Origin of the sequence: Streptomyces sp. NPDC002328 (assembly GCF_042890065.1) — a bacterium.
Lineage (GTDB): Bacteria > Actinomycetota > Actinomycetes > Streptomycetales > Streptomycetaceae > Streptomyces.
In genome coordinates this window covers 1-57,671 of the sequence record NZ_JBIARQ010000003.1, presented here as the reverse complement: position 1 = coordinate 57,671, position 57,671 = coordinate 1, and the positions used below count along the sequence as shown (strand labels likewise).

At 72.3% G+C, this 57,671-nt stretch carries 49 protein-coding genes and 1 pseudogene (1 of these 50 running past the window's edge); 31 read left to right on the top strand and 19 right to left on the bottom strand.

The window, feature by feature from the left end; translation table 11 throughout:
- The 3 genes in view from ACFYX4_RS09945 to hutI are tightly spaced (each overlapping or abutting the next) and all read left to right on the top strand, a layout consistent with a single transcriptional unit that may run on beyond the window.
- On the top strand, positions 1-122 hold the 3' end of the coding sequence (locus ACFYX4_RS09945; RefSeq protein WP_389330189.1) for an allantoate amidohydrolase. Its footprint begins 1,084 nt before the window's first position; the window shows 122 of its 1,206 coding nt (coding positions 1,085-1,206); its start codon lies beyond the left edge, outside the window; it ends in the stop codon at positions 120-122.
- Entirely contained in the window at positions 119-1,468 is a 1,350-nt protein-coding gene (locus tag ACFYX4_RS09940; RefSeq protein ID WP_389328847.1) for a formimidoylglutamate deiminase, read from the top strand. The genes ACFYX4_RS09945 and ACFYX4_RS09940 overlap by 4 nt, the downstream gene beginning before the upstream one ends.
- Positions 1,465-2,739: an imidazolonepropionase gene (gene hutI / locus ACFYX4_RS09935; protein WP_389328844.1), complete on the top strand. Its 1,275-nt coding sequence runs from the start codon at positions 1,465-1,467 to the stop codon at positions 2,737-2,739. The genes ACFYX4_RS09940 and hutI overlap by 4 nt, the downstream gene beginning before the upstream one ends.
- Positions 2,740-2,859: 120 nt before the next feature.
- Here the strand turns inward: hutI and ACFYX4_RS09930 are convergent, their stop codons facing one another.
- Positions 2,860-3,777 (bottom strand): RNA polymerase sigma factor SigF, encoded by a 918-nt coding sequence (locus tag ACFYX4_RS09930; protein WP_389328841.1) that lies wholly within the window; start codon positions 3,775-3,777, stop codon positions 2,860-2,862.
- A gap of 236 nt (positions 3,778-4,013) precedes the next feature.
- Here ACFYX4_RS09930 and ACFYX4_RS09925 point away from each other — a divergent pair, with 236 nt between their 5' ends.
- The 5 genes from ACFYX4_RS09925 to ACFYX4_RS09905 all read left to right on the top strand — a co-directional run bounded on the left by ACFYX4_RS09925 (position 4,014) and on the right by ACFYX4_RS09905 (position 9,478).
- Positions 4,014-4,397 (top strand): STAS domain-containing protein, encoded by a 384-nt coding sequence (locus ACFYX4_RS09925; RefSeq protein WP_389328838.1) that lies wholly within the window; start codon positions 4,014-4,016, stop codon positions 4,395-4,397.
- Positions 4,398-4,828: 431 nt separating this feature from the next.
- Positions 4,829-5,311 (top strand): ATP-binding protein, encoded by a 483-nt coding sequence (locus ACFYX4_RS09920; RefSeq protein ID WP_389328835.1) that lies wholly within the window; start codon positions 4,829-4,831, stop codon positions 5,309-5,311.
- Positions 5,312-6,124: 813 nt separating this feature from the next.
- Positions 6,125-6,853 (top strand): LPXTG cell wall anchor domain-containing protein, encoded by a 729-nt coding sequence (locus ACFYX4_RS09915; protein ID WP_389328832.1) that lies wholly within the window; start codon positions 6,125-6,127, stop codon positions 6,851-6,853.
- Positions 6,854-6,887: 34 nt separating this feature from the next.
- Positions 6,888-8,117, top strand: coding sequence for a hypothetical protein (locus tag ACFYX4_RS09910; RefSeq protein WP_389328829.1), 1,230 nt, complete (start codon positions 6,888-6,890; stop codon positions 8,115-8,117).
- Between the two features lie 47 nt (positions 8,118-8,164).
- On the top strand, positions 8,165-9,478 hold the full coding sequence (locus ACFYX4_RS09905) for a hypothetical protein (protein WP_389328826.1): 1,314 nt from the start codon (positions 8,165-8,167) through the stop codon (positions 9,476-9,478).
- 81 nt (positions 9,479-9,559) lie between these two features.
- On the opposite strand, the gene ACFYX4_RS09900 is transcribed toward ACFYX4_RS09905, so the two are convergent.
- On the bottom strand, positions 9,560-11,056 hold the full coding sequence (locus ACFYX4_RS09900; protein ID WP_389328823.1) for an oligopeptide:H+ symporter: 1,497 nt from the start codon (positions 11,054-11,056) through the stop codon (positions 9,560-9,562).
- A 427-nt stretch (positions 11,057-11,483) separates the two neighbouring features.
- Between ACFYX4_RS09900 and ACFYX4_RS09895 the strand changes: the two genes are divergently transcribed.
- Entirely contained in the window at positions 11,484-12,161 is a 678-nt protein-coding gene (locus ACFYX4_RS09895) for a response regulator transcription factor (RefSeq protein WP_389328820.1), read from the top strand.
- A 74-nt stretch (positions 12,162-12,235) separates the two neighbouring features.
- Positions 12,236-13,510, top strand: a complete 1,275-nt coding sequence (locus tag ACFYX4_RS09890) for an ATP-binding protein (protein ID WP_389328817.1) — start codon at positions 12,236-12,238, stop codon at positions 13,508-13,510.
- Positions 13,511-13,610: 100 nt separating this feature from the next.
- Here ACFYX4_RS09890 and ACFYX4_RS09885 read toward each other — a convergent pair whose 3' ends face one another.
- Positions 13,611-14,195 (bottom strand): GtrA family protein, encoded by a 585-nt coding sequence (locus tag ACFYX4_RS09885; RefSeq protein WP_389328814.1) that lies wholly within the window; start codon positions 14,193-14,195, stop codon positions 13,611-13,613.
- A 233-nt stretch (positions 14,196-14,428) separates the two neighbouring features.
- On the opposite strand from ACFYX4_RS09885, the gene ACFYX4_RS09880 reads away from it, so the two are divergent.
- Genes ACFYX4_RS09880 through ACFYX4_RS09870 form a run of 3 tightly spaced genes read left to right on the top strand, consistent with a single transcriptional unit; the run spans position 14,429 to position 17,297 of the window.
- Entirely contained in the window at positions 14,429-15,568 is a 1,140-nt protein-coding gene (locus ACFYX4_RS09880) for a 5-(carboxyamino)imidazole ribonucleotide synthase (protein ID WP_389328811.1), read from the top strand.
- Positions 15,565-16,089, top strand: coding sequence for a 5-(carboxyamino)imidazole ribonucleotide mutase (purE, locus tag ACFYX4_RS09875; protein WP_389328808.1), 525 nt, complete (start codon positions 15,565-15,567; stop codon positions 16,087-16,089). Before ACFYX4_RS09880 ends, purE begins: the two co-directional genes overlap by 4 nt.
- Positions 16,086-17,297: a dipeptidase gene (locus tag ACFYX4_RS09870; protein ID WP_389328805.1), complete on the top strand. Its 1,212-nt coding sequence runs from the start codon at positions 16,086-16,088 to the stop codon at positions 17,295-17,297. Before purE ends, ACFYX4_RS09870 begins: the two co-directional genes overlap by 4 nt.
- Positions 17,298-17,340: 43 nt before the next feature.
- Here ACFYX4_RS09870 and ACFYX4_RS09865 read toward each other — a convergent pair whose 3' ends face one another.
- Complete coding sequence (locus ACFYX4_RS09865) at positions 17,341-17,733, bottom strand: VOC family protein (protein ID WP_389328802.1); 393 nt, start codon at positions 17,731-17,733, stop codon at positions 17,341-17,343.
- Between the two features lie 247 nt (positions 17,734-17,980).
- Entirely contained in the window at positions 17,981-19,324 is a 1,344-nt protein-coding gene (locus tag ACFYX4_RS09860) for a UDP-glucose dehydrogenase family protein (RefSeq protein ID WP_389328799.1), read from the bottom strand.
- A 203-nt stretch (positions 19,325-19,527) separates the two neighbouring features.
- Here ACFYX4_RS09860 and ACFYX4_RS09855 point away from each other — a divergent pair, with 203 nt between their 5' ends.
- The gene (locus ACFYX4_RS09855; protein WP_389328796.1) at positions 19,528-20,685 is read left to right on the top strand and encodes an acyl-CoA dehydrogenase; all 1,158 of its coding nucleotides are present in this window, start codon (positions 19,528-19,530) and stop codon (positions 20,683-20,685) included.
- Positions 20,686-20,957: 272 nt separating this feature from the next.
- Here the strand turns inward: ACFYX4_RS09855 and ACFYX4_RS09850 are convergent, their stop codons facing one another.
- On the bottom strand, positions 20,958-21,515 hold the full coding sequence (locus tag ACFYX4_RS09850) for an acyl-CoA thioesterase (protein ID WP_389328793.1): 558 nt from the start codon (positions 21,513-21,515) through the stop codon (positions 20,958-20,960).
- Between the two features lie 120 nt (positions 21,516-21,635).
- Between ACFYX4_RS09850 and ACFYX4_RS09845 the strand changes: the two genes are divergently transcribed.
- Both ACFYX4_RS09845 and ACFYX4_RS09840 read left to right on the top strand, forming a co-directional pair.
- Positions 21,636-22,913: an LCP family protein gene (locus tag ACFYX4_RS09845; protein ID WP_389328791.1), complete on the top strand. Its 1,278-nt coding sequence runs from the start codon at positions 21,636-21,638 to the stop codon at positions 22,911-22,913.
- 39 nt (positions 22,914-22,952) lie between these two features.
- A pseudogene (locus ACFYX4_RS09840) lies at positions 22,953-23,054 on the top strand (hypothetical protein); the annotation flags it as partial.
- Here the strand turns inward: ACFYX4_RS09840 and ACFYX4_RS09835 are convergent.
- The gene (locus tag ACFYX4_RS09835) at positions 23,023-23,385 is read right to left on the bottom strand and encodes a four-helix bundle copper-binding protein (protein WP_389328788.1); all 363 of its coding nucleotides are present in this window, start codon (positions 23,383-23,385) and stop codon (positions 23,023-23,025) included. The pseudogene ACFYX4_RS09840 and the gene ACFYX4_RS09835 sit on opposite strands and share 32 nt — an antisense overlap.
- A gap of 140 nt (positions 23,386-23,525) precedes the next feature.
- Positions 23,526-25,007: an LCP family protein gene (locus tag ACFYX4_RS09830; protein ID WP_389328785.1), complete on the bottom strand. Its 1,482-nt coding sequence runs from the start codon at positions 25,005-25,007 to the stop codon at positions 23,526-23,528.
- Positions 25,008-25,139: 132 nt separating this feature from the next.
- Between ACFYX4_RS09830 and ACFYX4_RS09825 the strand changes: the two genes are divergently transcribed.
- Positions 25,140-26,183 (top strand): glycosyltransferase family 2 protein, encoded by a 1,044-nt coding sequence (locus ACFYX4_RS09825; protein ID WP_389328782.1) that lies wholly within the window; start codon positions 25,140-25,142, stop codon positions 26,181-26,183.
- 58 nt (positions 26,184-26,241) lie between these two features.
- On the opposite strand, the gene ACFYX4_RS09820 is transcribed toward ACFYX4_RS09825, so the two are convergent.
- The 4 genes from ACFYX4_RS09820 to ACFYX4_RS09805 all read right to left on the bottom strand — a co-directional run bounded on the left by ACFYX4_RS09820 (position 26,242) and on the right by ACFYX4_RS09805 (position 32,405).
- Complete coding sequence (locus tag ACFYX4_RS09820) at positions 26,242-28,038, bottom strand: LCP family protein (protein WP_389328779.1); 1,797 nt, start codon at positions 28,036-28,038, stop codon at positions 26,242-26,244.
- 79 nt (positions 28,039-28,117) lie between these two features.
- Positions 28,118-29,875: an LCP family protein gene (locus tag ACFYX4_RS09815; RefSeq protein WP_389328777.1), complete on the bottom strand. Its 1,758-nt coding sequence runs from the start codon at positions 29,873-29,875 to the stop codon at positions 28,118-28,120.
- A gap of 269 nt (positions 29,876-30,144) precedes the next feature.
- A complete protein-coding gene (locus tag ACFYX4_RS09810; protein WP_389328774.1) occupies positions 30,145-31,374 on the bottom strand; it encodes an LCP family protein in 1,230 nt (409 codons plus the stop codon).
- A gap of 272 nt (positions 31,375-31,646) precedes the next feature.
- The gene (locus ACFYX4_RS09805) at positions 31,647-32,405 is read right to left on the bottom strand and encodes a TIGR03089 family protein (protein WP_389328771.1); all 759 of its coding nucleotides are present in this window, start codon (positions 32,403-32,405) and stop codon (positions 31,647-31,649) included.
- A 127-nt stretch (positions 32,406-32,532) separates the two neighbouring features.
- Between ACFYX4_RS09805 and ACFYX4_RS09800 the strand changes: the two genes are divergently transcribed.
- Positions 32,533-33,882 carry a peptidoglycan recognition protein gene (locus ACFYX4_RS09800; protein WP_389328768.1) on the top strand — a complete coding sequence of 450 codons (1,350 nt, stop codon included), beginning with the start codon at positions 32,533-32,535 and terminating at the stop codon, positions 33,880-33,882.
- Positions 33,883-34,038: 156 nt separating this feature from the next.
- Complete coding sequence (locus ACFYX4_RS09795) at positions 34,039-35,121, top strand: sugar phosphate nucleotidyltransferase (protein ID WP_389328765.1); 1,083 nt, start codon at positions 34,039-34,041, stop codon at positions 35,119-35,121.
- 144 nt (positions 35,122-35,265) lie between these two features.
- On the opposite strand, the gene ACFYX4_RS09790 is transcribed toward ACFYX4_RS09795, so the two are convergent.
- From ACFYX4_RS09790 to ACFYX4_RS09775, 4 genes are all read right to left on the bottom strand, one after another.
- Positions 35,266-36,279, bottom strand: a complete 1,014-nt coding sequence (locus tag ACFYX4_RS09790) for a DNA-3-methyladenine glycosylase family protein (protein ID WP_389328762.1) — start codon at positions 36,277-36,279, stop codon at positions 35,266-35,268.
- Positions 36,280-36,434: 155 nt separating this feature from the next.
- Complete coding sequence (locus tag ACFYX4_RS09785; RefSeq protein WP_389328759.1) at positions 36,435-37,745, bottom strand: coenzyme F420-0:L-glutamate ligase; 1,311 nt, start codon at positions 37,743-37,745, stop codon at positions 36,435-36,437.
- Positions 37,742-38,701 (bottom strand): 2-phospho-L-lactate transferase, encoded by a 960-nt coding sequence (cofD, locus tag ACFYX4_RS09780; protein ID WP_389328756.1) that lies wholly within the window; start codon positions 38,699-38,701, stop codon positions 37,742-37,744. The genes ACFYX4_RS09785 and cofD overlap by 4 nt, the downstream gene beginning before the upstream one ends.
- A 78-nt stretch (positions 38,702-38,779) precedes the next feature.
- The gene (locus ACFYX4_RS09775) at positions 38,780-39,301 is read right to left on the bottom strand and encodes a cysteine dioxygenase (RefSeq protein WP_389328753.1); all 522 of its coding nucleotides are present in this window, start codon (positions 39,299-39,301) and stop codon (positions 38,780-38,782) included.
- A 714-nt stretch (positions 39,302-40,015) separates the two neighbouring features.
- Between ACFYX4_RS09775 and ACFYX4_RS09770 the strand changes: the two genes are divergently transcribed.
- The 3 genes from ACFYX4_RS09770 to ACFYX4_RS09760 all read left to right on the top strand — a co-directional run bounded on the left by ACFYX4_RS09770 (position 40,016) and on the right by ACFYX4_RS09760 (position 45,686).
- Positions 40,016-40,279 (top strand): WhiB family transcriptional regulator, encoded by a 264-nt coding sequence (locus ACFYX4_RS09770; RefSeq protein WP_030792866.1) that lies wholly within the window; start codon positions 40,016-40,018, stop codon positions 40,277-40,279.
- Positions 40,280-40,458: 179 nt separating this feature from the next.
- Positions 40,459-44,187 carry a glycosyltransferase gene (locus ACFYX4_RS09765; RefSeq protein WP_389328750.1) on the top strand — a complete coding sequence of 1,243 codons (3,729 nt, stop codon included), beginning with the start codon at positions 40,459-40,461 and terminating at the stop codon, positions 44,185-44,187.
- The gene (locus tag ACFYX4_RS09760; protein ID WP_389328746.1) at positions 44,184-45,686 is read left to right on the top strand and encodes a DUF5719 family protein; all 1,503 of its coding nucleotides are present in this window, start codon (positions 44,184-44,186) and stop codon (positions 45,684-45,686) included. The genes ACFYX4_RS09765 and ACFYX4_RS09760 overlap by 4 nt, the downstream gene beginning before the upstream one ends.
- Positions 45,687-45,719: 33 nt before the next feature.
- On the opposite strand, the gene ACFYX4_RS09755 is transcribed toward ACFYX4_RS09760, so the two are convergent.
- On the bottom strand, positions 45,720-46,175 hold the full coding sequence (locus ACFYX4_RS09755) for a metallopeptidase family protein (protein WP_389328743.1): 456 nt from the start codon (positions 46,173-46,175) through the stop codon (positions 45,720-45,722).
- Between the two features lie 295 nt (positions 46,176-46,470).
- Here ACFYX4_RS09755 and ACFYX4_RS09750 point away from each other — a divergent pair, with 295 nt between their 5' ends.
- The 8 genes from ACFYX4_RS09750 (at position 46,471) to ACFYX4_RS09715 (ending at position 55,097) form a co-directional block, all read left to right on the top strand.
- Positions 46,471-46,893, top strand: a complete 423-nt coding sequence (locus ACFYX4_RS09750; RefSeq protein WP_187826098.1) for a DUF3499 domain-containing protein — start codon at positions 46,471-46,473, stop codon at positions 46,891-46,893.
- A gap of 143 nt (positions 46,894-47,036) precedes the next feature.
- The gene (locus ACFYX4_RS09745) at positions 47,037-48,401 is read left to right on the top strand and encodes a phosphomannomutase/phosphoglucomutase (RefSeq protein ID WP_389328740.1); all 1,365 of its coding nucleotides are present in this window, start codon (positions 47,037-47,039) and stop codon (positions 48,399-48,401) included.
- Positions 48,402-48,636: 235 nt separating this feature from the next.
- Positions 48,637-48,807: a Trm112 family protein gene (locus ACFYX4_RS09740; protein WP_133046004.1), complete on the top strand. Its 171-nt coding sequence runs from the start codon at positions 48,637-48,639 to the stop codon at positions 48,805-48,807.
- A 148-nt stretch (positions 48,808-48,955) separates the two neighbouring features.
- Positions 48,956-50,089 (top strand): SIS domain-containing protein, encoded by a 1,134-nt coding sequence (locus tag ACFYX4_RS09735; RefSeq protein ID WP_389328737.1) that lies wholly within the window; start codon positions 48,956-48,958, stop codon positions 50,087-50,089.
- A 168-nt stretch (positions 50,090-50,257) separates the two neighbouring features.
- The gene (gene manA, locus ACFYX4_RS09730; protein ID WP_389328734.1) at positions 50,258-51,409 is read left to right on the top strand and encodes a mannose-6-phosphate isomerase, class I; all 1,152 of its coding nucleotides are present in this window, start codon (positions 50,258-50,260) and stop codon (positions 51,407-51,409) included.
- Positions 51,410-51,546: 137 nt separating this feature from the next.
- Positions 51,547-52,527, top strand: a complete 981-nt coding sequence (locus ACFYX4_RS09725) for a cation diffusion facilitator family transporter (protein WP_389328731.1) — start codon at positions 51,547-51,549, stop codon at positions 52,525-52,527.
- A 292-nt stretch (positions 52,528-52,819) separates the two neighbouring features.
- On the top strand, positions 52,820-54,277 hold the full coding sequence (gene ahcY / locus ACFYX4_RS09720; protein WP_389328728.1) for an adenosylhomocysteinase: 1,458 nt from the start codon (positions 52,820-52,822) through the stop codon (positions 54,275-54,277).
- 202 nt (positions 54,278-54,479) lie between these two features.
- Positions 54,480-55,097 (top strand): hypothetical protein, encoded by a 618-nt coding sequence (locus ACFYX4_RS09715; RefSeq protein WP_389328725.1) that lies wholly within the window; start codon positions 54,480-54,482, stop codon positions 55,095-55,097.
- Between the two features lie 22 nt (positions 55,098-55,119).
- Here ACFYX4_RS09715 and ACFYX4_RS09710 read toward each other — a convergent pair whose 3' ends face one another.
- Positions 55,120-56,085 (bottom strand): RDD family protein, encoded by a 966-nt coding sequence (locus ACFYX4_RS09710; RefSeq protein ID WP_389328722.1) that lies wholly within the window; start codon positions 56,083-56,085, stop codon positions 55,120-55,122.
- Positions 56,086-56,214: 129 nt separating this feature from the next.
- Here ACFYX4_RS09710 and ACFYX4_RS09705 point away from each other — a divergent pair, with 129 nt between their 5' ends.
- Positions 56,215-57,219 (top strand): stage II sporulation protein M, encoded by a 1,005-nt coding sequence (locus ACFYX4_RS09705; protein ID WP_389328719.1) that lies wholly within the window; start codon positions 56,215-56,217, stop codon positions 57,217-57,219.
- A gap of 141 nt (positions 57,220-57,360) precedes the next feature.
- Here the strand turns inward: ACFYX4_RS09705 and ACFYX4_RS09700 are convergent.
- Positions 57,361-57,671 (bottom strand): hypothetical protein (locus ACFYX4_RS09700; protein ID WP_389328716.1); only part of this gene is annotated, 311 nt, incomplete at its 5' end.

The window sequence follows — 57,671 nt, the reverse complement described above, 5'->3', positions numbered from 1 at the left end:
TGCTGTTCGTGCGCAACCCCACGGGCGTCTCGCACTCCCCGGCCGAGCACGCCGCCGAGGACGACTGCGTGGCCGGGGTCCGCGCGCTCGCCGACGTACTGGAAGGGCTGGCCCGCACGTGACCCCCACACAGCCGACACGCACGTACTGGCTGGAGCACGCCTGGCTCGACACCCACGTCGAGCCGGGCGTCGCCCTGGAGACGCGGGACGGCCGCATCACCGCCGTCCGCACGGACACCCCCGCCCCGCCGCCCGGCGCGGAGGTGCTGCGCGGCCTCACCCTGCCCGGCCTGGCCAACGCCCACAGCCACGCCTTCCACCGCGCCCTGCGCGGCACCGTCCAGGTCGGCTCCGGGACCTTCTGGACCTGGCGCGAGGTCATGTACTCCGTGGCCGACCGGCTGAACCCGGAGACCTACCACCGGCTCGCCCGCGCGGTGTACGCCGAGATGGCCCTCGCCGGCATCACCGCCGTGGGCGAGTTCCACTACGTGCACCACGCCCCCGGCGGCGTCCCCTACGCCGACCCCAACGCGATGGGCGAGGCCCTCATCGAGGCCGCCGCCGACGCCGGCATCCGCATCACCCTCCTCGACACCGCGTACTTCTCCTCCGGCTTCGGACAGCCGCCCGACGCCCACCAGCTCCGCTTCTCCGACGGCGGCGCGGACGCCTGGGCCGAACGCTGTTCACTTCTCAAGGAACGGGATCACGCGCGGATCGGCGCCGCCGTCCACTCCGTACGAGCCGTGCCCGCCGACCAGTTGGCGACCGTCGCCCGGTGGGCGGAGGAGCGCGGGGCGCCGCTGCACGTGCACCTGTCCGAGCAGACCGCCGAGAACGACGCCTGCCGCGAGGCCCATGGGTGCACCCCGACACAGCTCCTCGCCGAGCACGGCGTCCTCGGCCGGCGCACGACCGGCGTCCACAACACCCACCTCACCGACGAGGACATAGCCCTCCTCGGCCGCTCCGGCACCGGCACCTGCATGTGCCCGACGACCGAACGGGACCTCGCCGACGGCATCGGCCCCGCCGTCGCGCTCCAGAAGGCCGGCTCGCCGCTCTCCCTCGGCTCCGACAGCCACGCCGTGATCGACCTGCTGGAAGAAGCCCGCGCGATGGAGCTGAACGAGCGCCTGCGCACCCGCACCCGCGGCCACTGGACCGCCGCCGCCCTGCTGCGCGCCGCCTCGGTCGACGGTCACGCGGCCCTAGGCCGGGACGACGCGGGCACGCTGGAGGCGGGCGCCGCCGCCGACTTCACGACGATCGCGCTGGACTCGGTCAGGACGGCAGGGCCGCTTCCGCGGCTCGGGGCCGAGACGGCCGTATTCGCCGCGTCGGCAGCGGATGTGTCGCACACGGTCGTGGCAGGTCGTCACGTCGTTCGGGACGGGGTGCACTCCCTGGTGCCGGATGTGCCGCGGGCCCTCGCGGACGCCGTGGCAGCCCTGCGCGGATGACCTTCGTCCCTTCCCCCGAACCCCATCCCACCGCCGACCAGGCCAGCAAGGACGCCATGAGCAACGCGACGACCGTCAGCCCCGCCCACTCCGCGAGCACCGCGAGCACGCTCATCACCGACATCGCCGCCTTGGTCACCAACGACCCCTCCCTGAGTGACAGTTCTCCCCTCGGACTGATCCAGGACGCGGCCGTCGTCATCGAAGGCGACCGCGTCGTGTGGACCGGTGAATCAAGCAAAGCACCCGCCACTGACAATCGGGTCGACGCGGGCGGCCGAGCGGTGATCCCCGGCTTCGTGGACTCCCACTCCCACCTCGTTTTCGCGGGCGACCGCACCGAGGAGTTCAACGCCCGCATGTCGGGCCGTCCCTACTCGGCCGGCGGCATCCGCACCACCGTCGCCGCCACCCGCGCCGCCACCGACGCGGAACTGGAGGCGAACCTCGCCCGTCACCTCACCGAGGCGCTCCGCCAGGGCACCACCACCTTCGAGACGAAGTCCGGCTACGGCCTGACGGTCGAGGACGAGGCCCGCGCCCTGCGCCTGGCCGCCCGCCACACCGACGAGGTCACCTACCTCGGCGCCCACATCGTCGCCCCCGAGCACGCCGACGACCCGGCCGCCTACGTCGCCCTCGTCACCGGCGAGATGCTCGACGCGTGCGCCCCGCACGCCCGCTGGATCGACGTCTTCTGCGAGAAGGGCGCCTTCGACGGCGACCAGGCCCGCGCGATCCTCACCGCGGGCAAGGCCAAGGGACTCCACCCGCGCATCCACGCCAACCAGCTGTCCTACGGCCCCGGCGTCCAGCTCGCCGTGGAACTCGACGCGGCCAGCGCCGACCACTGCACCCACCTCACGGACGCCGACGTGGACGCCCTCGCGAGCGGCGGCACGGTCGCCACGCTGCTGCCCGGGGCCGAGTTCTCCACCCGCGCCGAGTGGCCGGACGCCCGCCGCCTCCTCGACGCCGGCGTCACCGTGGCCCTCTCCACGGACTGCAACCCGGGCTCGTCCTTCACGTCCTCCGTCCCCTTCTGCATCGCGCTGGCCGTGCGGGACATGCGGATGACCCCGGACGAGGCCCTCTGGTCCGCCACGGCGGGCGGAGCGGCGGCCCTGCGCCGCACGGACGTGGGCCGGATCGCCCCCGGGGCCCGCGCCGACCTCGTCCTCCTGGACGCCCCCAGCCACGTCCACCTGGCCTACCGGCCGGGCGTCCCGCTGGTCTCCCAGGTCTGGCGCCGAGGCGTCCGCGTGTCCTGAACCGGCTCCCCGGCCCGTCTCCGGGGGCGTCGGCGCGGACGCGACCGTGCCCGGAACGCCCACTGACGGGCGTCCCGGGCACGAGTGCATGCGGGGAGGTTTTTCAGCGCTGGAGGGAGGTCACTCCTCCAGGGTCAGGCCCTTGCGGAGCCGGACCAGCGTCCGGGAGAGGAGGCGGGAGACGTGCATCTGGGAGATGCCGAGCTCCTCGCCGATCTCCGACTGGGTCAGACCGGCCACGAAGCGCAGGGAGAGGATCTGCCGGTCGCGGGGCGCGAGCTCGGCGATCAGCGGCTTCAGGGACTCGACGTACTCGATGCCCTCGATGCCGTGGTCCTCGTAGCCGATGCGGTCCGCGAGGGCGCCCTCGGTGTCGTCCTCCTCGGGCTGGGCGTCCAGCGAGGCGGCGGTGTAGGCGTTCGAGGCGGCCATGCCCTCGACGACCTGGTCGTTGGAGATGCCGAGGCGCTCCGCCAGCTCGGCCACGGTGGGGGCGCGGTCGAGCTTCTGGGCCAGTTCGTCGCCGGCCTTGGCCAGGTCGAGGCGCAGCTCCTGGAGCCGGCGCGGCACGCGCACCGACCACGAGGTGTCGCGGAAGAAGCGCTTGATCTCGCCGACGATGGTTGGCATCGCGAAGGTGGGGAACTCCACACCCCGGCTGAGCTCGAAGCGGTCGATCGCCTTGATCAGGCCGATGGTGCCGACCTGGATGATGTCCTCCATGGGCTCGCTGCGGGAGCGGAAGCGGGAGGCGGCGAACTTGACCAGCGCGAGGTTCAGCTCGACGAGGGTGTTGCGGACGTACGAGTACTCGTGCGTCCCTTCCTCCAGCGACTCGAGCCGCTCGAAGAGGGTCTTGGACAGGGCGCGTGCGTCGACGGCGCCCACCTCGTCGTACGGGGGGATCTCCGGAAGTCCGGCGAGTGCGTCGGCGGGGTCGGTGCCCGCCTCGAGGGGATTCAGACAGTCCGGAGGGGGTGTCGACGTCGCTTTGTGGGTATGCGGGGCGTCGAGCCGGGGTGACATGATGTCCTCCATCGTTCTCGGCATACGGCTGCCGAAGCCTGTGCGTGCACTGCGGTGTGCGGCGCCTCCAAAGCCGGCCGTGTCGGATACGTGTTCCTCTAGCCCTACCGGCTTTACTCGACCGATCGCAAGTGCGTTCTGGTAGGTTATGTCCGTTTGTGGGTGATTGTTCGGCTGTTGGAGTGCGTATCGAAGGCGTAGTGTTCGAGGGCGTCAGGAAGCAGTCACGACCTCGGGAGAGACACGGCATGGACCGCGGGACGGTCGGCAGCGCACAGTCTGGCCGGCTTCTGGTGGAGGTGCGGGAAGAGGCCTCGAGCGCCGTCGTGACCCCGGCCGGTGAGTTGGATCACCACACGGCCGAATTGTTGCGTGAGCCACTCGACGACTGCCTCGCCAAAGGGTTCAGCCGCCTGGTGGTGGACTGCTCCCGGCTGGAGTTCTGCGACTCCACGGGGCTCAACGTGCTGCTCGGCGCCCGCCTGAAGGCGGAGGCCGCCGGCGGCGGGGTGCACCTCGCGGGCATGCTGCCCGTGGTGGCCCGGGTCTTCGAGATCACCGGTGCGGACGCCGTCTTCACCGTGCACGACACGGTCGAGGCGGCGCTCGTCGACGGCGACGGCGACGGCTGACGCACGGGCGGGCCCGGCGGCCCGGGGGCCCGCCTGTCGCGAGCCCCGACTGTCCGCCTGCCCGGCTGTGGCGGCCCGGCGCGTCGGTCGTCCGGCGGACCGCAGGACCCGTGCGACGGCCGGATCCCGGGCGTCCAGGGGTCCGCGTGGCGGACGGGTCGGGGCACATCCGGGCGAACGGGGGGTGTTCCGCCGGTTCCGTCGGGCAGGAGACATCCTGAACATGCATGTCGGCGGCAACGGTACGAGAAGGGGACGGGGGCGGGATGCGCAGACCGACCGTGCGGCGGCCGCTGAGCGTGTGTACTGGTTCTTGCACGCTCGGAGCCGGGAACCGCGTGAGTCATATGGGCCGTGTGGAACGTGTGAACCATGTGAGTGAAGTGAATCGTGTGAATCGTGTACTGGTGAATCGGTGAGGTGAAGTGCTGATGAGCACCACCCGGCCCTACTCGCCGGGCGACCGCGGCCCGGAGCCCAGCGGCGCTTCGGGGGCGTCCACGGGTCGTCAGGTCCGCAGGCTGAGCTTCGACGGCGCGAGCGGGGTCGTTCCGATGGCGCGGGACTTCGCCCGCCAGGCGCTGTACGCCTGGGGCTGGCTGCCCGCGGAGACCGCCGATCAGCGGGCGGCCGCCGAGGACGTGCTGCTCGTCGTCTCCGAGCTGGTCACCAACGCCTGCCTGCATGCGGAGGGGCCCGAGCAGTTGCTGCTCGGCTGCGACAACAAGGTGATCCGTGTCGAGGTCTCCGACCGCGGCACGGGCCAGCCGGCGCCCCGCACCCCGCACCGCGCGGGCCGTCCCGGGGGCCACGGCATGTTCATCGTGCAGCGGCTCTGCCTGGACTGGGGAGTCGTACGGGCGCCGGGGGTGGCGGGCAAGACGGTGTGGGCGGAGCTGGGCGCCCCGGCGTGAGGCTCCGCCGGTCGCGCGTTCGTTGCCCACCTGGTGTTCCACGGCCCCGCCGGTCACGCGCTCTTTGCCCACCCCCCCGCCCGACTCGGTAGGCCGAGCGGCTCGCGCGCGGGCAGGCGAGGCTTGGCTCTCGGCAGGCCGTGTCCCGCGACCCCGCCGGTCAAGCGCTCTTCGCCCACCCCCCGCCCGACTCGGTAGGCCGAGCGGCTCGCGGGCGGGTACACGGGGCTTCCGGGCCGCGCGGCCCCGAGCCCTCCGCGAGCTGCGCTTCCAGCCTGCGCCCATCTGGCCCACCGGGCTCTCGGCAGGCCGTGTCCCGCGGCCCCGCCGGTCACGCGCTCTTTGCTCACCCACCCGCCCGACTCGGTAGGCCGAGCGGCTCGCGGGCGGGTACACGGGGCTTCCGGCCCCCGCGGCCCCGAGCCCTCCGCGAGCTGCGCTTCCAGCCCGCGCCCACCTCGCCCGCCCGCCTCTCGGCAGGTTGTGTCCCAAGGGCCTCGCCGGCGGGCCGTCAGTCCGGCAGGCCTTGCGGCCTCGCGGCCTCTAGGGTTGAGGCCCAGCCGGGGCGGAGCCCCGCCCCGTGCCCCGCCGCGGGCGGGTCCCTGCCCTGCGCCCCGCAGCGGGCGGAGCCCTCCGCCCCCTGACCCGCAGCCCTCCCTCCCGTCCGTCCCCGGAGTCGTCCGACTCCGGTGTGCTCCTTCCCTTCCTTCCTTGCGGTGCCGGGCGTACCTTGTCGGCCTTATCTGATGTGGCGTCAGAAATGGCGCGAAGGCAACGACGAGCGACGAACGACCTGTCAGGAGTGAGGGGACCGTGTCGTACCGGAAGCGAACCGCCGTGCTCGCGACTGCCGCGGCGCTGGCCGGACCGGCGGTGTGGATGGCCGCCCCGGTGGCCAGTGCCCAGGTCGTCGACGTCAACTACGCCTGCAAGACGCCCATCGGCGACAAGAGCGCCCTCTCGCCCATCGACATCAAGGGCGTCGGCAGCGGCGGCAGCTACAAGATCACCATGTCCTGGCAGAAGGGCGTCTCCTCCAGCCCGGTCGAACTCGGCAAGGGCGCGATGAACCCGAGCGCCACCATCAAGCTGGGCGGCGCCGACAGCGGCACCATGACGGTCACCGGGCCCGCCAACCAGGCGGCGATCCCCGCCGACACCCCCATCAAGATCAACGATCTGAGCGGCACGTACACCCCTAAGAAGACCGGCAAGGTCACCTTCACGCCCGGCGTGCTCACCATCAAGGCCCTCGGCACGACCACCACCTGCACCCCCACCAACAGCCCCCCGCCCGCCCTCACCCTCGACGTGACGGCCGGGAGCGGCGGCACAGCGAGCGGCGGATCGACGAACGGTGGATCGACGAGCGGCGGCACGACCACTTCGGGCGGCGGCAGCGGCTCCGGCTCCGGCGGCAGCGGGCTTCCGCAGACCGGGCCCCAGGACTCCGCGATCGCCCTCGCCACCTTCGGCGGCACCGTCGTCCTCGCGGGCGCGGCAGGCACCCTCTGGCTGACCCGGCGGAACCGTACGCACTGATCTCCCGACCCCCGTACGACCGTTGGAGCCCCCGATGCCGTACGCCGCCACGTGCGCCCCGCCGTCGCCCCCGCTCCCGCCGCGCCGGCCGCCCCGCGCGGCGGCACCGGCTCCGGCCCGGGTCCTCGCCGCGGCCCTGCTGGCCTTTCTCCTGTCGGCCCTGCTCCCGCTCGCCTGGGCCGGGCCCGCCGTCGCGGCCGGGCAGCCCACCGTGCAACTGTCCGCGTCCCAGGCGGCGGCCGGCGGCTCCCTCACCGTGACGGGCGGCGGCTGGCGGCCCCGCGCGCTGCTGACGCTGCTGATCTGCGGGCAGGCCACCCCGGCGAGGGGCGTCGTCGGCGGCACCAACTCCTGCGCCAACGCGGACGGCCGGGCCGTCACCACCGACGCCGACGGCCGGTTCAGCCGAGCCCTGCCGGTGTCCGAGCCGCCGGCACCGTGCCCCTGCGTGGTCCACGTGGCCACCACCACGGGGACGAAGGCACAGGCCGACGCCGTCCTCCAGGTGACCGGGCACCCCGTGCGACCGCTGCCCGCCGAGACGACCGCCGGACGCCTGACCGTCCTCACGGACCCCTCGCTGAAGGGCTCCGACGGGCTGCTCACCTGGTTCGGCGCCCCGCCCGCCCGCACGCTGACCTTCACCGTCGGCAATGTCGGCGTCGCGCCCGTGAAGGACCCCGTCTTCCAGGTCGGCACCGCCCACGGCGTGTTCGCCCCGCAGTGGGACGAACGGCAGTGGCGCGGCACCATCGCCCCGGGTGGGAAGGCCCGCGTCGAGGTCCCCGTCGAGCTCGTCGCCGGCGCGCACGGCGACTACACCGTCTCCCTGAAGTACGGCGGGAAGGTCCTCGCCGAGCAGCCGTGGGGCGTCGGCCGCCCCTGGGGCGTGACCCTGTTCTGGATCCTGGTCTGCCTCGTCGTGCCGACCGCCGTGTTCCGCGTCGGCATGGCGGTGGTGAACCGGGTGCGGCCACCGGCCGCGGGCGGACGCCGGGGGACGGCCGCCGGCGGGCCACGGCACGGCGGACCGCGCCCGCCCGCCCGCGCCCCACGGCTCGGCGCCCGCCTCCCGCTCCCGCTTCCGTCGCGGCGCGGTCCCGCCCCCGCCCCGGCCCCCGCCCCCGAGCGCCCGCCCGCACCGGCCCCGACCCTGCCGTGGTTCACCCCGGACGCCGATCCGGGCGCGGCGGGCCGGCTCTCCGCACCGCACGACGACCACCCGACGAGTCCCACGACTCCCGGCAGGAAGGGAACCCAGTGAGAGAGCGCGCGAGAGCCGTACCGGGAGCCGCCCCAGGGCCCGGGCACATGCCGTCCGGGCGGCGCAGGGCGGCCATGACGGCGGTCGCCGTCCTGACCGGCGGGGCCGCCGTGCTGCTGGGCGTGGCCGTCCCGCAGGCGCAGGCCGCCGAGGTCTCCTACGCGACCCGCTGCATCCCGCCCTCGGGCGTCGGGCTGCCCCCGGTCGACGGCACCACGAAGGTCGAGATCACCGCGCCCGCGACGGCGAAGGTGGGCGACACCGTCGACGTCGTCTGGAAGTTCACGCAGGCGGCCTCCAAGAACCCCGACATCATCGATCTGCCGGCCGACTCGGTCCAGCCGTCCGGCACCCTCAAGGCGGCCGGCGCGCAGACCGCGGACGTCGCGATGCAAGGGCCGCGCGAGAACCCGCCGATCCCCAAGGGCGGCGCGATGGTCCTGTCCGCGATGAAGGGCAGCCTCAAGCTGACGACGGCGGGGCAGGTGACGCTCACGCCGGACGCCTACGTCGTCAACGCGCTGTCGACGGACACCAAGTGCGCGCCCACGCAGCAGGTGCAGGCCGCGGCGACCATCACGGTGACGCCGGCCGGCGGGAACTCGTCGAGCGCCTCGCCCGACCCGTCGGACTCCGCGTCACCGAGCCCCTCCTCGTCACCGTCGCCGTCGCCGTCACCGTCGGCCAGCCCGTCCGGCTCGCCTTCGCCCTCTCCCTCCCCCTCGGCGAGCGGACAGACCGACTTCACCGGCAAGGTCGTGAACGTCCCCTACACCTGCCAGTCGCCCATCGGCGAGAAGAAGGCGACCTCGCCGGTGCAGATCAACGCCCGCAAGAACGGCGGGAGTTACGACCTCACCGTGCAGTTCAAGAAGTCGGTGATGGACAGCCCGATCGATATCCCGGCCGACTCGGTGAAGCCGGCCATGCAGGTCGTGCTGGGCGGCGCGGACAAGGGCTCGGTGACGGTGGAGGGCCCGAAGAACGCCGCGCCGATCAAGCAGGGCGCGCCGATCGAGATCCCGGACCTGACGGGCGTCTACAAACCCGGCGCGACCGGTGAGACCACGCTCGCGCCGGGCGTCCTGACGATCGACGCGCTCGGCACGAAGACGACGTGCACCCCGGACAGCTCGCAGGTCTCGCTCACCCTGGACACCACCGAGCAGGCGAGCGGCGCGTCCGGCGGCAGCGGCTCCTCGACGTCCTCGGCGGGCGGCACGTCCACGACGGGCGGCCTCGCCGAAACAGGATCGAACGACCACGCCACCCTGAAGGCCCTCACCCTCGTCGCGGGCACGGCCGTCCTGCTGGGCGGGGCGGTGTTCACCTACATGCCGGGGCGCAGGCGCACGCGCTGAAACGGCGCAGGCGCACGCGCTGAAACGCGCGGAGGGCCGCCCCCGTCGGTGCGGGGACGGCCCTCCGTGAGGAGACGGACGTCAGTTGACGTTGCCCATGAGCTCCTTGACGCGCTTGCGGTACATCCACACCGCCGCGCCGGCGACGACGGCGAGTGCGGCCTCCAGGGCCACGATGCCGGTCTTGTTGAGGTCGACGCCGGCGATGGAGAGCAGACCGGTCGTGGCGTCACCGGCGGTGACGGCCAGGAACCAGACGCCCATCATCTGCGAGGCGTACTTCGCGGGCGCCATCTTCGTCGTGACGGACAGACCGACCGGGGACAGCGTCAGCTCGCCCACGGTCTGCACGAAGTAGATGCCCACCAGCCACAGCGCGGCCGCCTTGTGACCGCCCTCGGCGATCGACAGGGGAGCGAGGAAGAGGAAGAAGGACGCGCCGACGAGGATCAGGCCCATCGCGAACTTCACCGCGGTGCTCGGCTCCTTGCCGCGCCGCGCCAGCGCCAGCCACGCCCAGGCGAAGACCGGCGCCAGCGCCATGATCATGACCGGGTTGACCGACTGGTACCAGGAGACGGGGAACTCCCAGCCGAACACGGTGTTGTCCGCCGAGGAGTCGGCGAACAGCGACACCGTCGAGCCGCCCTGGTCGTAGATCATCCAGAACACGGCCGCGGCGACGAAGAACCAGATGTACGCGGACATCTTCGACTGCTCGGCGCGGTCCAGCTCCTTGTCCCGCTTGATGCGGGCGATGACCATGACCGGGATGATCAGGCCGGCCAGGGTGATCGGGACCAGCAGCCAGTTCAGCGTGTAGTGGCCCGAGAAGCCGACGATCGCGTAGAAGACGGCCGCGACGCCCGCCCACAGCGCGGACTTGCGCAGCGTGGCCGTCTTCTCGGCGGCGGACATCGGCGTGGGGACGAGGTCCGAGCGGGAGCTGAGGTGACGGCTGCCGAGGAGGAACTGGGCGAGGCCCAGCGCCATGCCGAGCGCGGCGAGCGCGAAGCCCAGGTGCCAGTTGACGTTCTCGCCGACGGTACCGATGACCAGCGGGGCGGCGAACGCGCCGAGGTTGATGCCGATGTAGAAGACCGTGAAGCCACCGTCGCGGCGCGGGTCGTCCGGGCCGTCGTAGAGGTGGCCGACCATCGTGGAGATGTTGGCCTTCAGCAGGCCGGAACCGATCGCGACCAGGCCGAGGCCCGCGTAGAAGGTGCCGGAGTTCGGCAGGGCCAGGGTGAGGTGGCCCAGCATGATGATCGCGCCCGCGACGGCGACCGTCTTGCGGGGGCCGAGGACGCGGTCGGCGAACCAGCCGCCCGGCAGGGCGAGCAGGTACACGAGGGACAGGTACACCGAGTAGATCGCGGTGGCGGTGGCCGCGCTCAGGTGCAGGCCGCCCGGGGCCACCAGGTACAGCGGGAGCAGGGCCTTCATGCCGTAGTAGGAGAAACGCTCCCACATCTCGGTCATGAAGAGAGTGGCCAGTCCGCGGGGGTGGCCGAAGAAGGTCTTCTCGGAGCCGGGGGTGCCCGGGCGGGCCGAGTCCTTCGTCAGGCTGGACGCCATGGTCGTTCCTTGCTGGTCGGGACGCATCGTGGTGCGTTACGCGCCCGGTTGGGGCGGCCGGCGCCGGCGTCGGTCCGCCACAGGTCATTCCTTCGAGAGCCGGGCACAAGCCGGCCCGCACACAAAAGAGACCTTCAGCGTCGGATGTGCGCCAAAGGTCCCCGCGGTGCTACAGGCGTTGTTTCACCATACGACAGCACACTGCCGGATATGGAAGGACTTGAGACACGGATCACAGGTGATCAAGGAACCGTGCGCGGGTTTCCAAGGCCCATCCCAGGATGACATCCCTCGACCGCAGGTTCGCACCAAGAACGGCCGTGTGGGGGATGGGCCGGACGCGGCGCTTGTCCGGGTTGTCCCTGAGTAAGAAACCGGGGTCACCATCACACCTCTGGGCCTGCCCGCCGCGGACTACCATCTGCTCATGACCCGAGTACTGCTCGCCGAGGACGACGCGTCCATCTCGGAGCCGCTGGCCCGCGCCCTGCGCCGGGAAGGGTACGAGGTCGAGGTGCGTGAGGACGGACCGTCCGCGCTGGACGCCGGAATGCAGGGCGGCGTCGACCTGGTCGTGCTGGACCTCGGTCTGCCCGGCATGGACGGTCTGGAGGTGGCCCGCCGGCTGCGCGCCGAGGGCCACGCCATCCCCATCCTCATCCTCACCGCCCGCGCCGACGAGGTGGACACCGTCGTCGGCCTGGACGCGGGCGCCGACGACTACGTCACCAAGCCCTTCCGTCTCGCCGAGCTGCTCGCCCGGGTCCGGGCCCTGCTCCGGCGCGGCTCCGCCGAGCCCCAGCAGCCGCCCGCCACCCACGGCGTGCGCATCGACGTCGAGTCGCACCGCGCCTGGATGGGCGACGAGGAGCTCCAGCTCACCGCCAAGGAGTTCGACCTGTTGCGGGTGCTGGTGCGCGACGCGGGCAGGGTCGTCACCCGCGACCAGCTGATGCGGGAGGTCTGGGACACCACCTGGTGGTCGTCGACCAAGACGCTGGACATGCACATCTCCTGGCTGCGCAAGAAACTGGGCGACGACGCGGCGAACCCCCGCTACATCGCCACCGTGCGGGGTGTCGGGTTCCGCTTCGAGAAGAGCTGATCCCTGTTCCAGGGGGCGCGCCCCCGGCGGGGGTGCGCCACCGCTCGTCCTGAAGTCACCGTCCGGAGAAGCCCGTGCGTCGCCGTCTGATCCAGTCCACTCTCGCCGTCGTGCTCGTCGTGATCGCCGTGTTCGGGGTGTCCCTCGTCATCGTCGAGACCCGCACGATCAGCAACAGCGCGCAGGAACGCGTGGACCTGGAGGCGGCGCGGCTGGCCAGCATCGTGGACAGCCGGCTCCTGGGCGCCGGGAACGTCGACGCGGAGGTCCTGCGCGACCAGCTCACCCAGGAGCGGTACGCCGTGATCCGCATCCCCGGCAAGCCGGTCATCGAGGTCGGCTCCCGGCCCGAGGGCGACGTCATCCGGGGCGAGGCGCGGGGCGAGGAGGGCGAGACCGTCGTCGTGGAGGAGCCGCGCTCCTCCGTGACCCGGGAGGTCGGCCGCACGCTGCTGATCATCGCGCTGGTCGCGCTGCTCGCCGTGATCGCCGCCGTGCTCCTCGCCATCCGCCAGGCCAACCGGCTCGCCTCCCCCCTCACCGACCTCGCCGAGACCGCCGAACGCCTCGGCTCCGGCGACCCACGCCCCCGCCACAAGCGCTACGGCGTCCCCGAGCTGGACCGCGTCGCCGACGTCCTGGACTCCTCCGCCGAGCGCATCGCCCGCATGCTCACCGCGGAACGCCGGCTCGCCGCCGACGCCTCCCACCAGCTGCGCACCCCGCTCACCGCGCTGTCCATGCGGCTGGAGGAGATCACCCTCACCGACGACCCGGACACCGTGAAGGAGGAGGCGACGATCGCGCTCACCCAGGTGGAACGCCTCACGGACGTCGTCGAGCGCCTCCTGACCAACTCGCGCGACCCCCGCACCGGCTCCGCCGTCACCTTCGACCTCGACGAGGTCATCCAGCAGCAGCTCGCCGAGTGGCGCCCCGCCTACCGCAGCGCGGGCCGGGCCATCGTCAGCTCCGGCAAACGCCACCTGCGGGCGGTCGGCACGCCGGGCGCGGTCGCGCAGGTGCTGGCGGCCCTGATCGAGAACTCCCTCATGCACGGCGGCGGCACGGTCGCGCTGCGCACCCGCGTCACCGGCAACCAGGCCGTCATCGAGATCACCGACGAGGGCCCCGGTGTCCCCGCCGACCTGGGCGCCCGCATCTTCGAGCGCACCATCAGCGGCCGCAACTCCACGGGCATCGGCCTCGCCGTGGCCCGGGACCTGGCGGAGGCGGACGGCGGCCGCCTGGAGATGCTCCAGGCCCAGCCCCCCGTCTTCGGCCTGTTCCTCTCCAGAACGGCCCCGTCGAAGAAGACACCGACAGACCCGGAACCCACGGTCCGCTGAATCAGCCCGTCTGGGGGTGCCCCCTCTGGGGGAGTTTGAGGACGAGGCCCTTTCGGGGCCGAAGCAGGGGGGCTGGGGGCGGCAGCCCCCCCAGGTCCGCTCAGCCGACCCGCTGCCGAAGCTCAGCCCGACGAGACTCCTCCGCGAGCAGCGACTCCGCCCCCTGCACAGCCTCCCGCGAGGGCACCGCCTCCCGCGAGGGCACCGCCTCCCGCGAGGGCACCGCCTCCCGCGAGGGCACAGCCTCCCGCGAGGGCATGGCCTGGAACACCCACGTCCGGTACGACCAGAACCGGAACAGCGTGGCGATCCCGATCCCGACGAACTTGAACACGTTGTTCTGCAACGGGGTGTCCCACCCGAACCCGTACGTCGCCAGGTACAGCAACCCGTTTTCGATGATCAGCCCCACCGCGCTGAACAGCATGAACAGCGTCATCTCGCGGGTGCGCCCGCTCTTGTCGCTGTCGCGGTACGCGAAGTAGCGCAAACCGACGTAGTTGAAGGCGATGGCGACGGCCGTCGCGATGACGCTGGCCCGCACCACCTGGAGATCGGTGACGTGCCGGACGAGGTTGAACACACCGAGGTTGACCAGGAGCCCGGCCCCGCCCACGGCGCCGAACTTGGCGAGCTCGCGGACGAGCGCGTGCAGCCGCCCTCCCCCCGAGGAACCATGTCCCATGGTCGTGCAGGCCCCCGTCCGGGTGTCGGTTTCGTCAACCCCGCCATGCTAACCACCCCTCCTTCAGGTTTCCTGTGGTGCGCCTCACGGGACGGGCACAGGACCGGAAGAAGCCGGAAAGAAGCCGGGAAGCAGTGGGTAAGAGGCCGGAAAAGGCCGATCGGTTCCCACCCGTCGCGCCCGGCCGGGAGGTGCGGAATCCGGCCGTCGGACGTGGCCGATACCCTAGGGGCGTGACGTTCCCGGTAGTCGGCATGGTCGGCGGGGGTCAGCTCGCTCGTATGACACACGAGGCGGGCATCCCGTTGGGCATCAGGTTCAAGCTCCTCAGTGACACCCCCCAGGATTCCGCGGCCCAGGTGGTGAGCGATGTCGTCATCGGCGACTACCGCGACCTGGACACGCTGCGCGAGTTCGCGCGGGGCTGCGATGTGATCACCTTCGATCACGAACACGTACCCACCGAACACCTCAGGGCACTGGAGGCGGACGGCATCCCCGTCCGCCCGGGCCCCGACGCGCTCGTGCACGCCCAGGACAAGGGCGTGATGCGCGCGAAGCTCACCGCGATCGGCGTGCCGTGCCCACGCCACCGCATCGTGACCGACCCGCGCGACGTGGCGGCGTTCGCCGCCGAAGGCGAGGGCTTCCCCGTCGTCCTGAAGACCGTCCGCGGCGGCTACGACGGCAAGGGCGTGTGGGTCGTCGACAGCGAGGCCGAGGCCGAGGACCCCTTCCGCGCGGGCGTGCCCGTCCTCGCGGAGGAGAAGGTCGACTACGTCCGCGAGCTCGCCGCCGACGTCGTGCGCTCCCCGCACGGCCAGGCCGTCGCCTACCCGGTCGTCGAGTCGCAGCAGGTCGACGGCGTCTGCGACACGGTCATCGCGCCGGCCCCCGGCCTCGACGAGGGCCTCGCCCTGAAGGCCGAGGAGATGGCCCTGACCATCGCCAAGGAACTCGGCGTCGTCGGCCACCTCGCCGTGGAGCTGTTCCAGACCCGCGACGGCCGCATCCTCGTCAACGAACTCGCCATGCGCCCCCACAACTCGGGCCACTGGTCCATGGACGGCGCGATCACCAGCCAGTTCGCCAACCACGTCCGCGCGGTCCTCGACCTGCCGCTGGGCGACCCGCGCCCGCGCGCCAAGTGGACCGTCATGGTCAACGTCCTCGGCGGCGACTTCCCCGACATGTACTCCGCGTACCTGCACTGCATGGCCCGCGACCCCCAGCTCAAGATCCACATGTACGGCAAGGACGTGAAGCCCGGACGCAAGGTCGGCCACGTCAACACCTACGGCGACGACCTCGACGACGTGCTGGAACGCGCCCGTCACGCTGCCGGCTACCTGAGAGGCACGATCACCGAATGAGCCCCGTCGTAGGCATCGTCATGGGATCGGACAGCGACTGGCCCGTCATGGAGGCCGCCGCCAAGGCCCTCGACGAGTTCGAGATCGACTACGAGGTCGACGTCGTCTCGGCGCACCGCATGCCGCGCGAGATGGTCGCGTACGGCGAGCAGGCCGCCGACCGCGGGCTGAAGGTGATCATCGCGGGCGCCGGCGGCGCCGCCCACCTCCCCGGAATGCTCGCCTCCGTCACCCCGCTGCCGGTCATCGGCGTGCCCGTGCCGCTGAAGTACCTCGACGGCATGGACTCCCTGCTGTCGATCGTGCAGATGCCGGCCGGCGTCCCCGTCGCCACCGTCTCGGTCGCCGGCGCCCGCAACGCCGGGCTGCTCGCCGCCCGCATCCTCGCCACCCACGACGAGGACCTCCTCGCCCGGATGCGCGACTTCCAGCAGGAGCTCAACGACCAGGCCACCGAGAAGGGCAAGCGCCTGCGCGCCAAGGTCGAGGGCTCCGGCAACGGCTTCGGCTTCGGGAAGTGACGCCCGTGACCCGGCTGGAAGACACGACGGCGGACCGGCTGGCGCAGGCCCGCGACCTCCTGGACGAGTTCCCGGTCGTCGACGGGCACAACGACCTGCCCTGGGCGCTGCGCGAACAGGTCCGCTACGACCTCGACGCCCGCGACATCGCCGCCGACCAGCACGCCCACCTGCACACCGACCTGCCCCGGCTGCGCGAGGGCGGCGTCGGCGCGCAGTACTGGTCGGTGTACGTGCGCGCGGACCTGCCCGACGCGGTCCCGGCGACGCTGGAGCAGATCGACTGCGTACGGCGACTCATCGACCGCCACCCCGACCACCTCAGGGCGGCGCTGACCGCCGCCGACATGGAGGCGGCGCGCGCCGAGGGCCGGATCGCCTCGCTCATGGGCGCCGAGGGCGGCCACTCCATCGCCAACTCCCTGGGCACCCTGCGCGGCCTGTACGCGCTCGGCGTGCGCTACATGACGCTCACCCACAACGACAACGTGGACTGGGCCGACTCCGCGACCGACGTGCCCAAGGCCGGCGGTCTGACGGCGTTCGGCCGCGAGGTCGTGCGGGAGATGAACCGGCTCGGCATGCTCGTCGACCTCTCCCATGTGGCGGCGACGACGATGCGGGACGCGCTGGACGCCTCCTCCGCGCCGGTGATCTTCTCCCACTCCTCCGCGCGGGCGGTCTGCGACCACCCCCGCAACATCCCCGACGACGTCCTCGAACGCCTGCCCGCCAACGGCGGCCTGGCGATGGTGACGTTCGTGCCGAAGTTCGTCCTCCAGGCCGCGGTCGACTGGACGGCCGCCGCGGACGAGAACATGCGCGCCCACGGCTTCCACCACCTCGACACCACCGCCGAGGCGATGAAGGTGCACCGCGCCTTCGAGGAGAGCACCCCCCGCCCGGTCGCCACGGTCTCGACGGTCGCCGACCACCTGGACCACATGCGCGAGGTCGCCGGCATCGACCACCTCGGCATCGGCGGCGACTACGACGGCACGGCCTTCACCCCCGAGGGCCTCAAGGACGTCTCGGGCTACCCGAACCTGGTCGCGGAGCTCCTGGACCGCGGCTGGTCGAAGCCCGACCTGGCCAAGCTGACCTGGCAGAACGCGGTACGGGTGCTGGGCGCGGCGGAGGACGTGGCCCGCGACCTGCGGACCACGCGGGGGCCGTCCCACGCCACGATCGACCGACTGGACGGCTGAGCGCTCCTCCAACCGCTCATCCGCTCACGGCTCCTCGATCCGCTTACGGCTCCTCGATCCGGCAGAGGCAGAACGGATGCCCTGCCGGATCGGCGTACACCTGGAAGTCCTTCTTCTCCCGGTCCTCCACGTCCAGCGGACGCGCGCCCAGCGCCAGCACGTGCGCGTGGACGGCGTCGAACTCCTCCCAGGTGGCACCGGCGTCGAGGTCCAGATGGAACTGCTGCGCGTTGCGGTCGCCCCGCGGCCACTCGGGCGGGGTGAACTCCTCCGCGAGCTGGAAGGAGAGCCGGGGACCGCCGGGGACCTGGAGGACGTACCAGTCGTCCTCGTCGGCCTCCGGTGTGCCGCCCACCACCGCCGCGTAGAACGCGGCGAGCGCCTGTGGATCGGGGCAGTCGAGTACGACGGAACGGACTCGGGCGACGGGCGCCATGCGCGACCTCCCTGTTGACGCGTCCGACGGACGCACGGACCCCCCGGGTGCCCCCGCGCCCCGCGCCGTAACGGCCCCCGCGCACACAGGGACTTCACACCTCACGCGCCGCCCGCGTACGGCAGAATGCAGGCAGACGCCGGTTCGGCCGACTGAGCCTCGGCCGAACCGGCGTCGTCCGCGGTTGCTCTGCGGTGCTCCGAGGTTGCTGCTCTGCGGTCGCTCTGCGGTGCTCCGAGGTGCGCTCTCAGGCGGTGGGGCGGCCCATCGCCCGGTACGTCCAGCCGGCCTTGCGCCACAGCTGCGGGTCGAGCGCGTTGCGTCCGTCGAGGATCAGCCGAGCCGCCACCGCCTCGCCGAGCGCCGCCGGGTCCAGCTCGCGGAACTCCCGCCACTCGGTGAGATGCAGCACGATGTCGGCCCCGCGCACGGCCTCCAGCGCCGAGTCGGCGTAGCCCAGGGTCGGGAAGACCCGGCGGGCGTTGTCCATGCCCTTCGGGTCGTAGACGGTCACCTGGCCGCCCTGGAGATGGATCTGCCCGGCGACGTTCAGCGCCGGCGAGTCCCGCACGTCGTCCGAGTCGGGCTTGAAGGTCGCGCCGAGCACGGCGACCCGCCGACCCAGGAAGGGGCCGCCGCCGAGGGCCTCACGGGCCAGCTCCACCATCTGCCCGCGCTGACGCATGTTGATCGAGTCGATCTCGCGCAGGAAGGTCAGCGCCTGGTCCGCCCCCAGCTCGCCGGCGCGGGCCATGAAGGCGCGGATGTCCTTGGGCAGACAACCCCCGCCGAAACCGATCCCGGCCCGCAGGAACTTCTTCCCGATCCGGTCGTCGTGCCCGATGGCCTCCGCCAGCTTGGCCACGTCACCGCCGGCCGCCTCGCACACCTCCGCCATCGCGTTGATGAAGGAGATCTTGGTGGCCAGGAAGGAGTTCGCGGACGTCTTCACCAGCTCCGCCGTCGGGAAGTCGGTGACCAGGAACGGCGAGCCCTCCCCGACCGGCCCGGCGTACACCTCCCGCAGCAGCCGCTCGGCCCGCTCGCTGCGCACTCCGACGACGATCCGGTCCGGGTGCAGCGTGTCCTCGACGGCGAAGCCCTCGCGCAGGAACTCCGGGTTCCAGGCCAGCTCGGCGTCCTCGCCGGCGGGCGCCAGCCGCGCGACCGTCGCCGCGAGCCGGTCGGCGGAGCCCACCGGCACCGTCGACTTGCCGACGACCAGGGCGGGCCCGTGCAGGTGGGGCGCGAGGGAGGCGATCGCCGACTCGACGTAGGACATGTCACAGGCGTACTCGCCGTGCTTCTGCGGCGTGTTCACGCAGACGAAGTGCACATCGCCGAACGCGCCGACCTCGGCGTAGTCCTGGGTGAAGCGCAGCCGCCCGGTGGACCCCTCGAACCCGGCGACATGCCGGCGCAGCAGTTCCTCGAGCCCCGGCTCGTACATCGGGGTCTCGCCCCGCTCCAGCATCTCGATCTTCTCGCGCACGATGTCCAGGGCGAGCACCTCGAAGCCCAGTTCGGCCATGGCCGCGGCGTGCGTGGCGCCGAGATAACCGGTGCCGATCACGGTGATCTTGAGGGCCATGGACGTGCTCCTGGAATCGAGGGGGGACCGGATGCGCTGAACGAGCATAGTCGGGGCGTACCGGGCCCCCTCGCCGGGCAGATCACAGGCGGGATTCCCCCTGTCGCCAAGCTCACGTACGCACCGCCGTGAGCGGGCTCTAAAATTCGAGTTACTTAACGGTAATTAGCGAGATCACCCCAGCTTCTTGGAGCGTGGAGACCTTGGCCGGAACGGCTGACTTCGACCTGTACCGCCCGTCCGAGGAGCACGCCATGCTCCGCGACGTCGTCCGCTCACTGGCCGAGGCGAAGATCGCGCCGTACGCCGCCGCGGTGGACGAGGAGGCGCGCTTCCCGCAGGAGGCGCTCGACGCGCTGGTCGCGAACGACCTGCACGCGGTGCATGTGCCCGAGGAGTACGGCGGCGCCGGCGCCGACGCCCTCGCCACGGTCCTCGTCATCGAGGAGGTGGCCCGCGTCTGCGTGTCCTCCTCCCTCATCCCGGCCGTGAACAAGCTCGGCTCCCTCCCGGTGATCCTCTCCGGCTCCGAGGACCTGAAGAAGCGGTACCTGTCGCCGCTGGCCAAGGGCGACGGGCTGTTCTCCTACGCCCTCTCCGAGCCGGAGGCGGGCTCGGACGCGGCCGGCATGACGACCAAGGCGGTCCGAGACGGCGACCACTGGATCCTCAACGGCGTGAAGCGCTGGATCACCAACGCGGGCGTCTCCGAGTACTACACGGTGATGGCGGTCACGGACCCGGAGAAGCGCTCCCGGGGCATCTCCGCCTTCGTCGTCGAGAAGTCGGACCCGGGCGTCTCCTTCGGCGCCCCGGAGAAGAAGCTCGGCATCAAGGGCTCCCCGACCCGCGAGGTCTACCTCGACAACGTCCGCATCCCCGCCGACCGCATGATCGGCCCGGAGGGCACCGGCTTCGCCACGGCGATGAAGACCCTCGACCACACCCGCATCACCATCGCGGCCCAGGCCCTCGGCGTCGCCCAGGGCGCCTTCGACTACGCCAAGGGCTACGTCCAGGAGCGCAAGCAGTTCGGCCGGCCGATCGCCGACTTCCAGGGCATCCAGTTCATGCTGGCCGACATGGCCATGAAGATCGAGGCCGCCCGCCAGCTGACCTACGCCGCCGCGGCCAAGTCCGAACGCGGCGACAGCGACCTCACCTTCCAGGGCGCCGCCGCCAAGTGCTTCGCCTCGGACGTGGCCATGGAGGTCACCACGGACGCCGTCCAACTCCTCGGCGGCTACGGCTACACCCGCGACTACCCGGTCGAGCGGATGATGCGCGACGCGAAGATCACGCAAATTTATGAAGGCACGAACCAGGTCCAGCGAATCGTGATGGCACGCAACCTGCCGTAGCGGTCCCCGGCGGTCCCCGGCGGTCCCCGGCGTTCCTCGGCGGGGACCTGCCTGGCCGACGGGGCCGCGTCGGCCGGGCAGGCCAGCTCGGGCCTCGAGCGGTTCGGTGAGCACGTCACCACGGCCAGGGACAGGTGGCGTGACGGCCTCGGGCCTGGAGCGGGCGAGCTGCAGTGGTTCGAGACGCAGTCGCCCCGGCCCGCGCGCCGAGGCTCCAGCCTCTGTGCCGGCTCCGCCTGAGGCAGCGGCGCCCTTCGCCTGAAGGGCGGGCCTCAGTGCTCGAACCCCTCCGCCGCCCGGCGTTCCCGCAGGTCCATGATGGCGCGGCGGCGGGCCAGGCGGTGGGTGCGGCGGATCTGGGCCTCCTGGTTGCGGCGGCGGTCGCGGTCGGTCTCCGGGAGGACCGGCGGGACCCGGCGCGGCTTGCCGTCGGCGTCGACCGCGGCGAAGACGAGGTAGGCCGAGCCGACCTGGGTGGCCGGCGCGGACTCGTTCCAGCGTTCGGCCAGGACCCGCACGCCCACCTCCATGGAGGTCCGCCCGGTCCAGTTCACCTGCGCCTTCACATGGACGAGGTCACCGACGCGGACCGGCTCCAGGAACGCCATCTCGTCCATGGACGCGGTGACGGCTGGACCGCCGGAGTGCCGGCCGGCCACGGCGCCCGCGGCGTCGTCGACGAGCTTCATGATCACCCCGCCGTGCACCGTCCCGAGGAGGTTGGTGTCGTTGTGGGTCATTATGTGGCTGAGCGTGGTGCGGGACGCGGACGTGGGCTTACCCGGGATGTCCGAGGTGTCCGAGTCCCCTGCGGTGACCTGGTCTGTCATGTCCTCCACCCTATGCCGAGGCGGACATCACGGGATTTTGTGTCAGCTTCGCAACAGCGGGGCCCTGATTTTCCGACGACTCTTGTAAGGCACACCGCTCCGCCCTGCACACTGGTCCGCATGAACGATTGGCCCGAGGGATGGTCGGACAACGACCGCGGCAACCGATACGGCCGCGGCAGCGGCGAGGCACAGCCCGAGAGCGCGCGCGTCATGCGGCAGGTCCGCCGCGGTCAGGGCGCCCCGCCGAACAGCCCCGGCATCCCGCAGCAGCCGTCGTACGTCAACGGCCAGGGATACGGTGGTGACTTCACCAACGCCCAGAACACCGGGTTCGACAGCGGCTACAGCTCGGGCCAGGTCTACGGCGGCGCGCCCGGCGGCCCCGGGGGCTACGGCCCCGGCGACCCGCGGCCCGCGCCGGACTGGCGGCGCCGGATCAAGTGGACGGCGATCACCGTCGTCACCGCGCTGGTGGTGACGACGGTCGGCACGTACTTCTGGGCCGACTCCAAGCTGAACCGCGAGGTCGACCTGTCGAAGGTCATCGACCGGCCGGAGGCGGGCGAGGGCACCAACTACCTGATCGTCGGCTCCGACAGCCGCGCGGGCATGTCCGCCGAGGAGAAGAAGAAGCTGCACACCGGTTCCGCCGAGGGCAAGCGGACCGACTCGATGATGATCCTGCACACCGGCTCCAACGGCGACACCCTGATCTCGCTGCCGCGCGACTCCGACGTGGAGATACCGTCCTTCGTCGGCTCCGACTCCGGCAAGACGTACAAGGGCACGGGCCGGCACGTGAAGCTCAACGCGGCGTACGCGGAGGACGGCCCCGAGCTGCTCGTGCGCACCGTCGAGTTCAACACCGGCCTGCGCATCGACCACTACGTCGAGATCGGCTTCGGCGGCTTCGCGAACATCGTGGACGCGGTCGGCGGCGTCGAGATGGACATCCCGCAGGACATCAAGGACACCAAGTCCGGCGCCGACTTCAAGAAGGGCACGCAGACCCTGAACGGCGAGGAGGCCCTCGCCTTCGTCCGCACCCGGTACGCGCTCGCCGGCTCCGACCTGGACCGCACGAAGAACCAGCAGAAGTTCCTCTCCGCGCTCGCCAACCAGGTGGCGACCCCGGGCACGGTGCTCAACCCGTTCAAGCTGTACCCGACCATGGGCGCGGGCCTGGACTCCCTGGTCGTCGACGAGGACATGGGCCTGTACGACCTGGCGTCCATGTTCTGGGCGATGAAGGGCGTCAGCGGCGGCGACGGCAAGTCGATGAACATGCCGATCTCCGGCTCCTCCGGCGGCAACCTCGTCTGGGACAAGACGAAGGTGAAGCAGCTGGTGGAGGAGCTGAAGAACGACGAGAAGGTGACCGTCACCGGCAACTGAGGCCCCCCCGGCAGCCGCAGCCGCAGCCGCAGCCGCCGGATCCCGGTCCCGTACGCGCGCGAGGGCGCCCCGAACACTCGGGGCGCCCTCGGTCACGTCAGGGGGCGGCTCACATCGTGGCGACCGCCATCGCGCGGCACATCTCGGCGCAGCGGCGACACGCCTCCGCGCAGCGCATCATCTGTGGATCGTCGGGCATGGCCATACACGCCTCGGCGCACATCTCGCACGCCCGCGCGCACATGGCGCACATCTCGGTCGCCATGGGCGAGCGCCGCATCATCATGTCGGCGCACATACGGGTCGTCTCGGAGCAGTCCATGAGCGCGCGCATGACCTGCATCTGGGCCTGACCGCCCATCTGCATGCAGGAGCTCATGGTCTCCTCGCACACGTTGTGGCAGGACATGCACGCCTCGACGCAGTCCTGCATTTCCTTGCTCATGGCCGGCATGGTTCCGGGCTGGGTCATGGCTCCTCCAGGGGCTCGGGCGGGACCCACGGCGGGCCCCGCGTGTGCCCTTCCGTCGTACGCCTCCACAGCGCCCTCCGCCATCGGACGGAACGAAATCCTCCGAAACTCCTGAGCCTGCCCCTCCCCGAACAGCCCCTTCAGGAGCAGTCCACCTCGTTCCCCCGCACCACCCTCGACTCGCCGACGGCCGGTGTCTCGCCGCGTACCTTGCGGACTTCTTGGAAGTTCTCGCCCACCGTGACCTTCAGGGTCGGGCCCAGGCCGGGGACGGCGCGCAGGGTGCTGCCCGGGAGGGCGGTGGACAGGGAGCGGGCGGAGCGGTCCCAGCGGGGGTCGTAGCTGATGACCGTGCGGGGGGTCGAGCGGTCCGCCGCGGGGGTCGGGCGGCCCGTGGCGCGGAAGCCGGTGGCCGCGAGGGCCCGGTCGACCCGCTTGGCCAGGCCCACCGTGGGCGTGCCGTTCTCCACCTGGACGCGGATCTGCTGCGGGGGCACCTCGACGGAGGCGACCGGGCCGGGAGCCGCCTCCGCGGGAACGGCCGTGGCGAGCGGCTTGTCCTCGCGCAGCAGCCGGAAGATCCGCTCCGACTTCACCGGGTCCCACTTCAGGGTCGAGCCGATGCCCTTCACGACGTGCCCCATCTGGCCGATCGGGACGGTCGTGAACTCCGACGACGACGGCGAGAAGGTGCGCATCGCCCGGCCGAGGTCGAGCAGCTCCTCCGTGCCGAAGCCGCGGTCCGCCCGCACCGAGCCGAGGACGGCCCGCGTCACGTCACGGAACTTCAGCGGGTTCAGCAGCAGACCGGAGGACGTCGCCCGGTCGACGAGGGCGGCCAGGAAACGCTGCTGGCGCTTCATCCGGCCGAGGTCGGAGTCGGCGTCGATGTGCCGGGAGCGCACGTACTGGAGGGCCGTGCCGCCCTTCAGGGTGTGCGTGCCGGGCGGGAGGTCCAGGCCGGTGTAGGAGTCCTTCAGGGGGCGGGCCGTGCAGACCTTCACCCCGCCGAGGACGTCCACGGTCCGCATGAAGCTGGTGAAGTCGACCTCCAGATAGTGGTCGATCTTCACCCGTGTCATGTGCTCGACCGTCTTCACGGTGAGCTGCGGGCCGCCCTCCGCGTACGCCGCGTTGATCTTGATGGGGTGTCCGTGGTGCGGATGACCGCTGTACCGGTCGAGGTGCGGCGGCGTCTCGGCGTACGAGTCGCGCGGCAGGCTGACCACGCTCGCCCGCTCCCGGTCCTCCGAGATGTGCACGATCATGATCGTGTCGGTGCAGTGGCAGGGCGCACCGCCCAGCCGGTAGCGCCGGCGCTCCGCCTGCGTGATCCGGTCGCGGCCGTCGGTGCCGACCAGCAGCACGTTCATGCCGTGACCCGCCCGCGGCCGGTTCTTCATGTCCTTGAACGCGTCGACGCGGACGATGTTCGCGTCGAGGCTGCTGACCACGGAGTGCCCGATGCCGGCCGAGGCGAGGACCACGACCGACAGGGTCGTCGCCGCCCGGACGGCCCAGCGCGGGCGTCTGCGCCGGACGGGCGAACGCGCCGCGCGCCGCGGCGGCTGCGGGCGGCGCCCGGGCCGGGAGGCGGGGGAGCGGGGCGGGGTGGGGGGCATGCGGGACACCTCCGGGCTGCGGCCGTACGAGGGGGAACCGTGAGCACCGTAGGCCCATACGATCTGTAGCCCGGTGTACCGCCACCGGCGGGGCGCACCGGTGTCCCCCGTTCGCGGTAACGTGAGCCCCCTATGAACGCGAAGTCCGACGTGCAGCCCCCCGCCGTGTCCGTCATCATGCCCGTCCTGAACGAGGAGCGGCATCTGCGCGGCGCCGTCCAGGCGATCCTCGCGCAGGAGTACGCCGGCGAGATGGAGGTCGTGATCGCCCTCGGTCCGTCCACGGACCGCACGGACGAGATCGCGGCCGAGCTCGTCGCCGAGACCGCGTCCCTGCCCGGCAAGCGGGTGCAGACCGTGCCGAACCCCACCGGCCGCACGCCCGCCGCGCTCAACGCCGCGATCGCCGCCTCCCGGCACCCGATCGTCGTCCGCGTCGACGGGCACGGGATGCTCTCCCCGGACTACATCGCCACCGCCGTGCGCCTGCTGGAGGAGACCGGCGCGCAGAACGTCGGCGGGATCATGCACGCCGAGGGCGAGAACGACTGGGAGCACGCCGTCGCCGCCGCCATGACCTCGAAGATCGGCGTCGGCAACGCCGCCTTCCACACCGGCGGCCAGGCGGGGCCCGCGGAGACCGTGTACCTCGGCGTGTTCCGGCGCGAGGCGCTGGAGCGGCAGGGCGGCTACAACGAGGAGTTCGTCCGCGCCCAGGACTGGGAGCTGAACTTCCGCATCCGGGAGGCCGGCGGGCTGATCTGGTTCTCGCCCGAGCTGAAGGTGTCCTACCGGCCGCGCCCGAACATGAAGGCGCTCGCCAGGCAGTACAAGGACTACGGCCGCTGGCGGCACGTCGTCGCCCGCTACCACGAGGGCTCCATCAACCTGCGCTACCTCGCCCCGCCGACGGCGGTGTGCGCGATCGCGGCCGGGCTGCTCGTCGGCGGCCTGGTGACGCCGCTCGGCTTCGTGATCCCCGCCGGCTACCTCGCGGCGATCGTCGCGGGGTCGGTGCCGGCCGGGAAGGGGCTGCCGCTGAAGGCGCGGCTGCGGATCCCCGTGGCCCTCGCCACCATGCACATGTCGTGGGGGTACGGCTTCCTGACCAGCCCGAAGGCGCTGGCGAGGAAGGTCATCGCCTCCCGCCGCCCGGCGGTCCTCAGCACGTCCTGACTTTCTCAGCACGTCCTGACTTCCTGAGCACCGCCCCGCCGGACCCCCTGGACCCGGGCTACCAGCTGTAGGCCGGGTCCACGTGCATGCACTGGCTGGTGTCGGCGGCGTTCATCGCCTTCGCCGACGTCGGCGTGGTGTCGTCCTCCTTCGGCTTCGCGGCGTCCTCGCCCTTCCCCGGCTCGTACGTCGAGCCCGAGCGCCAGTCCGCGCCCACGAAGAGGGTGATCCCGGAGACGTCGGTGGACCGCTTCACCTGGCTCGCCGGGATGCCGAGGGCCTTCGCCACCCGCTCGGCGTCGCCCTGGAGGTCGGCGCTCGGATAGCGGATCACCGTCCGCTGCTCGGCGGTCGCCGCCGAGGTGTCCGCCACGGCGCGGGCGAAGCCCTTGCCGATCAGCAGCTGTGTCACCGTGGACGCCCGTCCGCGCGCCGCGGCCCGCGTGCCGGTGGAGGAGCTGTTGTGGACCTGCACCGCGATCTCGCCGTCCGCGGCGGCCGGGTCCGTGACCGTCGGCGTGGGGCTCGCGGTGACGACGGGCTTCGCGGCGTCCTTGCCGTCCAGGGCGATGTCCTCGCGCACCAGCCGGAACAGCTTGTCGGCGTCCTCGGTGGGCACGACGCGGGCGCCCGCGTAGCGGTTCGGCATCGTCGTCATGGTGATGCGCTCGGTGGGGACCCTCTGGAGCTCGCCGGCCAGGTCGTACATCCGGGTGATGCTGTCCAGGCCGTCGTCGACGGTGATCGCCTTCGTGGCCGCCTCGGCGAGCCTGCGCAGCGAGTTCGGGTTGGTCAGCTTCGCCTCGGACCGCAGCTGGCGGACCATCGAGTTCATGTACATGTGCTGCGCCTTGGCGCGGGCGAGGTCGGTGTCGTCCTCGAAGCCGTAGCGGGTGCGCAGCCACTGGAGGGCCTGCTTGCCCTTGACGGAGTGGGTGCCCTCCGGCAGCCGCAGGCCGGAGCCCTTGCCGTCGCGGGTGTGCGAGTAGACGCTGGCGTCCACGCACACCGGGACGCCGCCGATGGCGTCGGCCATCGACACCACCCCGGCGAAGTCGATCATCATGAAGTGGTCGATGTGGATGTCGGTGAGCTTCTCCCAGGTGGCGACGGTGCAGCCCGGTCCGCCGCGGCTCAGCGACTTGTTGGTCATCTCGTCCTGGAGCGCCCCGTACTCGTGCCCGTCGTCGGGGTCCGTGCACTTGGGGATGTCGAGCAGGGTGTCGCGCGGCATGCTGATCACCGACATGTTGCTGCGGTCCGCCGAGACGTGCAGCAGCATCTGGACGTCGGCCAGCGGGGGGCCGTCGAAGGTGTCCTTGGCGCCGCCGAGCTTCTGGTTCTCGGCGGTGTTGCGGGCGTCGGAGCCGATCAGCAGGATGTTCAGCGGCTTCTGTCCGGCGGCGTTGGCCGTCGGCTCGGCCGCGCGGTCCTTGGCGTCGCCCAGGTTCAGGTCGTCGCTCTTGATGTTGGCGTTGAGGTGTTCGTAGTAGAGGTATCCGGCCCCCGCGCCGCCGAGTATGACCACCGCCAGGAGCGTCGCCGACCAGCGCAGCACGCGCCGTCTGCGCCGTCTGCGGTCGGGGCCGCGGCCGGCTCTGGGCCCCTCGCCGTCGCCGTCGTCGCCGCTGTCCCCGTCACCGCTGCCGCCGCCGTCGGCGCCCGGCCTGGCGGGGCCGTCCCCGGCCGCGTCGCTGCCGCTGTCGCGGTCACCCGCCGCAGCCTCGTCGCCGTCCTTGACAGCCCCCCGGTCGCCCGCCGCCGCGGCCTGGTCGGCCGCCGTCGCCCCAATTGCCGTGGACGTCGTCGTCTCCTCGACCTCAGCCGTGTTTCCCCGCACACTGCTCCGCGCCACTTGCCCTGCCTCCCCGCCCTGCGCCTGACACGGGCCCGTCCCGCGTCAAGTCAGACGCACGACGGGCCCGCAGGGTTACCTACTTGGCGCACTCGACCTTGTCCGCGGTGGACTTCTGGACCGAGTCCGGCACCTTCGCCGGAGCCGTGAGCGAGACGCCCGCGCCCTTGAAGTCCTTGCCCAGCGTCAGTGTCATCGTCGGCAGACCCTGGGCGTTCTGGACGCTCTTCCCTGGCTTCAGCGCGGTCCCGGCGAGCCCCATGACGGCGGCCAGCTTGCGTGCCTGGGGCGCCTGGTCGGGGGCGTACTCGAGCGTCGTCGTGCTGAGTTGCTGCGGGGCGTTGCCCGCGTTCTCGGACTTCGTGATGCCCTTCGTGTTCTGGAGCCAGGTGAGGGTCTCCTGCGCGCTGCCGGCCGGGGCCCCGCCGTTCATGACCTGCACCCGCACCTCGGAGGCCGCCGACTGGCTGCCCTTGAGCCGGGCCGCCGCGGCCGCGGCCGCCGCGTCCTTGGAGGCCTGCGCCTGCTGCTTGACCTCGGTGAAGGAGATGTCGTCGCGCACCATCTGGAAGACGGTGGGGGCGGTCTGCTCGTTGAGGACGACGGTCGCCTTCACCTTTTCCGCCGGGTTGTCGATCACCGGGACGGTGGTGAAGGTCAGGTTCTTGGTGTTGAGCTTGCCCAGCTCCAGACCCAGGTCCTTCAGCTTGTCGATGCTGTCGAGCTGGCTGTCGACGGTGAGCGCCTTGGTGCCCGCCTCCGCCAGCTTGATCATCTTGGTGGGGCTGGTGAGGGTGTCGTTCGACTTCAGCTTGCGCATCAGCGAGCTGAGGAACTGCTGCTGGATCCCGATCCGGCTCAGGTCGCCGCCGAAGCCCACCGAGTGCCGGGTGCGCACATAGGCCAGCGCCTGCTCGCCCGCGATGGTGTGGGTGCCCTTGGCGAGCTTCAGGTGCGAGTCCGGGTCGTCGATGTCCTTGGCCAGACACACCTCGACCCCGCCGACCGCCGTGGTCAGCGTCTTGACCGCGTTGAAGTCGGCCACCATGAAGTTGTCCGGGGTGATCCCGGTCAGCTCCGTCACCGTGCGCATGGTGCAGCTCGGCGTACGGCCGTCCTGGCCGAGGCTGGTGTTGAAGCGGGCGCCCCGGGTGCCCGGGATGACCTTGGTGGAGCCGTCCTCCTGCTCGGTCTGGCAGTCCGGGACGTCCACGATCAGGTCGCGCGGGATGCTCAGCGCGGTCGCGTTCGTCCGGTCCTTGGAGACGTGCAGCAGGATCGTGGTGTCCGCGTGGCCGGCGCTGCCCGCGTCGCCGTAGCCCTCGTTGCCCGACCCGGTGCGCTTGTCGGTGCCGATCAGCAGCAGGTTGATCGCCTTGTCCTTGCTGAAGCCGCCGGTGCTCGCGCCGTCGTCGGAGAGGGACGTGATGTTGCCGTTGAGGTGCTCCAGATACAGGTAGGCCGCGCCCGCGGTGCCCACCAGGACGAGGGCCATCGTCCCGCCGGTCCACAGCAGGACCTTCTTCGCCTTCGACTTCTTCACCGGCCGGCGCCCGCGCCGCATCGCCGGCTCCTCGGGCACGCCTCGGCGCCGGCGCGGCCCGGGAACCTGCCCCGGGAGCTGTCCTTGCGGCGCCTCCCGCTCCGACGTCTCCGTACGGCCGCGGACCGCGCCCGTCGCTCCCGCGCCGCGGGAGTCGGATCTGCGGGGCCCGGGAACCGCCGACTGCGGTGCGGAATGGTTCAGTCGCAGTTCGTATTCGCCGGTGTTCGGATTGAGCACCCACTGGTCTGCGGGATCGATGTTGTCCGCCCGCCCACGGCCTTGCGCGTCCACGGTTGTCTCGAATCCTCCGTCGGGGCCACGCGGCGCCTTCCCCCCTCAAAAGGCGCTCGGGTCACGGTCACACAGTGCACGATCCCAGGACGGTCCTCCGGCCCGGTGCACCGGATCGCTCACACTATCCGTCCAGTTCAGCGTCGGGCGACGACGGTGACAAATTCCACGTCCCTACAACCGGGCAATTCGTTCCATTTCCTTGAACTGGAGTTCGTGGAACCGCCGCACTTGGCAAGCGCTTTACCACCCCGACACGTTCGGCCCGCTCAGGCGCAGACGTCCTCGGCGGCGGTGTTCCCGCTGAACGTGGGCGCGGGCGGCGACGGCGACCGGTGCGCACCGTAGTCGTACGACTCCGCAGGGGTGGAATTCCGGCCGCTCCCGACGGACCCCTGGGCGGCTTTCCCGACGGCTTTCCCGGCGGCTTTCTGTGCGATGGACACCGGAGCGTCTCTGCGCAGCCGTTCGAACAGTTTCTCCGCCTCGGGCTCCACGAGCTGGTCGCGATTGGCGTTGTTCGCGTACGACTCCCGGGGAACGGTCAGGAATTGCACACGTTCGGTGGGAATGTCGCGAAGGCCGCGCACGAGTGCGTAGAGTCCGCGCAGGCTCGCCAGATCCGGGTCGGTGGTGAGGGACGACGTCGCCGCGTCCAGGACCGGATACAGCTTCGCCGGATTCAGCAGGACGTCGTTGCTCCGCACCTTGTTGACGAGCGCCCCGAGGAACCGCTGCTGCCGCTCCATGCGGTCGGTGTCGCTGCCGTCGCCGAGCGACTTGCGGGCGCGCACGTACCCGAGGGCCTGCTCGCCGTCGAGCGTCACCCGGCCCGCGGGCAGCCACAGCCTGGCCGCCTTGTCGTGGATGGGCTCCTTCAGGCACACCTGCACCCCGTCTATCGCCTCCACCATCTCCTTGAACCCGCTGAAGTCGACGACGACGTGGTGGTCGATCCGGATCCCCGTCAGCTTCTCCACCGTCCGGATGGTGCAGGCGGAGCCACCCGTCTGGAACGCTTGGTTGAACATCGCGAACACCGGCTCGGTCCGCGTACCGTTCCGCCGCCGGCAGTCGGGCACGTCCACCATCAGGTCCCGCGGGATCGACACCGCCGTCGCGCTGCGCCGCCCGGCGGCCAGATGCAGCAAGATCGTCGTGTCCGAGCGCTCCGTCCCGGAGTCCCGCCCATAGGCGTCGTTGCCGTCGCCCGAGCGCGAGTCCGACCCGATCAGCAGGATGTTCCGGGCGTCCCGCACCAGCGAGGTCGGCCGCTCGCTCTCGTACCGGGCGAGTTCCGCGGCGGCGGCCTCGTCGGGCGTGATGTTCCCGTCGAGCAGCGTGTACACCACCCACCCCACCACCCCGGCCCCCACGACGACCACGCCGACGGCCCCCGCCCCGAACCGCGCCCACCGCCGCCGACGCCGCCGCCTCAGCCCCGCCCCATGAGCGGACGCCCCCGCCCCCGGCCCGACCACACCCGACCTGTCACCCACGAAGCCCACCCCCTCCTCCCGACCGAACCCGAACCGACCGCAGAAGCGAGCACCCCTACTCTCCGACGATGGCTCGCGGGGGGCAGGGGTGCGGGGCGGGGGTGAGCCGAACGGGTGAATCTCTACCCATCCGAGTCGGGTGGTGGGTGGGCATAGGTCCGGGGTCCAGGGGGTGGAGCCCCCTGGCGGGGTTCAAGGGGCGGAGCCCCTTGCCCGCCTTGCCCGAGGCAGACGGCACGGCACGGCACCCATCACCGCAAGGCCGCCGGAGGCTACCGCGCGGTCGCCGTCACCCGCTCGCTCTCGATCCGCTTCGCGACCGTCTCCTCCCCCGCCAGCGACAGATTCCGGCACAACACCACGGACCCCCCGCTGGCCAACGGCGCGTACAGCCCCGCGCTCAACCCCTCCCAGGTGTCGTACGACAACCCCGACAGCAGCCGCGACCCGGGCCCGGTGAGACCGAGCCCGCCCGCGTCCCCGCGCGCGTGCTCCACCAGTTCCGCCCCCGTGTACTCCGCCCCGGCGACGATCAGCGCCGGCTCCTCCGCGTCCACGGGCGCGTACGCCGTGAAGCGGTCGCCGTGACTCGGCACGTCCACCGCGTAGTCGGCGTACCCCTCCGGAGGCGACGGCACGAACCGCCGCCCGAGCGGTGCCAAAGACAGCGCGTACCGCTCTCCCCGGCACGCCAGCCCCGTCTCGAAGTGACCGGGTCCGGCCACGACGACGTCCGCCCGCGCGGGATCGCCCGCCATGTCCGCGACCACGCCGACCGACGAACACGCCAGCAGCCACACCGCCGTCTGCCAGTGCGCGGGCAGCAGCAGCGCGACCCGGTCGCCGGGCTCGACGGACAGACCGTCCTGGAGGAGGTTCGAGGTCTTGGCCACCCAATTGGCGAAGGTGGCCACGGACAATTCGACCCGTTCGCCGGTGGCATCGTCGTAGAAGGTCACCAGCGGGCGCGCGGGATCCGCGGCGAGCGCGGAACGCAGCAGGTCGGCAGGGGTGCGATCGGTGGCGTTCACCCGCGCAAGCGTACGCGCCGCACAGCGCGAACACCCGCCCCGACGCCACCGGTTCGGCCGAACGCAGCCGACGGCCCGTCACCTCCCCGACATGCGGGCCCGTACGGCTGTGCCCAGCATCAGTGGCATGCGTGGATTGCTTGCTACCTCGATCGGTGTCACCTGCGCGGCGTCCCTCGCCCTCCCGTTGACGCCGTCCGCCACCGCGGTGACGGCGCCACCGGCGCCGACCGCGGAGACGGCGACCGCCGCGGCCCGGGCCACGAGCCTCGCCGCCCCGCTCCCCGGCAGCACCCAGTCGCTGCCCCTGACCCCCCTCGCCCGCGACCGCGCCCATGGCGGTTCCGGCCCCCAACAGGGCGTGCCCCGCCGGGACGTACGCCCCTTCTCCCTCCTCGGCATCGTCTGGGACGACCCGGACGCCGAACTCCACGGCCAGGTCCAGGTCCGCACCCGCGACGTCAGGACCGGCGCCTGGTCCGGCTGGCAGGACGTGGAGACCCACAACACCGACCACGGCGCCGACCCGGGCGCCGACGAACGCACCTCGGACCGGGTCCGCGGCGCCACCGCCCCGCTGTGGGTGGGCGATTCCAACGGCGTCGAACTGCGTGTCAGCTCCGCGACGGAGCACCGCACGGAGGACACCGCGCGGGGCGCCCGCACCGCGGCGTCGGCCGCTCCGCTCCCCTCGGGCCTGCGCCTGGAACTGGTCGACCCGGGCACCCCCGCCCCCGCACCTGCTTCCGCGGCCCGGCGCGTCGGGGCCGAGGCCACCGTGATGCCCGCGCTCGACCGCGCGGCCACCGAACGCGAACTCCGCGCCCTCTACGCCCCCGCGCTCACCGAGGGGCGGCGGGCGGCGAAGCCGTACATCGGCCCGCGTCCGGGCATCGTCACCCGCCGCGGCTGGGGCGCCGACGAGACGCTGCGGGAGAGCGGCTTCCGCTACACGACGAAGGTCAAGGCGGCCTTCGTCCACCACACGGCGTCGGGCAACAACTACACCTGCGCGCAGGCCCCGTCCGTCATCCGCGGTATCTACCGCTACCACGTCAAGAGCATGGGCTGGCGGGACATCGGCTACAACTTCCTCGTCGACAAGTGCGGAACCCTGTACGAGGGCCGCGCCGGGGGAGTGACGAAAGCGGTCCTCGGCGCCCACACTCTCGGCTTCAACAGCAACAGCATGGGGATCGCCGCCATCGGCACCTACACCAGCGTCAAGCCGTCCGCCGCGACGGTGAAGGCGGTCGCCAGTCTGACGGCGTGGAAGTTGGGTCTCTTCGGGGGCAATCCGAACGGAAAGACATACCTGAAGTCAGCAGGTGGCAATCTCTACGCAAAAGGTAAGAACGTACGACTGAACGTGATCTCCGGTCACCGGGACGGCTTCGCCACGGAGTGCCCAGGACGGCAGCTCTACGGCAAGCTCGGCTCGACCCGTACGACGGCGGCCCGCTACCAGGGGCGCTGAGGTCGATCCGGGACGCCCGGGCCGGGCCCTTCCAGGGGTCCCGGTCCGGGCGGACCCGTGCGGACGCAAGTCCGTCGAAGTTGCCGCACGACGGTCTGCATACACTGGCCGGCCGAAAGACAGTTCGGCCGGTCCCGGCAGGAAGCAGAGACGAAGGTGACAGAAGCGATCCTCCTGGTCGGCGGCAAGGGCACCCGGCTGCGCCCCCTCACGGTGCACACGCCCAAACCGATGGTCAGGGCAGCGGGGGTGCCGTTCCTGACGCACCAACTGGCGCGGGCTAGAGCGGCGGGCGTGGAGCACATCGTCCTCGCGACGAGCTATCTGGCGGAGGTCTTCGAACCGTACTTCGGCGACGGCTCGTCGATGGGCCTCCACATCGAGTACGTCACCGAGGAGGAGCCCCTCGGCACGGGCGGCGCGATCCGCAACGTCGCGTCCCGGCTGCACTCGGGCCCCGACGACCCGGTGCTCGTCTTCAACGGCGACATCCTCACCGGCCTCGACATCCGCCGGCTGGTCTCCACCCACGAGGCGACCGCCGCGGACGTCTCCCTGCACCTGACCAAGGTGACGGACCCGCGCGCCTACGGCCTGGTCCCCACCGACGACTCGGGCAAGGTGCTGGCCTTCCTGGAGAAGCCCCAGACGCCCGAGGAGATCGTCACCGACCAGATCAACGCGGGCGCGTACGTCTTCCGCCGCTCGGTCATCGACACGATCCCGCTCGGCCGACCGGTGTCGGTGGAGCGCGAGACGTTCCCCGACCTGCTCGAGGCCGGCGCCCACCTCCAGGGGATGGTCGACTCCACGTACTGGCTGGACCTGGGCACGCCCGCGGCCTTCGTCCGCGGCTCGGCCGACCTGGTCCTGGGCCGCGCGCCGTCCCCCGCGCTGCCCGGCCGCTGCGGCGACCGCCTGATCCTGCCGACGGCGACGGTCGCACCCGACGCGAAGCTGACCGGCGGCACGGTGGTCGGCGAGGGCGCCTTCGTCGCGGAGGGCGCGCGCGTCTTCGGCTCGACGATCCTGCCCGGCGCGGTCATCGAACCCGGCGCGGTCATCACCGACTCCCTGATCGGCGCCCGCGCCCGAGTGGGCGAACGCTCCGTCCTCACCGGCACGGTCATCGGCGACGGCGCGGTGGTGGGCCCGGACAACGAACTCCGCGACGGCGCGAGGATCTGGTGCGACGCGAAGATCCCAGCAGGAGCGGTCCGCTTCTCCTCGGACCAGTGAGCCCGTCTGGGGGTCCCCCTCTGGGGGAGTTCGAGGACAAGGCCCGTCCAGGGCCGAAGCGGGGTGTCTGGGGGGCGCCAGCCCCCCAGGTACGGGAAGGGTAGGGGCGGCGGGGGCGAAAACCCCCCCGCCGAACCGGCACCCTCACAACAACCCGATGTCCGTCTTCCGCATCCGCGGCGCCCGCCGCCCCGGCACCCGCCCGCTCAACAGAATCAACCGAGCCGCCCGATGCCGCTGCCCCGCATAAGGCTCCAGCAGCTCCAGCATCACCGAGTCGTCCGCCCCCCGATCCCCCGCCAGCGCGAACCCCACGATCCCCGGCAGATGCAGGTCCCCCACGGTCACCGCGTCCGCCGCCCCATGACTGCGCTGCACCGTCTCCGCAGACGTCCACGGCCCGATCCCCGGCACGACCTCCAACCGCGCCTGCGCGGCCCCGGGTTCCATCCCGACGGCCTCCTCCAGACGCCGCGCGACCCGCACCGCCCGCAGGATCGTCGACGCCCGCTTGTCGTCGACGCCGGCCCGGTGCCACTCCCAGGACGGGATCAGCGCCCACGTCCGAGGCGAGGGCATCACCCACATCCGCCCGTCCACGGGCCCCGGCGCGGGCTCCCCGAACTTGCGCACCAGCAGCCGCCACGCCCGGTAGGCCTCGTCGGTGGTGACCTTCTGCTCCAGGACCGACGGGATCAGCGACTCCAGCACCAGCCCGGTCCGCGTCAGCCGCAGCCCCGGCCGCCGGTGCCGCGCCATCGCCACGACCCGGTGCCGGGGCGTGAACGCGTCCGGGTCGTCGGCGGCCCCGAGCAGGTCCGGCAGCCGCTCCAGCAGCCACTCGGCCCCGGGCCCCCAGGCCTCCCCGCGTACGGCCCCGCCGCCCGCCGCCACGGAGACCCGCAGGGTGCCCGGCCCGGCGGGCGTCAGAGTGGCCCGCCACACCGACCCGTCCGGCGTGGTGCGGAACGTCGGATCCCCGGGCCCTCTGCGCAGCGGCCCCAGCACCAGCCCGAGATCGACCGGCCCCTCCGGCGTCCACGTCCGCACCCGACCGGACGCGGGCCCGGCCTGCCGGGGCACGCCCGCGGGCGGCACGCCGACATGCCCGCCGCGCACGGTCGTACGCGTGGGCCGGGGATCGAATCGTCCAGACACGGATGGGTTCCCGGGGAAGCGGAGTGGCTCCTCCGCGAGGAGGGAGCGGAAGGGACCCTACGAGAGTAGGCGCACCCGCGACGGAGGAACGCCCCCGCCCCGCGACGAAACCGGCTCCCGCCCCCGCCGTCGGCCGAGCCCCGGCCGGCCGGGGCTCACCGCACCTCCACGAACGCCGCCGCGTCCCGCTCCGGCCGGGCCCTCGGCTCCTCCGCCGGATGCCCTACCGCCACCGCCCCCATCGGATCCCACGCGCGCGGCAGCTCCAGCACCTCCCGCACCACGTCCCGGCAGAACATCGTCGACGACACCCACGCGGACCCCAGCCGCTCCCCGGCCAGCGCGACCAGGAGGTTCTGCACGCCCGCCCCGGTCGCCACGACGAACATCTCCCGCTCGGCCCCGTCGCGCCGCGCGTCGCCGTAGGTGTGCGACCCGTCCATGACCAGGCACGGCACGACCAGGTAGGGCGCGTTGCGCAGCACGTCCCCGCGCCGCACGCGCTTGGCGATCGACTCCTCGGACTTGCCGTCCCGCCGCAGGTCCGCGATCCACGCGTCCCGCATCGCGTCCAGCAGCCGGACCCGGGACTCCCGCGACTCCAGCAGCACGAACCGCCACGGCGTCGTGTGGTGCGGCGCGGGCGCGGTGACCGCCGCCGCCACGGCCCGCCGGACCGCCCCGGGGTCGACGGGTTCGTCGGTGAAGGCGCGCACGGTGCGCCGCTGGGTGACCGCGAGCCGCACCGCCTCCGAGGTGCCGAGCCGGAACATGTCGTCGCGCGCGCCGCGCACCATGGCCCGCGCGCCCTCGCCGTCGTCGGCGATCACATGGGGCAGCCCGCGCACGACGGCCACCGGCAGCCCGGCGGCCTTGCCCTTCACCAGGTCGCCCGCGGCGGCCAGTTCGTCCGCCGTCGCGACGACGGTCGCGCTCAGCGGGTTGCCGTGCGCGTCCGTGCCGCCGCGCAGATCGTCCAGCACGCGTACGCCGGCGGCGCCGATGGCGACGTCCGTGAGCCCCGCGCGCCAGGGTCGCCCGAACGTGTCGGTGACGACGACGCCGACGCTGACGCCGAGGGCGTCCCGCAGTCCTTCGCGGATCGCGCGCGCGGAGGCGTCCGGGTCCTCGGGCAGCAACAGCACCGTCCCGGCGGGGGTGTTGGAGGCGTCGACGCCGGCCGCGGCCATCACCAGGCCCTGCCGGTTCTCCACGATCCGCAGCGCCCCGCGCCGCGCGACGACCCGGACGGTCTCGGCGTCGACGGCGGCCTCCCGGTCCTCCGCCTGGACGATCCGCCCCTCCGCCTTGGAGACGATCTTCGACGTCACCAGCAGCACGTCCCCGTCGACGAGGCCGGGCTCGGCGGTGGCGATCAGCTTGGCGAGGTCGTCCCCGGTCCGCACCTCGGGCAGTCCGGGCACGGCCCAGACCCGGTAGCCGCCGGTCGTGTCTTCCGCGGTCACGCGCCCCGCACCTCCTCCGCCAGCGTGAGCGCCTCGCGGGCCATCCGCGCGGTCGTCTCGACGTCGGTCATCATCAGCGGCACGGCCCGGCAGCGGATCCCGGCGGCCTCGACCCGCTCGACGGCGCCCGCGTCCACGCTGTCCACGAGCCAGCCGTCGAGGAGTCCCGCGCCGTAGTGCTCGGCGACCGCCGCGGCCGTCGACTCCACGCCGACCGCCGCCAGCACCTTGTCGGCCATGCCGCGCACGGGCGCGTCCCCGACGATGGGGGAGAGGCCCACCACCGGGGCCCCGGCCTCGGCGATCGCCTCGCGGACGCCGGGCACGGCGAGGATCGTGCCGACCGACACGACCGGGTTGGACGGCGGGAAGAGGACGACGTCCGCCGCCGCGATCGCCTCCAGGACCCCCGGGGCGGGCTTGGCCTGCTCGGCGCCGACGGGCACGATCGCCTCGGCCGGCACGGAGGCCCGCAGCCGGACCCAGTACTCCTGGAAGTGGACCGCCTTGCGCTCCCCGTCGACCTCGACGGCGACATGGGTCTCGACCCGGTCGTCGGTCATCGGGATCAGCCGCACGCCGGGCTTCCACCGGTCGCACAGCGCCTCGGTCACCGCGCTCAGCGGGTATCCGGCGCCGAGCATCTGCGTCCGCACGATGTGCGTGGCGAAGTCCCGGTCGCCCAGCCCGAACCACTCGGGCCCGACGCCGTAGGCCGCGAGCTCCTCCTTGACGTGGAAGGCCTCGTCGGCCCGCCCCCAGCCCTGCTCCTCGTTGATGCCGCCGCCGAGCGTGTACATCACCGTGTCGAGGTCGGGGCACACCTTCAGCCCGAAGAGGTGGATGTCGTCCCCGGTGTTGCCGATGACCGTGATGTCCGCGTCCGGCACGGCCCGCTTCAGACCGCGCAGGAACCGGGCACCGCCGATGCCGCCTGCCAGAACCACAATGCGCATGGGGGAAGTCTCGCAGGCGGGTACGACAACGCGGCGCGCGGTGGCCGGTCGTCGGCTCCCGTCCGCGAGCGGTCGCGGTCAGGCGGTGACGGCGGCTGCCTCGCTGAGGTCCTCGCCGCGACGCCCCTCGCAGTAGGGGGCGGTGTGCATGGGCATCTCGGTCAGGCCCGGGAAGTAGACGTGCAGGCTGACCGCCGGCTCCAGCGCGTCGTTGGCGACCTCGTGCGCGTAGCCCGGCGCGAACACCCGCTGCGCCCCCGCCCCCATCACGCGCGTGCCGCGCTCCGTGCGCTCGGTCAGCGTGCCGTCCAGGACGGTCAGCACACCGGAGGAGCGGCCGTGGTCGTGCACCCCGCTGCCCTGTCCGGGCACCCAGGACAGCAGCCACACCTCGTAGCCGGGGCCGGTGCGCAGCCGGTGGTACCAGCGGGTCGTCGCGTCGTACTCCACGAGGTGCTCCCACTGGGAGCGGTCGGCGGCGATGGAGCGGGCCAGGCCGACGAACTCGGCGACGGTGGCCGGGTGCTCGCGGGGCGCCTGGAGGAGGTGCGGTACTTCGAGGATGTCGCCGGCGATCTGGAGGTCGTTGTCGCTGTTCATGGGGTGCGGTGGTTCCTCGGCGGAAGGAGTGGGGGGGGCTGGTGTCGCGTGCCGTCCGCCCGGGTCACGGGCGGCAGGGATGCCCGGGTGCGGGCGTGGGAACGAGCAGCCGAGTCGCTGTGGACTCAGGAACGGCCGGAGCGCGTTGGGCTCAACAGCCGGAACGGCAACAACAGCTACAGCGAGCGCGGGCAGCACCGTGGGACCCGGCGGTGCGGGTCGAGGTGAGTGCCAAGTTCGCGAGCATGCCCACAAGGACACCGGTTCACACTCCCGGTGTCAACTCGGCGGCCGCCATCCGGGACGGGTTCACCTCATCAGGTTCATCTGGAAGGTGAAAGGTTTGTGCATGCCCTCACCGGGACACATGGCGCACATGCCGGGCGCGCAAGCCTCGTGGTGATCCCGTGATCCGACTGTGATCCGGTTCGCTTCTCGCGCGCGTGTCGGAACGGGATCGAACCCCTGGGCGTCCTCCCTCGTGCAGGCGTTGCGCGGGCCGGGTGCCCGCCGGGCCTCTGCTGCGTGTCAAGGTTTATGCCGATTTGAACACTTACCGCATGGCCTTGGTTCCGCAGAGTGAATAAGGGGCCCAATAGCAGATCTCAGCTTGACTCGCCCGGAGCAGCACACTTGTAATTTCACTCGTGTCGTTCAGCCGACATCGGTAACGGCCACGTCACGGGGACGCGAGAGACAGAGCGAGGGGCGCACATGACCGAGCTGGTGCAGCAACTGCTGGTCGACGACGCGGGCGAGGAACTCGGCTGGCAGGAGCGCGCACTGTGCGCCCAGACCGACCCCGAGTCCTTCTTCCCTGAGAAGGGCGGTTCCACCCGTGAGGCGAAGAAGGTCTGCCTCGCGTGCGAGGTCCGCTCCGAGTGCCTCGAATACGCCCTCGCCAACGACGAACGCTTCGGCATCTGGGGCGGTCTGTCCGAGCGGGAACGCCGCAGACTGAAGAAGGCGGCCGTCTGAGCGGACGGCCCGCCTCCCCCAGCGGGAAGATCGCGAACGGCCCGTCGCCGGTGGGTTATCCACAGGCGGCGGGCCGTCCTCATGCCCAGCCGATAGTGTGGTCGCTCGTCCGAACGCCCAGCCGCCCCCACACGGCACAGGCGTCCACCGCAGTCCATCGAACCGGGGCCCGTACCTCGATGTCCGTGCACAGCCACACGGCAGCCCAACGCGACGCTGCCACACCAGAGTTCCCGCGTCATGTGGTGACCGCGGTCCTCGTCTCCCACGACGGCGCCCGCTGGCTGCCCGACGCGCTCGCCGGGCTGCTCGGCCAGGAGCGCCCCGTCCAGGCCGTCATGGCCGCCGACACCGGCAGCGCCGACGCCTCCGCCCAACTGGTCACCGACGCCCTCGGCCCCGACCGCGTGCTCCACCTCGCCCGCCGCACCGGCTTCGGCCAGGCCGTCGAGGAGGCCCACCGCACCGCCGCGCACCTCACCCCCGAGGAACTGCCCTACCTCAAGCGCCCCAGCGGCTGGGACCCCGCCACGCGCACCTGGCGCGACGACGCCTACGACCTCCCCGAGCTCCCGCACGGAGAGCCCGTCCAGTGGCTGTGGCTCCTGCACGACGACTGCGCCCCCGAACCCGACGCCCTCGCCGAACTCCTGCGCGTCGTCGACAACGAACTCGAACTCGGCCGCGACGACGTGGCCGTCGTCGGCCCCAAGCTGCGCGGCTGGTACGACCGCCGCCAGCTCCTGGAGGTCGGCGTCACCATCGCCCACTCCGGCCGCCGCTGGACCGGCCTGGACCGCCGCGAACAGGACCAGGGCCAGCACGACCACGTCCGCCCCGTGCTCTCGGTGTCCACCGCCGGCATGCTCGTCCGCCGCGACGTCTTCGAGGAACTCGGCGGCTTCGACCGCCGACTGCCCCTCATGCGCGACGACGTCGACCTGTGCTGGCGCGCCACCGCCGCCGGCCACCGCGTCCTCGTCGCCCCCGACGCCGTCGTACGGCACGCCGAGGCCGCCTCCCGCGAGCGGCGCGCCGTCGACTGCGCCGGCCGCACCACGGCCTCCCCGCACAAGGTCGACAAGGCCGGCGCCGTCTACACCCTCCTCGTCAACAGCCGCACCGCCCAACTGCCCTGGATCCTGCTGCGCCTGGTCCTCGGCACGCTCACACGGACCGTCGCCTACCTCGTCGGCAAGGTCCCCGGACAGGCCGTCGACGAGATCCGCGGCCTCCTGGGCACCCTGCTGCGGCCCGAAAGGATCATCGCCGGACGGCGCGGCCGCGGCCGGCCGCAGATCGACAAGGACGAACTGCGCGCGCTGTTCCCGCCGCCCGGAGCGACCGTCCGCGCCACCGTCGAACAGGTCGCCGGCGACCTCTTCGGCGCCTCCGACCCCGAGAACCCCGGCGGCGCCGGCCGGCACGGCGGCGCCATCGAGTCCGGACCCGGCGGCGACGACGCCGACTTCCTGGAAGTCGAGCAGTTCGCCCGCCTCAAGCGCATCGCCCGCAAACCCGGCCCGGTGCTCTTCCTGGTGCTGCTGCTGGTCTCCCTCGTCGCCTGCCGCAACCTCCTCGGCGGCGGCGCGCTCGCGGGCGGCGCCCTGCTGCCCGCCCCGGCCGACGCCTCCGACCTCTGGTCGCGCTACCTGGACGCCTGGCACCCGGTCGGCGCCGGCGGCACCCCGTCGGCACCCCCCTACCTCGCGATCGTCGCGCTCCTGGCCTCCCTGCTGTTCGGCTCGACAGGACTCGCCGTCACCGTCCTGCTGGTCGGCTCGGTGCCGCTGGCCGGCTTCACCGCCTACTTCGCCTCCCGCCCCCTCGTCGAGTCCCGGCTGCTGCGCGCCTGGGGCGCCGTCGTCTACGCCTTCCTGCCCGCCGCCACCGGCGCCCTCGCCGGCGGCCGCATCGGCACCGCCGTCCTCGCCGTCCTGCTGCCGCTCATCGCGCGCGCGGGCATCGCCGCGAGCGGCCTCGCCAACTCCTCCGGCGCGCGCGGCAGCTGGCGCGCGACCTGGGCCTACGCGCTGCTGCTGACGATCACCACCGCGTTCACGCCGATCGTCTGGCCCATCGCCCTGATCCTCGGCCTCGCCGTGCTGGCCGTGCGCCGCACCGAACTCCTCGCCTACGGCCCCCGCTTCCTCGCCCAGGCCGGCACCCCGCTGCTGATCCTCGCGCCCTGGTCGCTGACCCTGCTCCCGTTCGGCTTCTTCACCGAGGCGGGCCTCGAATACGGCCCCTCCTCGGCCACCGCCACCGACCTGCTCGGCGCGAGCCCCGGCGGGCCCGGCACCGTCGACGGACTGATGCTCATCGGCGTCGTCCTGGCCGCGCTGGCCGCCCTGCTGCGCTCGGAGCGCCAGTCCGGCATCCGAACCGCGTGGGCGGTCGCCCTGGTCGGCCTCGTCTTCGCGGTCCTGGCCAACCGCTCCGCGTGGGCCGGCCCCGCCACCCTCGTCTACGGCATCGCCCTGCTCGCCGCCGCCGTCCTCGGCGCCGACGGCGCACGCGCGCGTGTCGCCGAGCAGAGCTTCGGCTGGCGACAGCCGGTCGCCGCCCTCATCGCCTTCGCCTCGGCCGCGGGCCCCCTCCTCGTCGCCGCCGGCTGGATGCTCGCCGGCGCCGACGGCCCGCTGGAGCGCCGCGACCCCGTCCAGGTGCCCGCGTTCGTCGCCGAGGAGGGCAACTCCCGCGACCAGGCCCGCACCCTCGTCCTCGACAGCGACTCCGCCGCCCACGTCGGCTACACACTGGTCCGCGGCTCCGGCGCCCGCCTCGGCGACGCCGAACTCGCCGCCGCCGACGGCGAGAACGCCGACCTGGACAAGGTCGTCGCCAACCTCGTCGCCGGCTCCGGCGCCGACCAGGCCGACCAGCTCGGCAAGTTCGCCGTGCGCTACGTCCTCGTCCAGAAGGGCGCGCCCCGCGAGGTCGCCCGCGTCCTGGACGCCACACCCGGGCTGTCCCGGCTCAGCCAGCAGGCCGGCAGCGCCCTGTGGTGGGTCGACCACGACGTCTCCCGCGCGGCGATCGTCACCGAGTCCGGCAAGGGCACACCGATCCCGGTCGCCGCCGGACCCGTCGACGTCCACACCACCATCCCGGACGGCGACGACGGCCGGATCCTGCGCCTGGCCGACGCCGTCGCCGACGGATGGACCGCCACCCTCGACGGCAAGCCCCTCACCCGCACCACCGTCGACGGCTGGGCCCAGGGCTTCGAACTCCCCGCCACCGGCGGCAAGCTGGACATCACCTACGACGACCCGTTCACCCACACCGCGTGGCTGTGGGCGCAGGGCGCCCTCGCCCTCGTCCTCGTCGTCCTCGCCCTGCCCGGCCGCCGCCGCGACGTCGACGACGACCTCCCCGAGGAGGAGCCCCAGCCCGAGGCCGCCGCCGACGGCGAGGGCCGCCGCGCCCGCCGCCTGCGCGCCCAGGCCGAGGCCGAAGCCGTGGCCGAGGAAGCCGCCCAGTCCGAGAGCGCACCGCCCGTCCCGCCCGTCCCGCTAGAGGATCCGCAGACGGCCCCGGACACCCCGGTCGCCGTGCCCCAGCAGACCTCCTACGCCGACTGGGACGCGCCCACCCACGCGAACGCCCCGTACGGCGGCTACGGCGACGAGCAGCAGTACCGGGCAGCCCAGCAGCAGTACCCGGCGGGCGGCTACGACCAGCAGCCCTACGACCCCTACCAGGCCGGCCCCTACGACCCGTACGGCTACGGCCCCCAGGACGGCCGGCAGGCCGCCTACGACCCCGCCTACCAGCAGGGCTACGACCCCTCGGCCTACGACCAGGGCGGCTACGGCCCCGCACACGATCCGCACGACCTGCACGACCCGCACCGGAACACCCACGGCACCGGCAGTGAGCGCCCCGACGGGAGCCAGCAGTGAAGCGCACCACCCTCTCCCTGATCGCCGGCACGGCCGCGCTCGCCGCCGTCACCGGGTTCGCCACGCTCACCCAGCCGGCCGCCCCCGGCGCCGGCACCGCCGCCACGGCGGCCGGCGTCCTGCCCGTGGAGCGCTCCAGCCTGCTCTGCCCGGCGCCCAGCACCTCCGACCTCGCCGAGACGACGTACACGTCGTTCACGCCCGTCACCAAGGGCACCGGAAGCGACGGTACGGCCGAACTACGGCCCGCCACCGCGGGGAAGAACGCCGCCGCGGGCGGCGCCGACGACAAGAAGAAGACCCCGGCCAAGCCCGTCCTCACGCCCAAGGCGCCCGGCACACCCGCCTCCGGCGACACCACCGGCGGCGGCTCGCCCGCGCTGATGGGCACCGCGCAGGGCAAGTTCGCGCCCGGCTGGACGCTCCAGGAGACCACGCAGGTCGCCGCCGGCACCGGCCGCGGCCTGCTCGGCGTCACCTGCACCGCCCCGGACACCGACTTCTGGTTCCCGGGCGTCAGCACGGCCGCCGACCGCACGGACTACCTCCACCTCACCAACCCCGACGACTCCGCAGCCGTCGCCGACATCGAGCTGTACGGCAAGGACGGGGCCATCGCGACCACCGTGGGGGAGGACATCACCGTCCCGGCGGAGTCCAGCGTGCCGATCCTGCTGTCCACGCTCACCGGCGAGAAGCAGGACGACCTCACCGTCCATGTCAACGTCCGCAGCGGACGCGTCGGCGCGGCCGTCCAGGCCCTCGACGACAAGCTCGGCGGCGACTGGCTGGCCGCGTCCACCGACCCGGCGGGCAGCCTGGTCGTCCCCGGCATCCCCAAGGACGCCACCGCCGTCCGCCTCGTCGCCTTCACCGCGGCCGACGCCGACGCCGACCTGAAGGTCCAACTCGCCTCCCCCTCCGGGCTGATCACCCCGGCCGGCAAGGAGACCCTGCACGTCAAGGCGGGCATGACGACCGCCGTCGACCTGGGCGACGTCACACGCGGGGAGGCCGGCTCGCTCGTGCTGACCCCCACCGACCAGTCGGTGCCGGTCGTCGCGGCGGTACGGATCGTGCGCGGCAAGGGCGACAAGCAGGAGTCGGCGTACCTCCCCGCCAGCGGCCCCGTCGGCACGCGCGCGTCCGTGGTCGCCAACACCGCCAAGGGCACCACGCTCTCCTTGACCGCCCCCAGCGGAGCGGCCAAGGTCAAGGTCACCGCCTCCGCGGGCAGCGAGGGAGGAACGGCCGCCTCCCAGACGTACACGATCAGGCCGGGCACCACCCAGGACGTCCAACTCCCCGTGCCCGCGGGCCTGAAGGGCACCTACGCCCTCACCGTGGAACCCCTCACCGCCACCCCCGTCTACGCCTCCCGCACCCTGACGGCCTCGGTCGACGGCCTCCCCGGCTTCACCGTGCAGACCCTCCCGGCCGACCGCGGCACGGTCGCCGTACCGCGGACGGAGGAGGACCTGACGGTGCTCCAGAAGTAGTTCCGTGAAGGCGGGCAGCCGTGCCGCCGGGGCTCAGTCCTCCCCGTACCGGGGATCGACCGTCTCCGGCGCCAGCCCCAGCAGCTCCGCCACCTGCTCCACGACGACCTCGTGCACCAACGCGGCCCGCTCCTCACGCCCCTTGGTGCGGATCTCGACCGGCCGCCGGTAGACGACGACCCGCGCCCGCCGCCCCTCCCGCGCGGGAATCGTCCCGCCCAACGGCACCGCTTCGTCGTTCCACGGCTCGCCGGCCCCGGACGCGTCCAGCCGCGGCACCTCCAGCACCATGAAGTCGATGTCGGCGAGCTGCGGCCAGCGCCGCTCCAGCCGTTCCACCGAGTCCTGCACCAGATCCGCGAACACCTCGGCACGGCTGGCCGCCAGCGGCACCTGAGGGGGCGCGATCGGCCCTCGCATGCCCCGTCCGTGACGATCACGACGACGGGGCCCGGGGCCTGCGCTACGGGGCGGTACGGGGTTGTCCATCACTACTGAAGCGTAGTCCCAGCGGCGACCGGTCGCCGCGCCCCACGCGGTGCCTCGGACACGCCCCGGCCGCTCCGCGCGGCATGTCGCGGGATGACCATTCCAGCCAAGGTTGGGCTCGATTCCGTATCTCTCCGAGACCGTCGAACTCACGGCAATTGATGGTGTTTGTACCCGCCGACGACCGCATCCGACGGCCCTCCTTCCCGGAAAGGCTGGCGTTCCCGCAGGTCAGCGGGGTATGACTGGAGTGGTCTGTGGGGCGTTTCACAACCCGACACGGTGGAGTGACCTGGTGGAGAGTCGTCGCGGCCCGCTCAAGAGTGCGGTACCGTCCAACGTCGTGAGCCCTGTACGTCGCTGTTCGCGCACCGCCTGCGGCCGACCCGCCGTCGCGACGCTGACGTACGTCTACGCCGACTCGACCGCGGTCCTCGGCCCCCTGGCCACCTACGCCGAACCCCACTGCTACGACCTGTGCGCCGAGCACTCCGAGCGCCTCACCGCCCCGCGCGGCTGGGAAGTCGTCCGGCTCCTCGACGGTTCGGCCCCCGCCCGACCCAGCGGCGACGACCTCGAAGCGCTCGCCAACGCGGTCCGCGAGGCCGCCCGCCCGCAGGAACGCGCCGCCGGAGCCGGCGGCGGAGGCCGCGGGGCGGACCCGATGGAGGTCGCACGCCGCGGCCACCTGCGGGTGCTGCGCTCCCCGGACAACTGAGCCCCACGCCCCAGCCGCTCACCTGACGGACCGTCCGACGGCCCGCACCGATGTGAGCGGACGCGCGCGCGTGGTCACGTCCAGGCTGTCAGTCGCTCCGGGTAGTTTGTGGTGACTCACAGGACACCCAGGAAGGTTTGGCCGTGGCTGCTGATCTGTCGCAGATCGTGAAGGCGTACGACGTGCGCGGGGTGGTCCCGGACCAGTGGGACGAGTCGCTGGCCGAGCTGTTCGGGGCGGCCTTCGCCCAGGTGACCGACGCCGAGGCGATCGTCGTCGGCCACGACATGCGCCCCTCCTCGCCCGGCCTGTCCGCCGCCTTCGCCCGCGGCGCCATCGCATGCGGCGTGCACGTCACCGAGATCGGCCTGTGCTCCACCGACCAGCTGTACTACGCCTCGGGCGCGATGGACCTGCCCGGCGCGATGTTCACCGCCTCGCACAACCCGGCCCAGTACAACGGCATCAAGCTGTGCCGCGCCGGCGCGGCCCCGGTCGGCCAGGACAGCGGCCTGGCCGAGATCCGCGAACTCGTCGAGAGATGGACGGAGTCGGGCGCCCCCGAGCCGGCCCCGACCCCGGGAACCCTCACCCGGGCCGACACGTTGGACGACTACGCGGCGCACCTGCGCTCACTCGTCGACGTCACCTCCGTCCGCCCGCTGAAGGTCGTCGTCGACGCGGGCAACGGCATGGGCGGCCACACCGTGCCCACCGTCTTCGCCGGCCTGCCCCTCACGCTCGTCCCGATGTACTTCGAACTCGACGGCACCTTCCCCAACCACGAGGCCAACCCCCTCGACCCGGCCAACCTCGTCGACCTTCAGAAGCGCGTCCGCGAGGAGGGCGCCGACCTCGGCATCGCCTTCGACGGCGACGCCGACCGCTGCTTCGTCGTCGACGAACAGGGCGAGCCGGTCTCCCCGTCCGCGGTCACCGCCCTCGTCGCCGCCCGCGAACTCGCCCGCCACGGCGGCCGGGGCACCGTCATCCACAACCTGATCACCTCCTGGACGGTCCCCGAGGTCGTCCGGGAGAACGGCGGCGACCCCGTCCGCACCCGCGTCGGCCACTCCTTCATCAAGGCCGAGATGGCCCGCACCGGCGCGATCTTCGGCGGCGAGCACTCCGCCCACTACTACTTCAAGGACTTCTGGAACGCCGACACCGGCATGCTGGCCGCCCTCCACGTCCTGGCCGCCCTCGGCCACCAGGACGCGCCCCTCTCCGCCCTGGTCGCCCAGTACGACCGCTACACCGGCTCCGGCGAGATCAACTCCACCGTCGACGACCAGGCGGCCCGGATCGCGGCCGTCCGCACCGCCTACGCCGCCCGCCCCGACACCGTCCTCGACGACCTCGACGGCCTCACCGTCTCCACCGCCGACTGGTGGTTCAACGTCCGCCCCTCCAACACGGAACCCCTCCTGCGCCTCAACGCGGAGGCCCGCGACGAGGCGACGATGCACGAACTCCGCGACGAGGTACTGGCCCTGATCCGCGCCTGATCCGCGCCTGATCCGCGCCTGATCCGCACCGGATCCTCGTCCCGGGTCCGCGGCTGAGGCGGGCGGCGGGAGGGGCGGGAATGGCAGGGGCGGCGGGGGCGAGAGCCGTCGGCGGTCGCCCCAACGCCCCACCCGCACCAGCGGTACGCTGACCAGGCACATCCACGCACCGCCGCACCACCCCCACCGCACCGCCCCCTCCGCACGACCGAACACCCACCCGAAGGGACAGCCCATGCCGCTCGAAGCCGGCCTCCTGGAGATCCTCGCCTGCCCGGCCTGCCACGCCCCCCTCAAGGAGCAGGACACCGAGCTGATCTGCACGGGCCAGGACTGCGGCCTGGCATACCCCGTCCGCGACGACATCCCCGTCCTCCTCGTCGACGAGGCCCGCCGCCCCGCGTGACGCCGCCCGGCCGGCCGCACCCGCCGCGAGCCGCACCCCGTACGACCGCCCCCACCGCCCGGCCCCGGGCGGAAGCACCGCGGGTAACGGCACACCGACGACGACCCGCGACGACCCGCGACGACCCGGCGATCGGAGACCTGACGCCATGCTCGACGAATCGCTGCTCGACACGCCGGAGGCCCTGGCCCAGGCAGACCACCGCGCCCTCCTGCGCGGAGCGGCCGAAGCCGGGGCCCGGGTCCGCACCGCCGCCCGGCTCGCCACCGAGGCAGGCGTCCACGCACTCGAACCGGACGGCCGCCCCCGCGCCATCCTCATCGCCGGCCCCGGCGCCGCCGCCGGCTGCGTCGCCGACCTCCTCGGCGCCCTCGCCGGCGCCGCCTGCCCCGTCACCCGCCTCGCCCCCGCCGGCGTGGCCCCCGCCGCTGGCGCCCTGCGCTGGGAACTCCCCGGCTGGGTCGGCTCCATCGACCTCCTCCTCATCGCCACCCCCGACGGCACCGAGCCCGGCCTCTCCCTCCTCGCCGAGCAGGCCTACCGCCGCGGCTGCGCCGTCGTCGCCGTCGCCCCGGCCGGCTCCCCGCTGACCGAGGCCGTCAGCGCCGCGCACGGCGTGTTCGTACCGCTGGCGACCGCCCCGTACGAGCACGACGAACAACCGCCCGTCGCCGCGTCCGCCCCCGGGGTGCTGTGGGCCCTGCTCACCCCGCTCCTCGCGCTGCTGGACCGCATCGCCCTGCTCTCCGCCCCGCCCGAGGCGCTCGAACAGGTCGCCGACCGGCTCGACCACATCGCCGAACGCTGCGGCCCCGCCATCGAGACCTACAGCAACCCCGCCAAGACCCTGGCCGCCGAACTGGCCGACTCCCTCCCCGTGATCTGGACCGAGGGCGCCTCGGCCGGCCCCGCCGGCCGCCGGTTCGCCGCCGCGCTCGCCGAACTCGCCGGCCGCCCCGCCGTCGTCGCGGAACTCCCCGAAGCCCTCGCCTCCCACAACGCCCTGCTCGCCGGCCCGCTCGCCGCCGGCGCCGACCCGGACGACTTCTTCCGCGACCGCGTCGAGGAACCGCCCGCGCTGCACGCGCGCGTGGTGCTGCTGCGCGACCGTCCCCTCGGCGGACTCACCGCCGCCCCGGCCGCCCGCGACCTCGCCCTCAGCCACGACACCCCGATCAGCGAACTCGAACCGGAGCCCGGCGACGAACTCGTCACCCTCGCCGAACTGATCGCCGTCACGGACTTCACCGCCGTCTACCTGGCGCTCGGCTCCGGAGCCTGACACGGCGACCGGCCGCCCGTCGGACGCACGGACAGGCAGTCACCGCGCGCGCAGGCAGCCACACGCGCGCACAGGCAGGCACACGTACAGCAGGCACACGACAGCAGGCACACGACAGCAGGCACACGACAGCAGGCACACGTAAAGACAGACAGGCAGAGACACCGCATGGACCGCCTCGACAACACCGTCCGCCCCTACGCCTGGGGATCCCCCACCGCCCTCCCCGCCCTCCTCGGCGTCGAACCGACCGGCGAACCGCAGGCGGAGATGTGGATGGGCGCCCACCCCGGCGCCCCCTCCCGCACCGGCAGGGGCACCCTCGTCCAGGTCATCGAAGCCGACCCGGAACGCGAACTGGGCGCCGAGACGACCGCGATGTTCGGCCCCCGCCTCCCCTTCCTCCTCAAACTCCTCGCCGCCGGCGCCCCGCTCTCCCTCCAGGTCCACCCCGACCTGCGACAGGCCAAGGAGGGCTACGAGGACGAAGAACGCCGCGGCATCCCCGTCGACGCCCCGCACCGCAATTACAAGGACGCCAACCACAAGCCCGAACTCATCTGCGCCCTCACCGAGTTCGACGGCCTCTGCGGCTTCCGCGACCCCGCCCGCGCCGCCGCCCTCCTCGACGGCCTCGGCGTCGACTCCCTCAAGCCGTACGTCGACCTGCTGCACGCCCGCCCCGAGGACGCCGCCCTGCGCGAAGTCCTCACCGCGATCCTCACCGCCGACCCCGACGACATGGCCCGCACCGTCGCCGAGGCAACGGCCGCCTGCGACCGCCTCGGCGGCGACTACACCCCCTACGTCGGCCTCGCCCACCACTACCCCGGCGACCCAGGCGTCATCGCGGCCATGCTCCTCAACCACGTCCGACTCCAGCCCGGCGAAGCCCTGTTCCTCGGCGCCGGCATCCCGCACGCCTACCTCAACGGCCTCGGCGTCGAGATCATGGCCAACTCCGACAACGTCCTGCGCTGCGGCCTCACCCCCAAGCACGTCGACGTCCCCGAACTCCTGCGCGTCGTCCGCTTCGAGCCCGGCGACCCCGGCGTCCTGCGCCCCGAGGCCGCCCCCGACGGCGAAGAGCTCTACGAGACCCCCATCGACGAATTCCGCCTCTCCCGCTGGGTCCTGCCCGAGGGCGCCGCCGCCCACGACCTCACCCTCCCGACCCCGCAGATCCTGCTCTGCACCGCCGGCTCCGTGCACGCCGGCGAACACCCCCTGACACCCGGTCAGTCCGTGTTCGTCCCCGCGGGCGAAAAGGCCGAAGTGTCCGGAGCGGGCACGCTCTTCCGCGCCACGGTCGTCGTCTGACGCATCCCGCGACCGCCCGCCGGGCACACGCAACTCGGCTCGGGCTGCAACAATGGCCCACCGCAAAGGACGGGCAAAGCCGGCCACGGCACGAGCGCCCCGAGGACGACCCGAGGACGAAGGGACCACGCGAACACATGAGCGCGTCAGGCGGCACCAAAGCGATCGTGGCGGCACTCGCCGCCAACCTCGCGATCGCGGTATCGAAGTTCGTGGCGTTCGCCTTCAGCGGCTCGTCGTCGATGCTCGCAGAAGGCGTGCACTCGCTCGCCGACTCCGGCAACCAGGCACTCCTCCTGGTCGGCGGCAAGAAGGCCCAGCGCGAGGCCACCCCGCAACACCCCTTCGGCTACGGCCGCGAACGCTACATCTACGCCTTCCTCGTCTCCATCGTCCTCTTCTCCGTCGGCGGCATGTTCGCCATCTACGAGGGCTACGAGAAGCTGAAGCACCCGCACGAGATCGAGCACTGGTACTGGCCCGTCGGCGTCCTGGTCTTCGCGATCATCGCCGAGTCGTTCTCCTTCCGGACGGCCATCAAGGAGTCCAACCCCCTGCGCGGCGACCACTCCTGGACCGAGTTCGTCCGCCGCGCCAAGGCCCCCGAACTGCCCGTCGTCCTCCTGGAGGACCTCGGCGCCCTCGTCGGCCTCATCCTCGCCCTCCTCGGCGTCAGCCTCGCCATCGTCACCGGCGACGGCGTCTGGGACGGCATCGGCACCATCTGCATCGGCGTCCTGCTCGTCCTGATCGCACTCGTCCTGGCCGCCGAGACCAAGTCCCTCCTCCTCGGCGAGGCCGCGGGACCGGAAGAGACCCGGAAGATCGAGGCCGCCATCGTCGACGGCGCCGCCGTCACCCGCCTCATCCACATGCGCACCCTCCACCTCGGCCCCGAGGAACTCCTCGTCGCCGCCAAGATCGCCGTCCGGCACGACGACACGGCCACCGAGATCGCCGACGCCATCGACGCCGCCGAGTCCCGCATCCGCGAGGCCGTCCCCATCGCCCGCGTCATCTACCTCGAACCCGACATCTACAGCGAGACCGACGCCGCCAAGGGCGCGGACCGCGACGCCACCCCCGGCGGCCCCGCCCACCCCCCGGCCGACCACTGACCCCCCCCGGCCGGCCACCGACCCCAGCGCCTCACCCTCAGTGATCGGCGAGATCTGATCGGAGCCGGACTGGGGCCGCCCCGCGCCCGCGGTGTAGCTTGGATCGGAGCCAGACGTCGCTGCTGATGGCGGTCGGGCGGTCCACCGACGGACCGGCCGAGGGAGAGAGGGCCTCCGACGGACTGCGCTGCGCGTACGCGGGCATGCCTGAGTCCCTTTCGGGCACCCCTGTGTCCGTCGCCGCGCAGACAGCCGTAACCACACCTCGACCCAACCCCGAGGAGCAGCTCGCATGACGACTGTCGACAACCGACAGGACTTCAAGGTCGCCGACCTCTCCCTGGCCGAGTTCGGCCGCAAGGAGATCACGCTCGCCGAGCACGAGATGCCGGGCCTGATGGCGATCCGCAAGGAGTACGCCGAAGCCCAGCCCCTCGCCGGCGCCCGCGTCACCGGCTCCCTGCACATGACCGTCCAGACCGCCGTTCTCATCGAGACCCTGGTCGCCCTCGGCGCCCAGGTCCGCTGGGCCTCCTGCAACATCTTCTCCACCCAGGACCACGCGGCCGCCGCCATCGCCGTCGGCCCGAACGGCACGCCCGACAACCCGCAGGGCGTCCCCGTCTTCGCCTGGAAGGGCGAGACCCTGGAGGAGTACTGGTGGTGCACGGAGCAGGCCCTGACCTGGCCCGACAGCCCCACCGGCGGCCCCAACATGATCCTCGACGACGGCGGTGACGCCACCCTCCTCGTCCACAAGGGCGTCGAGTACGAGAAGGACGGCAAGGTCCCCTCGGTCGACACCGCCGAGAACGAGGAACACCGCGTCATCCTCGAACTCCTGAACCGCACCATCACCGACGGCTCCCAGAAGTGGACCCAGCTCGCCTCGGAGATCCGCGGCGTCACCGAGGAGACCACCACCGGCGTCCACCGCCTGTACGAGATGCAGCGCGACGGCGTCCTCCTCTTCCCGGCCATCAACGTCAACGACGCCGTCACCAAGTCGAAGTTCGACAACAAGTACGGCTGCCGCCACTCCCTGATCGACGGCATCAACCGCGCCACCGACGTCCTCATCGGCGGCAAGACCGCGGTCGTCTTCGGCTACGGCGACGTCGGCAAGGGCTGTGCGGAGTCCCTGCGCGGCCAGGGCGCCCGCGTCATCGTCACCGAGATCGACCCCATCTGCGCCCTCCAGGCCGCGATGGACGGCTACCAGGTCACGACCCTCGACGAGGTCGTCGACAAGGCCGACATCTTCATCACCACGACCGGCAACAAGGACATCATCATGGCCTCGGACATGGCCAAGATGAAGCACCAGGCCATCGTCGGCAACATCGGCCACTTCGACAACGAGATCGACATGGCCGGCCTCGCCAAGATCCCCGGCATCGTCAAGGACGAGGTCAAGCCGCAGGTCCACACCTGGAAGTTCCCCGACGGCAAGGTGATCATCGTCCTCTCCGAGGGCCGCCTGCTGAACCTGGGCAACGCCACCGGCCACCCGTCGTTCGTGATGTCCAACTCCTTCGCGGACCAGACCCTGGCCCAGATCGAGCTGTTCACCAAGCCCGACGAGTACCCGACCGGCGTCTACGTGCTCCCCAAGCACCTCGACGAGAAGGTTGCCCGCCTCCACCTGGACGCGCTCGGCGTGAAGCTGACCACGCTCCGCCCCGAGCAGGCCTCCTACATCGGCGTCGAGGTCGACGGCCCCTTCAAGCCGGACCACTACCGCTACTGAGTCCACTGCCCCGCCCACCGGGGAACCCGTCCGCGCACGGACGCGTTCCCCGGCACCGGCAGGCCCTCCGAGACAGGCCCCCGCACCCCCGTGTCGGGGGCCTGTCCCGTCGGCCCACGACCGACCCGGTCCTCATCGACCCACCAGCACCGGGCCGGCTCGCCGAGGTGACCGGACCAGCCCGTCACACCCCAGGACCCCCATGCCCCGCGGCCGGTATTCGCTCCACGATCCGCACGATCACACCCCTCTCGCCCACGAGCACTTCCACTGCGCCCCCGGCCCCTCCGGCTGGCGCTACGTCTCCCAGCTGACCACCCCCGCCGGCGACCACACCGGCTCCGTCGACCTCACCCTCGACGACCTCGGCCGCCCCCTCCGACTCGAACTCCACGCGGGCGACTGGCAGGTACGCGGCGCCGCCCTCGACGGCGTCACCTGGGTCCGCACTGACCCCACCGGAACCGAAGCCATCGAAGGCAACACCCCCGCCCACGCCTTCACCGGCGCCTCGCCCGCCTTCCTCATCGCCACCACCCGCCTCCTGCGCCTCACTCCCTCCCCGTCCGCGACCCGCGTCCGGCTCGTCGCCTTCACCGACCCGGTCCTCGCACCGCGCACCGTCGACCAGTCCTGGGCCCTGCTGAGAAGAGAAGCACACGCCACTGACAACGGCCCCCTGACCGTGGACGAATACCAGGTCACAGCCCTGGACACCGGCGAACAGCACGCCGTGCACATCGCCGGCGACGTCGTCCTCGCCGCCCCCGGCATCGAGCTGGAAGACCTCGAATCCCCGCCCTCGACGTTCACCGACTGAGGGGCAGGGGAGATGTCGGCTGCTACGCCGGCGGCACGAACCCGGTACCCGGACCCTCGACCGGCGGCACAGGGGAGGGTGCGGCGGGCGCGGAGGGCGTTGCGGGGGAGGCGTGGGAGGCGGGAGGACCGTAAGAAGGGGAAGACGGGGCCGGCGGGGCCGGCGGGCCGAACGCACCACCGCTTGACGGACCGTACGCGCCAGCGCCCGGCGGACCGTACGCACCCACGGCCGTCGGACCGCCCCCGAACGTCCTCCGCGCCTCCCGGACCTGCCGCTCCTGCACCACCGCGGCCAAGAACGCGGCGGCCTGGACCCCCGGCGGCACCGGAGCCCCCGTCCGCGCCGCGAGTTCACCGGCCAGCCGCTCCGCCATCGCCCGGCCGACCTGCGGATCCAACTGGTCCATCCGCCCCAGGTACTGCCGTATCGCGAGCCACAGACCGTCGGGCACCGCCGACAGATCGAGCGCCGTAAAGCGCCCCGCCAACCACGGCGGAGGCGGTGGCACGAATCCGCTCCGCGCCACCGGAACCCGCTCCCGCACCACCAGCGTGCCGGCGAACACATCCCCGAGCCGCCGACCCCGGGCCGACACCAGCGACGCGACGCACGCCACCACCCCGGCCGTCAGCAGAATCTCGACCACCCCGAGCGCACCCCGCACCAGCGCGTGCCGGAACCGGATCGGCCCGCCGTCGTCCCGCACCACCCGCAGCCCGCACGCCAGCTTCCCCAACGACCGCCCATGACTGAGCGTCTCCACCGCGATCGGCGCGCCCACCAGCACCAACAGGAACGAGGCGATCGACACCGCCGTCTGCGCCGCCTCGTCCAACGACGCCGTCGCCGCCAGCAAGGCGATGCTCACGACGACATACCCGACCACGACGACCGCCAGATCGAGCAGCGCGGCCAAAGACCTGCTGGGCAGCCTGGCGGGCTGCAACTCCAGCGCCACCGCCTCACCCGTCACCAGCTCGCTCACGCCCGCCGCCCCTTCCCCGACCTGCCCCGACGACGGCCAGTCTGCCAAGCTGAACGCACATCGCGCCTCCGTACGACAAGCTGACATCACGACCGGCCGCCGACGAGAAGCCGAGGAGCACGCACACCGATGGACCTCGACGTCTTCGTCTCCGCCCACCGGGCCGAATGGGACCGCCTCGACGCGCTCCTGCGCCGACGCCGTCTCACCGGCGCGGAAGCCGACGAACTCGTCACCCTCTACCAGCGCACCGCCACCCACCTCTCCCTGATCCAGTCCAGCGCACCGGATCCCCAGCTCACCGGCCGCCTCAGTCAGCTCGTGGCACGCGCGCGCAGTGCCGTCACCGGAGCCCGACGCGCCTCCTGGCGTGACGTCACCCGCTTCCTCACCCAAGGCTTCCCCGCCGCCGTCTACCGCTGCCGGCACTGGTGGATACCCACCGCCCTCGCCTCGACCGCCCTCGCGGCCCTGCTCGGCTGGTGGATCGGAGCCCACCCGGACGTCCAGTCCTCCATAGCCGCCCCGGACGAGCTGCGTGAGCTCACCCGCCCCGGCGGCCAGTACGAGACGTACTACTCGAGCCATCCGGCCGCCTCGTTCGCCGCCCAGGTCTGGACGAACAACGCCCAGGCCGCGGCCATGTGCCTGGTCCTCGGCGTCTTCCTGGGCCTGCCCGTCCTCTGGATCCTCTTCCAGAACATGCTCAACCTCGGCATCGGCATCGGCCTCATGTCGTCGGCCGGCCGGCTCGACACCTTCCTCGGCCTGGTCCTCCCGCACGGCCTCCTGGAACTGACCGCGGTCTTCGTCGCCGCCGGCACCGGCCTGCGACTCGGCTGGACCGTGATCGACCCCGGCCCCCGCTCCCGGCGCACCGCCCTCGCCGAGGAAGGCCGAGCCGCCGTGGGCATGGCGATCGGCCTCGCCCTGGTCCTCTTCGTCTCGGGGGCCATCGAAGGCTTCGTCACCCCCTCGGGCCTGCCCACCTGGGCCCGCATCACCATCGGCATCACCGCCGAAGTGCTCTTCCTCGCCTACGTCTACGTCCTCGGCGGTCGAGCCGCGCGCGCCGGGGACACCGGCGACCTCGACGCGGCCGAACGCAGCGCCACGGTGCCGACGGCCGCCTGATGTGCGTAGCCGTCCGGCGAACTGCTAGTCTCCTCTTCGCCCCACAAAAGCCGTTGACACGGAGCGCGTGGGGAGGTAGATTCGAACAGTTGCCTGGACTGGACATGGTCCGGTCGGCAACGGGTTAGTATCTATAAGGCCTCACGGAACTTCGATTCCGCAGAAGCCACTCCCGATGAATCGGAAACGAATGGCCGGTCTGACCGGCTCGAAACTTCTGATAAAGTCGGAACCGCCGGAAAGGAAACCGCGAAACAAAAGCGGGAACCTGGAAAGCACCGAGGAAATCGGATCGCGAAAAGGTCTGATAGAGTCGGAAACGCAAGACCGAAGGGAAGCGCCCGGAGGAAAGCCTGAGAGAGTCTCTCGGGTGAGTACAAAGGAAGCGTCCGTTCCTTGAGAACTCAACAGCGTGCCAAAAATCAACGCCAGATATGTTGATACCCCGTCCC

Bases quoted from the DNA above. Each gene is read 5' to 3' on its own strand.
- ACFYX4_RS09925 (WP_389328838.1), top strand. From the start codon at position 4,014: ATGGACCGCGGGACGGTCGGCAGCGCACAGTCTGGCCGGCTTCTGGTG.
- ACFYX4_RS09740 (WP_133046004.1), top strand. From the start codon at position 48,637: ATGCCGCTCGAAGCCGGCCTCCTGGAGATCCTCGCCTGCCCGGCCTGC.
- manA (WP_389328734.1), top strand. From the start codon at position 50,258: ATGGACCGCCTCGACAACACCGTCCGCCCCTACGCCTGGGGATCCCCC.
- ACFYX4_RS09775 (WP_389328753.1), bottom strand. From the start codon at position 39,301: ATGAACAGCGACAACGACCTCCAGATCGCCGGCGACATCCTCGAAGTA.
- ACFYX4_RS09705 (WP_389328719.1), top strand. From the start codon at position 56,215: ATGGACCTCGACGTCTTCGTCTCCGCCCACCGGGCCGAATGGGACCGC.
- ACFYX4_RS09920 (WP_389328835.1), top strand. From the start codon at position 4,829: ATGAGCACCACCCGGCCCTACTCGCCGGGCGACCGCGGCCCGGAGCCC.
- ACFYX4_RS09755 (WP_389328743.1), bottom strand. From the start codon at position 46,175: ATGGACAACCCCGTACCGCCCCGTAGCGCAGGCCCCGGGCCCCGTCGT.
- ACFYX4_RS09860 (WP_389328799.1), bottom strand. From the start codon at position 19,324: ATGGCCCTCAAGATCACCGTGATCGGCACCGGTTATCTCGGCGCCACG.
- ACFYX4_RS09800 (WP_389328768.1), top strand. From the start codon at position 32,533: ATGCGTGGATTGCTTGCTACCTCGATCGGTGTCACCTGCGCGGCGTCC.
- ACFYX4_RS09825 (WP_389328782.1), top strand. From the start codon at position 25,140: ATGAACGCGAAGTCCGACGTGCAGCCCCCCGCCGTGTCCGTCATCATG.
- ACFYX4_RS09900 (WP_389328823.1), bottom strand. From the start codon at position 11,056: ATGGCGTCCAGCCTGACGAAGGACTCGGCCCGCCCGGGCACCCCCGGC.
- ACFYX4_RS09715 (WP_389328725.1), top strand. From the start codon at position 54,480: ATGCCCCGCGGCCGGTATTCGCTCCACGATCCGCACGATCACACCCCT.
- ACFYX4_RS09850 (WP_389328793.1), bottom strand. From the start codon at position 21,515: ATGACAGACCAGGTCACCGCAGGGGACTCGGACACCTCGGACATCCCG.
- hutI (WP_389328844.1), top strand. From the start codon at position 1,465: ATGACCTTCGTCCCTTCCCCCGAACCCCATCCCACCGCCGACCAGGCC.
- ACFYX4_RS09725 (WP_389328731.1), top strand. From the start codon at position 51,547: ATGAGCGCGTCAGGCGGCACCAAAGCGATCGTGGCGGCACTCGCCGCC.
- ACFYX4_RS09770 (WP_030792866.1), top strand. From the start codon at position 40,016: ATGACCGAGCTGGTGCAGCAACTGCTGGTCGACGACGCGGGCGAGGAA.
- ACFYX4_RS09835 (WP_389328788.1), bottom strand. From the start codon at position 23,385: ATGACCCAGCCCGGAACCATGCCGGCCATGAGCAAGGAAATGCAGGAC.
- ACFYX4_RS09830 (WP_389328785.1), bottom strand. From the start codon at position 25,007: ATGCCCCCCACCCCGCCCCGCTCCCCCGCCTCCCGGCCCGGGCGCCGC.
- cofD (WP_389328756.1), bottom strand. From the start codon at position 38,701: ATGCGCATTGTGGTTCTGGCAGGCGGCATCGGCGGTGCCCGGTTCCTG.
- ACFYX4_RS09865 (WP_389328802.1), bottom strand. From the start codon at position 17,733: ATGGCGCCCGTCGCCCGAGTCCGTTCCGTCGTACTCGACTGCCCCGAT.
- purE (WP_389328808.1), top strand. From the start codon at position 15,565: ATGAGCCCCGTCGTAGGCATCGTCATGGGATCGGACAGCGACTGGCCC.
- ACFYX4_RS09895 (WP_389328820.1), top strand. From the start codon at position 11,484: ATGACCCGAGTACTGCTCGCCGAGGACGACGCGTCCATCTCGGAGCCG.
- ACFYX4_RS09845 (WP_389328791.1), top strand. From the start codon at position 21,636: ATGAACGATTGGCCCGAGGGATGGTCGGACAACGACCGCGGCAACCGA.
- ACFYX4_RS09885 (WP_389328814.1), bottom strand. From the start codon at position 14,195: ATGGGACATGGTTCCTCGGGGGGAGGGCGGCTGCACGCGCTCGTCCGC.
- ACFYX4_RS09930 (WP_389328841.1), bottom strand. From the start codon at position 3,777: ATGGAGGACATCATGTCACCCCGGCTCGACGCCCCGCATACCCACAAA.
- ACFYX4_RS09765 (WP_389328750.1), top strand. From the start codon at position 40,459: ATGTCCGTGCACAGCCACACGGCAGCCCAACGCGACGCTGCCACACCA.
- ACFYX4_RS09910 (WP_389328829.1), top strand. From the start codon at position 6,888: ATGCCGTACGCCGCCACGTGCGCCCCGCCGTCGCCCCCGCTCCCGCCG.
- ACFYX4_RS09905 (WP_389328826.1), top strand. From the start codon at position 8,165: ATGCCGTCCGGGCGGCGCAGGGCGGCCATGACGGCGGTCGCCGTCCTG.
- ACFYX4_RS09735 (WP_389328737.1), top strand. From the start codon at position 48,956: ATGCTCGACGAATCGCTGCTCGACACGCCGGAGGCCCTGGCCCAGGCA.
- ahcY (WP_389328728.1), top strand. From the start codon at position 52,820: ATGACGACTGTCGACAACCGACAGGACTTCAAGGTCGCCGACCTCTCC.